Origin of the sequence: Thauera sp. (assembly GCF_034003485.1) — a bacterium.
Lineage (GTDB): Bacteria > Pseudomonadota > Gammaproteobacteria > Burkholderiales > Rhodocyclaceae > Thauera.
The window spans coordinates 1-46,972 of record NZ_JAVEYL010000031.1 but is presented as its reverse complement, the minus strand read 5'-3'; the positions used below and the strand labels follow the sequence as shown (position 1 = coordinate 46,972).

Sequence of the window (46,972 nt, the reverse complement as noted above, 5' to 3'; positions counted from 1 at the left end):
GCCTTCGAGAAGCACGGCAAGCTGTTCGACGAGCTCGGCATCAACGTCAACAACGGCATGGTCGATCTGTACGAGAAGATCAAGACCCTGCCCGAGTCCAAGCACGACGAGATCATCCGCGACCTGCACGCCTGCAACGAGCACCGTCCCGAGCTGGCGATGGTCGACTCGGCCAAGGGCATCACCAACTTCCACTCGCCCAACGACATCATCGTCGACGCCTCGATGCCGGCAATGATCCGCCAGGGCGGCAAGATGTGGGGCTCGGACGGCAAGCAGTACGACAGCAAGTGCGTGATGCCGGAGTCCACCTTCGCCCGCATCTACCAGGAGATGATCAACTTCTGCAAATGGCACGGCAATTTCGATCCGCGCACGATGGGCACGGTGCCGAACGTCGGCCTGATGGCGCAGAAGGCCGAGGAATACGGCTCGCACGACAAGACCTTCGAGATCACCGAGGACGGCGTCGCCAACATCACCGACCTCGCCACCGGCGAAGTGCTGCTGTCGCAGAACGTGGAAGCGGGCGACATCTGGCGCATGTGCCAGGTCAAGGACGCGCCGATCCGCGACTGGGTCAAGCTCGCGGTCACCCGCGCGCGCAACTCGGGCATGCCGGCGATCTTCTGGCTCGACCCCTATCGTCCGCACGAGAACGAGCTGATCAAGAAGGTGAAGACCTACCTCAAGGATCACGACACCACCGGCCTCGACATTCAGATCATGTCGCAGGTGCGCGCGATGCGGTTCACGCTCGAGCGCGTGGTGCGCGGCCTGGATACCATCTCGGTGACCGGCAACATCCTGCGCGACTACCTGACCGACCTGTTCCCGATCATGGAGCTGGGCACCTCGGCCAAGATGCTCTCGATCGTGCCGCTGATGAATGGCGGCGGCATGTACGAGACCGGTGCCGGCGGTTCGGCACCCAAGCACGTGCAGCAGCTGGTGCAGGAAAACCACCTGCGCTGGGATTCGCTCGGCGAGTTCCTCGCCCTGGCGGTGTCGCTCGAAGACCTCGGCATCAAGACCGGGAACACGCGCGCCAAGCTGCTCGCCAAGACCCTGGACGAGGCCACCGGGCGGCTGCTCGACGAGAACAAGTCGCCCTCGCCGAAGACCGGTCAGCTCGACAACCGCGGCAGCCAGTTCTATCTGGCGCTGTTTTGGGCCGAGCGTCTGGCCGGGCAGGCCGAGGACGCCGAGCTGGCGGGCAAGTTCGCCCCCCTGGCCAAGGCGCTGCGTGAGAACGAGGCCAAGATCATCGAGGAACTGGCGGCCGTGCAGGGCAAGCCTGCCGACATCGGTGGCTACTACAAGGCCGATGCCGAGAAGACCAAGGCCATCATGCGCCCGAGCGCCACGCTCAACGCCATTCTCAAGGCTGCACGCGCGGCCTGAGGCGGATGACCTGACACCGGCCGCTTGCGGCCGGAGAAGCTGAAAGTGGGCGGATCGGCCGCAGGGTCGATTCGCCCACTTACCGTTTACGCTGCGGCCGCGTTTGCGGTTTGCGTGCCCGAAGGGGGCGCTTACAGTCCGCGCATCCACGCCGGGCGCAGCGGCGCGGCGTCCGGTTGTGCGATGGCCGCCTGCACCTGTGCCAGCAACTTCGCCTTGTCCGCGCCGAGGGTGCCCTTGAGCACCAGCCAGTTGGAGGCGTGGTCGGAGCGGAACACCGTGCGCTTCAACTCGAGTGCCGCCAGGAAACGCGCCATCTCGCGAAAAAGCCCCTGTTGCGACAGCGCCTTCCAGTCCGGCCAGGCCTGCAGGAAGCGCCGTCCGGCGTCGTGCAGGGTCACCACCAGCGTCGACAGGTACTCCGGCTGGGTGGCGTTGATCAGGCGCGCGGAGTTGTCTGCGTGCTGCGCGCTCAGTGCCACGCCGCCGAGGCCGTTGAGGATCATCACCGAGCGCGTGATGCCGGCTTCGCCCAGCTTGTCGAGCGCTGCGCGGGTGGATTCCCAGGTCTCGCCCTTATTCACGCGGGCGAGTACCTCGTCGTCGCCGGATTCGGCGCCCAGATAGACGAGGCCGAGGCCGGCGTCGGCAAGGGTCTTCAATTCGGCGACCGATTTCCTGGCAAGGTTGCGCGCCAGGCAGTAGCTCGACACCCGATGCACCGCGGGCAGATGGGTGCGGATCGCCTCCAGATACACGAGCAGGCGCCGCGTCGGCAGCACAAGCGCGTCGCCATCGGCGAGGAACACGCGCCGTACCTGCGTGCCGTAGCGCTCACCGGTGCGCCCGATGCTGTCGACGACCTCGGCTTCGTCGCGCGCGCGAAAGGCCTTCTGCGGCGCGGTGTACATCTCGCAGAAGGTGCATTTGTTCCACGAACAGCCGTCGGTGACCGGCAGGATCAGCGATTCGGCCTCGCTCGGCGGACGGAATACGGGTTCGACGTAGCGGATCGGCAGGACGGACACGGCTGGACTCGGCGGTGAAGGACAGAGCACGAGTCTACCGTCTGCCGGTCGGCTCGGCGTGTCGGTCTCAGTCCCGGCGCCCGGAGGCCAGGTGGTCGATCATCGCGCGCACGGTGCGGATCTGGATGCCGTCGCGGGTGGCGTAGCCGTCGTCGGTGAAGCCCCACCAGTCCCAGCAGCCGTTGGGGTTCTTCCACGGGATCGACACCGCCTGCGGAAACAGCACCACGAGGCGGTTGGTGTCGGCCCAGCGGTCGTAGCCGGTGTTTCTGACGAAGGTGGTGCCGTTGTAGAGCCCGCCATCGGGCGGAGGGCGCAAGGGCAGGAAGCTCTGGCCCTGCTTGCAGCCGTGGAACACCACGTGCAGTCGACAGGGCTCGCCGGCTTCGCAGGCGGACGGGACGTAGAGCCAGCCGGTCTTGTCGAGGCCGGTGCCCCACAGGTAGCTGAAGAAGCCGGTTTCGGGAATGTAGCCGCGCTGGTCGAACTCGATGAAGCGGCCGGCCGGCGTGGGCGCCGTGCGCGGGGGGGCAACATCCGGGCTGTAGATCCAGTCGAGGATTGCGTGTGCGGCCTCGAAGCCGCACTTGCCGATGTAGGGCTCGTCGGTCACGCCGCAGGGAGCGCCGTAGGCGGTGGTGGGCATGGTGTGACCGGCAGCGTCCAGGGTCACCGACCTGAGCGCCGTCGCGGGCAGGCCGAAGGCGTCGTAGTAGCCGTGCAACTGGCGGGTGATCGAGGCCGGCACCAGGGCATCCTTTCCGCCCACCACGGTGACCACGCGCTGGCGGGCGATCTGTGCCGGATCGTCGATGCGGCCCTCGGCATGGAAGGTGCGCGTGGCCGCAACCAGCTCGGGCACGGTAGTGCTGGCGTCGCCGACCTTGCACGACAGCCTTGGCTCGCCGGTGCACGAGCATTCGGTGGTGGCCTTCATCACGCTGTCCTGGGCGCAGTAGTACGGGCCCCCGGCGACGATCCCGGCGCCACGGATGATGGCCGAGTGCGCGACCTGCATCTGCACCGACATGAAGGCGCCCGACGAGATGCCGGACACCGAGGTGTGCTCGATCGCGATGTTGAGCGCAGGCAGCGGGGGCGGGGGCGCGGCAATGCTCGCCGTGGCGACGGCAAGCAGGAAGATGGCGTGCAGCAGGGGCGCGCTTGGCAGGCGTGTGTGCGGCGGACGTAGGGGCGGCAGGACTTTCATGTTCGGACTCCGGTGCAATGGGGCGTGACCCGGTGGGGACATGGAGAGACCCGGTGGGGACATGGAGAGACCCGGTGGGGACATGGCGAGACCCGGTGGGTCAGGGGCGGTGCCCGGTGGGTGATGCGCTCGTTCCTGGCCCTGACAGCATAGTCCACGCGGGTTTCAGTGCCGTCTCCGTTGTGCGGCGCACACACGATCCGGCGCGGCGCCGGCCGGACTGGCGGCGTGTGCAATAATCCGGCCTCGAAAAAGTGTCAGACCCCATGCCCGAGATGTTCCGCCCTGCCCCGAGTACGCCTGCCGGGGATGTTTTCGTTTTGACTCGTACTCCCGCTTGCAAGCCCCTTGAGCGCCCGTGCACCGGCCGAGGCGCATTGTGAGCGTCGCGCCCCTGCCTGCCCGGCCCGGCGCGCTGCGCGTGTGGGGGGCGGCGATCCGGCCGCGCACCCTGGGGATGGCGGTGGCGCCGGTGGGGGTGGGGGTGGCGCTTGCGTTTGCCGCCACCGGCCAGCTCGACGCCGCGGTGCTGCTGGCCACCCTCGCCTGTGCCTTGCTGATCCAGATCGGCACCAACCTATACAACGATGCGGTCGATTTCGAACGTGGTACCGACCATCCCGAGCGTCTCGGCCCCCTGCGCGTGACGCTCGCGGGCTGGGCGACCGCAGCCGAGGTCAAGCGCGCGGCGCTGCTCTGCCTGGTGCTGGCGCTGGCGCTCGGTGCCTGGCTTTGCGTGCTGGGCGGCTTGCCGATTTTCGCGATCGGGGTCGCGTCGCTGGTGGCGGGCTGGGCGTATTCGGGCGGACCACGACCCATCTCGCATTCGCCCTTCGGCGAGTTTTTCGTGCTGCTGTTCTTCGGCGTGCTGGCGGTCGTGGGCAGCCACTGGCTGCAGTCGCGAACGGTGGGGGTGGTGGATGTGATCGCTGGCATGGCGGTGGGCGCGCCGGCGGCGGCGGTTCTGCTGGTGAACAATTTTCGTGACCTCGACGGCGACCTGCGTGCCGGCCGGCGCACGCTGGTGGCGCGGCTGGGCGCGTCGCGCGCGTCGTGCGCTTACGCCGTGCTGGTGCTGCTGCCGTCCGCGGCGTGGCTTGCGATCGCCACTGCGGGGCTGCCAGGCGCCGCGCTCGGCCTGCTCGGGGCGCCGGTCATGATCGGCCTGGTCACGCGTTTTCGCACTGCCGAGGGCGGCGTGGCGCTCAACGCAGTGTTGGTCGATACCGCGCGCGCTGGCACCCGTGGCGCACTGATGGCTGCCGCAGGCATCATGCTGGTTTCGTTGCTCTAGTCCTGCTTCATGCGCATCGACCTGCTGTTGCCTGCCGCGCTCGCGTTCATCATGTTCTCCGTGGGGTTGGCGCTGCGGGCGGAGGATTTTCACCGCGTTTTCCGGACGCCGCGGGCGCTGCTGGTCGGCCTGTGCGGCCAGCTGGTGATGGTGCCGCTGGCGGCACTGGCCGTCGTGCTCGTGTTCGAGCTACCGCCTGTGCTCGGCTTGGGCCTGATGATCCTCGCCGCCTGCCCGGGTGGGGCGAGCTCGGGCTTCCTGACCCATGTCGCGCGCGGCAATGCGGCGCTGTCGCTGACGCTGACCGTGATCAGCAGCCTGGCGGCGCTGGCGACCTTCCCGCTGCTGGTCAAGCTCGTGCTCGGCTGGCTGGGCGAGGGCGCGTTCGGGTCGGGCGTGTCCGCGGAGGGCGGCGCGGACGTCATCCACCTCACCGAGCTGCCGGTCGGCCGCTTGATCGGCAGCGTGCTGGTGGTGACAACCCTGCCCATCCTCGCCGGCATGGCGATGCGCCACAAGGCGCCGGGTTTCACGGCGCGCACCGAGCCGCTGATTGGCCGCCTGGCCACGCTGTTCTTCGCCGCGATCGTGGTCGCCACCTTCGTCTCACACCAGCACACCATCCTCGCCAACCTGCTGTCGATCGGCCCGGCAACGATGGCGCTGAACTTCGCGGTGATGGGGGCGGCGTATGCGCTGGTGATGCTGGCGGGCGCTGGCGGCAGGGATGCTGTGGCCGTCGCCATGGAGTGCGGCCTGCAGAACGCAGGCCTCGCCATCTTCGTGGCGATCGTGCTGCTGCGCCAGCCCGAACTGGCGGTGGCCGCGGTCGTCTATGCGCTGACGATGAATTTTGGCGCGCTCGGACTGGTGTTCATTGCGCGCTGGCAGGTCGCCCGGACTGCGGGTCTGGGCCCGTCGCGCCGGGCGGATTCGACCGCGAGCGTGAAGTTGCCATAGCGCGCGTCGTGGGTGATTTCCTCACCGACCCAGCCCGGCAGGTTGAGCGGCGTGTATTCGTGGGGTAGTTCGACCTCGGCGACCACCAGCCCGAGGTGATGGCCTTCGAACACGTCGACCTCGAACACGTGATGCGCATGATCGACCAGGTAGCGGGTCTTGCGCACGACGCGACGGGCGCAGTGCTGCGTGATCATCGTCCGCGCATCGGCAACCGGGATCGCGTATTCGAACTCGTCCCGCGTGTAGCCCTGCTTGGGTGACTTCAGGGTGAGGTAGGCGTGCTCGCCGCGGATGCGTACGCGGGTGCTCATCGAGCCCGATTCCTTGGCCAGGTAGCCCTGGACGATGCGCTCGCCCTTGCGGCCGTCGAGGATCCGCATGTCGCGGACCAGGAATCTGCGTTCGATCTCTCGCGCCATGATGGAGGGCTCGGCCTGGAAGAAATCGAATTCTAGCAAAGGATTTCGTTTGCGTTGTTGCAGTGCAGCGTTGCGAATGCGTGCGCGTCGGGCGCCCGCCGCCGACACGCCGTGCGGGCAATTGGCTAGACTATCGAGTATTACCTTTACGGGACGCATCATGACCGCACCCACCCTGATTGCGCTGATCTCGCAAAAAGGCGGATCGGGCAAGACCACGGTGGCCATGCAGCTTGCCGCCGGCCTCGCGCTGGAGGGCTATCGTGTGGCGCTGGCCGACCTCGATCCGCAGGAGAGTGCCTCGCGCTGGGCAGCGTCGGCACCACCCGAGGCACCCTTTGCGGCCGAAGTGCTGCGCCTCAAGGGCAGCGCCGCCGAGATGACCAAGGCGCTGCGCCCGGTGGCCAACAAGGTCGATATCGTCGTGATGGACTGCCCGCCGTCGATCGAGCATCCGCACACGATGAGCGCGCTGGACCTGTGCGATTTCGCGCTCGTGCCGGTGGTGCCGAGTCCGACCGACCTGTGGGCGACGCGCGGCATCGAGCGCCTGATCCTCGACCGCCAGCAGCGGCGCCCGAAGCTGCGCGGCGCCCTGCTGCCCAATCGTGTGATGCGCACGGCGCTGGCGGGCGACGTGCTCGACGTGCTGCAGGATTTCAGCCTGCCGGTGCTGAATGCCGCGCTGTCGCAGCGCAGCGCCTATGCCTTGAGCGCGGTGCGCGGGACCTCCGTCTTCGGCCTCGGCCGGGCGGCTGCGGCGGCACAGGAAGAGGTCGGGCAACTCGTCTCGGCCGTACTCAAATTGATCGAGGAATGACCATGAGCACCGCCAGCGGGACGAAATCGAAATTGCGCGAAACCCTCAAGCAGGAAGACGCTGCGCTGGCGCAACGCAGCCGCACGGCGCGCACGGCGCGCACGGCGGTGACCGCGGCGAAGCCAGCGGCGGGCGCTGCGGCCGCTACGACTGCCGAGGCGTCCGTCAGCGCGCCCGCGGCGGCGGACGTGATTGCGCCGGTGCTGCCGCCGCCCAAGCCGGCCGCTGCACGGACGACCGCCCGCCCCGCAGTGCCGAAGGTCAAGGCCGGTCCTGCCCCTGCCGAAGCCGGGAAGGCGACGGAAAAGCCTGCCGAGAAGCCCGCCGACAAGGCTGCCGAGGCGGAACGCAAGGACAAGCACGAGAAGGTGGAGCGCGACTCTTTCTCGATGCCGGCCAGCGAGCACAAGCGCATCAAGGCGCTGCGCGAAGCCCTGGGCAAGGACGGCGTGCTCGCCAGCAAGTCCGAGGTGCTGCGCGCCGGGCTCGCGCTGCTCGCCGAGCAGGACGTCGCCGAGGTTGCGCGCCTGGTTGGCGCGCTGCCCAGGGTGGCCAAGGGCAAGCGCGCCAGGAAGCACTGAGTGCGGTGGCTCCGCGCTGTCGGCGGGCAGGAGTCGGCGGTCTTGTCCGCGTTTTGACATGGAAGCTTCATCTTGCGGTGAAGTTCGCTTTCTATACTTGGGTGCATATTGCGTTGCAGCAGTATGCGTCCGAACGCTGAGCCCCCAGGCTTGGCGGGGACGCCCGAACCGTCACTTCCGGAGTGCCAAGATGAAAGCGAAAGCCCCTGCCGCCGAATTCCTTGCCGCCAACGAGGCGAGCATGGATGCCATTCACGCCCTCGCCGCCGAAGGTCTCGAGCATGCGGGACGCGTCGCCGCGCTCAACATCGCGACGGCTCGTGCCGCGACCGCCGACGGTGCCCGCCAGGCGCAGGCCATGCTCGGCGCCGATGACGTAGCTGCGCTGCAGAAGCTGCAGTCCGACGGCCTCGAGCCGCAGATTGCGCTGGCGGTTGCCTACGTCCGCGACATCGGTGAGATCGCGACGGATGCGCACCAGCAGTTCATCGAGATCACCCAGGCCTGGATCGGCCGCATCAAGACGAGCCTGGACAGCGCGGTGAGCGAGGTGTCGAGTTCGGCGTCGGCCGGCTCGGAAGCCCTGTTCGCCGCGCTCGAGTCGGCATCCGGGGTGGCGTCCGAGCTCTACGACAAGGTGAGCGAGTCCCGCGTGCAGGGGCTCGCCGCGCCTGTAGAGGGGGAGGCTGAGGCCGAGTCGGTGCAGAAGGCTGCGCGCCGGTCGGCACGCGCCACGCGTACGCCCGCGACTGGGAGCGAAGCCGGCGAAGCGGTGATCTCCGACGGCGAAAACTGAGTTCGCTTGAGGCTGACCTGACCCCCGTGGGCGGTCGTCCCCCTTTATGGCCGGGTCAGTCCTCGCTCGTGCCCCAGCGCCGTGCAAAGCGGTCGTGGGCGCGTGCCGCCTGCGCCTTGCGATCGCCCTTGAGGCGCCCGAGCTGGCGCTGGATCTGCTCCACGCTGCTGGCGGTGGCGACGATGAGTTCGGTCTGCAGCAGGTCGCCGTAGAGCGTGGATAGCGCGGCGTTCGCCATCGCCAGGCGCTCGCGCAGGCATTCGAGCTCTTCCCGCAGCTCGGCGTTGGTCGCCCACATCTGACTGTAGGACGGCACGCCTTCAGTCTCGAGCGTGGCATCGATCTCGTCCATGCGGGCCGAAATCTGTACTGGATTCTTCTGCGTCATCGTCGTCTCCTCGAACGCGCGGCGCGGGCCGGCCATGGGGCAGCCCTGACGGGGCACGAACGGTTCAGCGCTTCTTGCTGGTGGATTTGCCCTTACCCTTGCTGCCGGCCTTCTTTTCTTTCTTGCGTCTCGCTTTCTTGTCCTTTGCGCGGGCGGCGGGCGAGAGGGTGTCGACCAGCTCCTTCACCTCGGCAACGCCCTGTGCGGCGAGGGCAGCGAGGCCAGCGCGTACGAGTTCGGACTTGCTCGGACGCCGTCCCACGGCCTTGAGCTCGTCACCGAGGGTGCCGAGCCGGCGGCGGTCGCTGGCGGCGAGCTTGAAGCGCTCGTGCTTGCGTTTTTCGGGCTTGGCTTGCGCGGCAGTCTTGGCCGGCACGGTGGGTACTGCCGGAGCGGGTGCGGCGCTCGCCGACGCGACCGGGGGCTGGGTACCTGTCTCCGCGGTTGCGGGCGTCACCGAGGTGTCCGCGGTCGCGGCGGGCGCTGCCGTTTCAGGCTGTGTCGTGGGGGGCGGGCTAGCCTCGGGCAGGCGTTCCTCGAGCGCGGCATCTTCCTGCTTGAGTGTCGCGCGCAGGGCGCTCCGGGTCTTGGTGCTCACCGCTTTCTCCTCGGTTTTAAAGGTAATACTTTATTATTATTTGATCCGCGCCTGGGCGCAAGCGCCTCGTCGTGCCCTTCGGTGTGTCGATGCGATCGGTCAGGGGCGGTGGGCGCCGGGACGTTGGCGGCGCGCAAGACTGCTCCAGCGCGCATGCAGCGTCTCGAGGTTGCGGCTGTGGGTGACGATCATCACCTCGTCGCCGCGGCGCAGGCGGGTCTCGGGTTCGGGCAGCGTGAAGTGCTCGTCGCGATAGAAGAACATCACCCGGCTGTCCTCGGGAAGCTCGAGTTCTGCGATCGGCTTTTCGTCCTCCTCGCGGGCGACGAAGGAGAAGACGCGCGCCTCGCCCTTGATCAGCGCGATGATTTCGAGATGGTCGCGTCCTTCGAACAGATCAGCCAGATAGCGGGCGATGGTGCGTGATGGAATCACGATGTCTTCCAGGCCGAGCTCCAGGCTCAGATGCTCGAATTCCGGGTCGTCGATGCGGGTGACCACGCGCGCAAAACCGAGGGAGCGTCCGGCCAGGCTGGCGAGGATGTTGGTCTGGTCGTTTCCGGTCAGGCAGAACAGCACGTCGGTGAGCTTCGGGTCGGCCTCGCGCAGCAGGGCCGGTGTGCTGCCGTCGCCGTGGAGGAAGCCACAATCGAGCTCGGCGGACAGCTCCTCGATGCGCACCTTGTCGCGATCGATGACCACGACCTCATGCCCGCGCTTGAGCAGGCGGCGCGCGGTGGTGACCGACAGGGCACCTGCCCCCACGAATACGGCTCTCATGCGGCCTCCGCGCGTTTTCCGAACCAGGTTCCGGGATACAGCACCACCAGCAGGGCGAAGATCTCCACCCGCCCGGCCAGCATGTCGAAGCATAGTACGAGCTTGAGCAGCGGCTCCAGCGCCGGGCGTGCGATGCCGGTCGACAGGCCGACCGTGGCGGTGGCCGAGACGACCTCGAACAGCGCGTCGATACCCGGGTAGCCGTGGGCCACGAATGCGAGCCAGGACAGGAAGACCACCAGCGCGTAGAGCAGGATCACGAGCAGGGCGCGCAACAGGTCGTCGGCGTCGAGCCGCCGGCCCCCCAGGCGGGGTTCGATCACTGCGTGGCTCGGCGCCGCAGCGCGCACCAGCACGAGCTGGAGCACGCGCAGCAGGAGCAGCAGGCGCAGCAGCTTGAAGCCGCCGGCAGTCGAGCCCACGCTGCCGCCGACAAGCATGGAGGCGACCAGCGTGAGCTTGGAGGCGTCGTCGAGCGCAGCCACCGGGGCGACGGCAAAGCCGGTGGTGCTCTGCGCACTCATCGCCAGCAGCAGGGCGCGGGCAAGCGCAGGCATCGTCTCGCCCTCGCCCGCGGGCATCCACAGCCACAGCAGGCCGACGGTGAGCGCGGTGGCAACGAGCAGCAGGCGCAGTTCGGAGTCCCGTGCGAGGGTGAGCGGCCCCCGCCACATGCCATCTCGCCAGGCGCGGTGGTACAACGGGAGCGCGACCGCGCCGAGCAGCGCAAAGGCGAGCACCACGCCTGCCGGGCCCGTGCCCCAGTGGCCGAGGCTGTCGTCGAAGCTGGAGAAGCCGCCGGTCGACACCGCCGCAAGCGCATGGACCAGCGCGCTGAAGCCGTCGCCGGTGGCGAGCCAGATTGCCCCCAGCGCGGCCAGGGTCAGCGCCACATATACGGCGAGGATGCGGCGCGCGTATTGCCAGGTGCTCGATACCAGGGTCTCGCCGACCGCCTCGGTCTCCATCAGCTTGCGGGCGAACAGGCCGTTGTGCATGAACAACGCCAGCGACAGCACGACGATGCCCAGACCGCCATACCACTGCAGCCAGGCGCGCGCGAACAGGAAAGTGCGCGGCTTGTCCTCAACCGTCTCCAGCGTGCCGAGCCCGGTGGTGGTGATGCCCGAGACCGCTTCGAAGAGTCCGTCGAGCCAGCCCTGTCCGCCGAGCATGGCGAGCGGCAGGCTCATCGCCAGCGCACCGAGGACGAAGGACAGCACGACGATGGCGAAGGCTTCGTTGAGCTGCAGGCGCTGCGGGGCGTCCAGGCGCGCGAGGGGCAGGCACCCCGCCACAAGCAGGACGACCGGCGCGGCGAGGATGGGGGCGAGTGCCGCCTCGCCGAACACGAGGCTGGCGAGCAGCGGTACCGCATCGAGCGCGGCGAGCACCAGGCCGAGCACCCCCAGGTACTTCAGCAGGACTGGCCACCGCACTGCGTGGCGCAGGGTTCCTATTTGTCCGTTGGCCATGGCGCCGGTGTCCGTCGTCGGCCCGCTGGCGCGGGCTCGACGGCAGTATATCGGTGCATGGCATGGAGCGCGGGATGCGCCCTGAGCGGCAGCCGGTCAGCGCATTTCGAACAATTCCTGGTGGAAGCGTCCGGCCTCGAGCCCGCGCGCGCCGAAGGCCTCGCGCAGGGCCTGGCCGAAGCCGGCCGGGCCGCAGAACCACACGCCTGCGCGCGCCCACTCGGGCACCGTGCTGCAGATGCGTTCGGCGTCGAGGCGGCCGTCGCGCTGGGTCACCAGCACGTGCAGCTTCACCCGCGCCTGGGCGGCGAGCTCGCGCAGGCGGGCGATGAAGCCTTCGTCCGGCGCGGCGGTGCTGTAGAACAGATCGACCGGCTTGTCGCCGTCCTGCTGCGCCAGCGCCTGCAGGCGGGCGATGAAGGGGGTGATGCCGATGCCGCCCGCGACCCAGATCTGCTGCGGCTGCGGGCTGGCGAAGTCGAAGCGGCCGTACGGGCCTTCCACCCGCACCGCATCGCCGACCTTGAGCGTGCCGGGGAGCGTGCGGGTGTAGTCGCCGAGCGGCTTGATCATGAAGCGCATGCGCCCGTCCCCCTGCCAGGCAGACGAAATCGTGAACGGATGCGGGCCTTCGCGCTCGTCGAAGGTGACGAAGGCGAACTGGCCGGCGTCATGGCCGGGCCAGGTCGAAGCCAGGCGAAGGCCGACTTCCAGCACCTGATTGCCGGGGTGCTGCACCACGGTCTCGATGCTGCCTTCGGCGCGGTGCGTGCGACCGATACGGCCGGCCAGCGACAGCACCGCAGCGTAGCTGCCGGCGGCCATCAGCATGCCCATCAGGATGCCGACCGGGCTGGTCCAGTAGGTGAAGGGCAGCAGCACCACGCCGTGCACCACCAGCGCCAGATACACAGCAGCCATCACGCGGTGGCTCTGCAGGAAGCGGCGATACGGAAAGCGCTTGATGAGCGCGATCGCAGCGAGCACGACGAAAGCGTAGAAGGCCCACTCGCCGATGGTCTCGGCCAGGCCGCGCTGTTCCTGGAAGAAGCGGAAGAGCTCTACCGTCTGTTCGGGGCGCGGGCCGCGGGCCGGCTTTTCCAGCCAGCCCCAGCCCACCGCCCATTTCGTGCCCTTGGCCCACAGCCAGTGCACCACGCCGAGCGACAGGCCGGCGATGCCCAGCCACTTGTGCAGCCGATAGGCCTTGTCCATGCCGCCGAAGAGCGGTTCGAGCGCCACCGGACGCAGGGCGAGGATCATGGCGATGCTCATGACGCCCATGGCCAGCACGCCGGTGTAATTGACCGCGATGGCGCGCACCGCGAAGTAGGTGCTGCCCTCCACCACGAGCGGATCGGCCCACCACCACAGCAGGCTGAGGCCAGCGAGGATGAAGACGAGTGCGAGTTTGATTTTTTTCATGATGATCTCCTGCGAGCAGCCGGCGTAGCGGGCGCCGGTCCATCTGGCAGAGATTGTGCAACACAGCACCCGTCTGCCTTGTACCGGCGTGTATGGGGCGCCGGCGCAGGAGTTTTCGGCGGTTCATGGCGCCTTCCGGCTGGTCAGCGCAGCGGTGCGGCTATAGACTCGCGGGCGAACGTCAAACGGCCGCAAGCCCGCGGCCTCGAACGGCAATCCGAACATGCTCCAGCACTCCGCTTCCTTCCCCGCCTGGCTCCAGCACGACATGGAGCAGGTCAATGCCCTCATCCGCCGCCAGTTCGACAGCGAGGTGGTGCTGATCCGCCAGGTCGTCGAGTTCATCCTGCACGGCGACGAGCGCGTGCGTCCTGCGCTGGTGCTGGCGGCGGCACGTGCGCTGAACCACACCGGCGATCGCCATTACGCGCTGGCGGCGGCGGTCGAGCTGATCCACGTCTCGCTCGCCCTGCATGATGGCGTCACCGAGGCCAGCGGCGGCGGCGCCGATGCGCACAGCGACGGTGCGCTGTTCGGCAATGCCGGCAACATCCTGCTCGGCGACCTGCTCTATACCGGCGCGTTCCGCATGATCGTGGATCTGAACGACATGGACGTCATGCGCGAGCTGTCGGACGCGACCAACGTGATCGCCGAGGGCGAGGTGATGTATCGCGCAGCACGTACCGCCCCGGTGCGCGATGCCCAACCCCATCTGGATATCGTGAGCCGCCGCCGGGCCAAGCTGTTCGAGGCCGGCGCGCAATGCATGGCGATCCTGCACCGCGCAGCGCCGGAGGTGTGCGAGGCCTTTGCGCGCTTCGGCCAGCACGTCGGGATGGCGCATGCGCTGCGCACCGAGGCGGAAGACGGCGTGAAGTACGGCATCGACGATGCCGGCGCGCGCGCGGCGCGCGAACTGGAGGCCGCGCGCGCGGCGATCGCCGCGCTCGACGCCGGGGCGGTGGCAGAGCCGGAACGGCTCGCGGTGTTCATGTAAGCACGGCTGGGATCAGGCGTTGCTGCCGCGGGAGGCATCGGTCCTGTGGGAGCGGCCGCACATCGGCGGCCCCTTCCCTCATGCGGCGCCTTCTTCAGGCGAGCCCTTCCTCAGGCGGCGCGGCACTCGTTGGCGAGCGGCTTTTGCGTGCGGCCATCGAGCAGCAGGCCTTTCCACGGCAGATCGATCCACACCAGGCCGCTCGCGGCGTCCTCGAAGCGCGGCAGGCCCGAATACGAGGGGTCGCGTTCGAGCTGGTACTGGCCGCCGTTCCAGGCGAGCTGGATGCGGTGATTGACCGCGTTGGCCATTTCGCGCTGCAACTGCAGGCGTTCGCCGCGCTCGCAGCGGTAGTCCCCGCTGGGCAGCGCGAACTCGAACTGGCCGGCCTGCTCGCTGATGCCGCCGCCGGTGGCGACCGTGGGTGGCTGCAGGGCGCAGGCGGACAGGCCCAGCGCCATCGCGGCGGCGGTCAGTGCAGGCAGGGCGGTGCGCATCATTTGAGCTCCAGCAGGCTGTCGTCCCACTTTTCGTGCTTGTGCAGGCCGACCAGGTTGGCGACCGTGGCGGCGATGTTCGACAGGCCGGCGGTTTCCGCCCGCTTCAGGCCCAGCCGGCCGCCGCTGACGTTGTCGTACAGGATCAGCGGCACCGGGTTGAGCGTGTGCGCGGTCTTGGCCTTGTAGCTGCCGTCCTTGTGCAGCGCCGGCTGCCTGGTCTTCTTGTCGAGCTCGAACATTTCATCGGCGTTGCCGTGGTCGGCGGTGATCAGCGCCACCCCGCCGGCAGCGTCGATCGCCGGCAGCAGGCGCGCGAGCGCCAGGTCCACCGCCTCGATCGCCATGGTTGCCGCGCGGAAGTTGCCGGTGTGGCCGACCATGTCGCCGTTGGCGTAGTTGCAGCGCAGCACCTTGTACTGGCCGGATTGCAGCGCAGCGATCATCGCGTCGGTGATCTCGGCGGCCTTCATCCACGGGCGCTGCTCGAAGGGCACGACGTCGCTGGGGACTTCCTGCCAGGTCTCGCCGTCGAACTTGTTCGAGCGGTTGCCGTTCCAGAAGTAGGTGACGTGGCCGAACTTCTGCGTCTCGGAGCAGGCGAACTGCGCCAGCCCCGACCTGCTGAACCACTCGCTGGAGGTGTCCCTGATCGCCGGCGGGGCGACCAGGAAGCGCTTGGGCAGCTGCAGGTCGCCGTCGTACTGCAGCATGCCGGCGTAGGTGACCTGCGGATGGCGCACGCGGTCGAACTTGTCGAAATCATCCTCGACGAAGGCGCGCGTGATCTCGATCGCGCGGTCGCCGCGGAAGTTGTAGAACACCACCGAGTCGCCGTCCTCGATGGTGCCGATCGGCTTGCCCCGGCCTGTTTCGTCAAACTCGGCGATGACGAACTCCGGGAGGTCCTGGTCGATGGTGCCGGGGTGCATTGCGCGCAGGCCGTGCACCGCCGCGGTGGCGTTGGCGAACTGCGGGCCTTCGCCGAGCACGTGGGTGCGCCAGCCGCGCGCCACCATCGGCCAGTTGGCGTCGTAGCGGTCCATGGTGATGGCCTGGCGGCCGCCGCCGGAGGCGATGCGGGCGTCGAAGCCATCGGTGCTGATGTCCTGCAGGAAGGCCTCGAAGGGCACGACGTAGTCGAGCGCGCTGGTCTCGGGCACGTCGCGGCCGTCGAGCAGCGCATGGATGCGCACCGTGGCCACGCCCTCCGCCTTCGCGCGCACGACCATCGCCTTGAGGTGGTCGATGTGGCTGTGCACGTTGCCGTCGGAGAACAGGCCGATGAAGTGGATCACCCCCGCTTTTCCGTTCGCGCCCGCCTTGGCGCCGGCGACGATCTGCTGCCACGCCTCGCCCTGCCAGATCGCGCCTTCGGTGATCGCGTCGGCGACCAGCGCCGCGCCCTGCGCATACACCTGGCCCGCGCCGATGGCGTTGTGGCCGACCTCGGAGTTGCCCATGTCGTCGTCGGAGGGCATGCCGACCGCGGTGCCGTGGGCGCGCAGCGTGATGTTGGGGTAGTTGGCGAACAGGCGGTCGAGCGTGGGCTTGCGCGCGGCATCGATCGCGCTGCCGACCTCGTGCTTCGGAATGCCATAGCCGTCCATGACGACGACGACGACGGGACCTTTGACGCCCGCGAAGGCGGGGAATTTCTGCAGCATGGTCGCTTCCTGAAGGAGAAATCCGGGGGCCGGCGGGGCAGACGGGCTGCGGGCCGGCTAAGCCGATATTTTCCTTCAAATCAGCGGCGAATTTTCATGCGCTTTATTTATCGGCGTAATGGTTTGTATCGGGTTTGTATCGCCGCGGCTAGCCACCCCACAGCGCCTCGCCGCCGGCGTCCCGGTAAACCAGATAGGCGCGCAGGTCGAACTCGTACTGGTGGTAGTCCGGCGCCATGTGCAGGCAGAGCTGGTAGAAGGCCTTGTCGTGATCGCGCACGCGCAGATGCGCGAGTTCGTGCACCACGATCATGCGCAGGAATTCCTCCGGCACCGCGCGAAACAGCGTGGCGATGTGGATCTCGCGCTTGGCCTGCAGGCGCGCGCCCTGCACGCGCGAGATGGCGGTGTGGGTGCCGAGCGCGTTACGGATCACGTGCAGGGTGTTGTCGAAGCGCACCTTGCCGAGCGGCGGCGCGCTGCGCAGGTATTCGGCCTTGAGCGCCTGCACGTAGTCGTAGAGCGCGCCGTCCGAGCGCACCGCGTGGGCCCGCGGATAGCGCCGCCGCAGCGCGTCGCCGAAGCGGCCCTGCTCGATGAGCGCGAGTACCTGCTGGCGCAGATGCTCGGGGTAGCCGGCGAGGTAGGCGGGCGAAGGGCGGGGTTGCATGGCGCTGCGGTGGCGCTGCGATGGTGTTCAGGGACCGTGTTCGGGGCTCAGTCCTGCGCCGGGCGGCGCTGTTGCGCCTCGGACCACAGCGCGCGGCCGAAGACTTTCCACACCGGTCCGCCATGGCTTTCCAGGCCGACGCCGGCGCTCTCTTCCATCGTGCGCAGCATCAGGCTGGCGAGGCCGAACAGCGTGACCTTCGCGCCCAGTTGCTGGTCGTCCGGGTTGGCTGCAGCCTGGTGGATCCTGTCCTGCGAGTGCTCCAGGGCTTCGCGCGCCAGTTCGCGCACCTGCGCCTCGTTGGACCAGTCGATGCCGAGCGCAACGCCCATGCGTTCGATCTCGTGTTCGATCTTGCGCGTGGCTTCCTCGTAGTTTTCAAATCCAGCCATGGCGGCTCCCTGGATGTGTGACGTTCATTTGCGGACGTGGCGTCACGGTGTTGGCTTCAAGGCGTTCGGGCGCATCGCTTACACGCGCAGCAGCAGCACCTTCAGCGGCGGGTTGTCGTCGCGACTGGGGAAGTCCGCCTCCGGGGTGATCCATTCGGCCTCACGTACCGGACGGCCCGCCTTGCGTGCGCTGCGCTCGAGCTGCTCGAGCCAGTCCTCCCGGCGCACGCGGGCGACGTTGTTGCAGCAGATCAGGGTGCCGCCTTCCTCGGTGGCGAGCAGTGCGGGCTTGAACAGCGCGGCGTAGTCATGCACCAGATCGACGACGCCGAAGGGACTCTTGGCGTAGCGCGGCGGGTCGAGGAAGACGAGGTCGAAGCGGTGCGGCGCCAGCTCGGGGAAGGGCGGCAGGTGCTTGCCGCGCACCATCTTCGGCTGGCCGATGCCGGCGAACTGGCGCAGGGCGGCGAAGGCATCCGACTTGACGAAGCGCAGCCGGATCGGCAGCTCGTTGAGGCGGGCATTGTCCTTGCCGACCGCGAGGCTGGACTCGGCGAAGTCGACATTGACCACGTGACGCGCGCCGGCCTTGGCCGCGGCGACACCGACGCCGCAGGTGTAGGCGAACACGTTGAGCAGGGACTTGCCTTCGGCTTCCTGCATCACGCGGCGGCGCGCGGCGCGCAGGTCGAGGAACAGCCAGGGGTCCTGGCCTGCGTGGCGGGCCTGGAAGCGGTAGCGCACGCCGAGCTCGGAAAATTCGGAAGGCTGCTCGGCGACGGCCTGCTGCTCGGGTGGGAGCGTGTTGGCGATGCGCGAGTTCTTGCCGCTGCGGTCGTTCCACACCAGCGGCAGGCCGGGCAGGGCTGCGGCGTAGAAGGCCTCGAGCTCGGCCAGTTGCTCGACGGTCAGCGGACGATGAAAGGTCTGCGCCAGCAGTACGGCGCCGTAGCGGTCCACCGTGATGCCGGGCGCGCCTTCGACGGTGCCGTGAAAGAGGCGCCAGGCATCGGTGTGCTCGGCAGCAAGCTGCGCGATCAGGGGGGCTCGGGCGGCGAGCGCGGCCGCGAGCAGGTCGGTGAGGGAGGAAGACATGGCGGTTCCGACGCGGGGCGCAACAGTATGCCCGAAGCGCGCGCGAAGCCCTCATGTTGTGATGAACGTGCCGCACGTTATCGCTTGTCCTGCGCCGCCGGCGGTGCGGCCAGCGGGCGGCGGTCGTCCTGCTCGGGCAGGTAGGTCAGGACCCGATCGCAGTTGCCCGGCAGCGTCGCGTTGTCGGCCCCGTTGGCGCAGTCCTGTGCGCTCGGTCTGACGCACAGGAACTTGCGGTAGGTGTCTGCACGGACACGCGCGGCGCACGCCGCGCTGTCCCAGCCCGCGGTCAGGCAGGGGTCGGCGGGCAGCGGCGCGAGCACGCTGCGCGCGCGCGCCTTGCCGGCGGCGACGACCGCCCCGCGGGTGCCGGCGCGGGCGGGCTCGAAGCGCAGTTCTGCCGCGTACTGGCGACCGAGCTCGTAGTAGGCGGAGAACAGCGAATGGCTCGAGTTCAGCGTCATGAAGATGAAGTCGTGCTGGGGGAAGTGCGGGTAGCCGTCGGCGTTGCAGGTGTTTACGCGCAGGAAGGCGAGCGGCGTGCAGGTGAGCGCAGCGCCCTGCCCCGCCGCGGCGGTCGGGGCGCAGTCGGTGATCGCCCCCGCCTCGACCGCGGCGACGCTGCCGTCGGCCAGCACCGCGGGCGCATGCGGCAGCAGCTCGGCGAAGCGGCCGCAGATGGCGCGCCTGCGTGCGTAGTCGGCGGCCTCGCCTTGCAGGCGGGCGGTGTGGCGGTCGAGGTCGAGCTGCTGCGCCACGGCCTCGACATCGATGGCCGGCTTGATCACGTACAGGCTGGCGATCAGGCGCGCGGCGGCGGGGTCGGCGTCGTGGCTTTCGGGAAAATCGCAGTGCCCGAGCGCGGCGCTGACCTCGGCGCCCGCGGGCAGGCGCACCACGCAGGCGCGCACGAAGGGACGATCCCAGCGGAACAGGTCGTAGCCGTGGACCTTGCGCAGGTAGTGGTCGCCGGGCAGGCGGGCGTCGCATTCGGGGCCGGGCTCGAGGCCGGGTTCTAGGCCGAGGCGCCGGCATTTGAGGCGGGCGACCGCGGATGCGCCCCAGGTGCGCTCTTCGGCGCGGCCGAGCTCGAGGTTGCACACCTTGTCGAGATCCAGCAGCTCGGGCGCCTCGAGGCGGTAGGTGCCGTCGAGCTCGAGCTGGTTCTTGAGCCGGCACAGCGAGGGGAAGCGGCCCTCGCGGTCCATCGTGCTCGCCGACACCACGATGTGGCGCACGCCGCGGCGCAGCTGCGCGAGCATGCCGATGTTGTCGGTGTTGCCGCCGTCGCTGAGGTGGATGTAGGGCGCGCCGTCTCGACCCGAAGTGAAGGTGTAGAACGGCCACGGCACCAGCCGATGGGTGGCGCGGCGGCTGTCGGCGAGGTTGAAGTTCTCGAGCTCGGTGCCCCAGTCGAGGTTGAACAGGTGCAGGAACAGGCTGGCGAAGAGCCGCAGCGGCGCCTCGCCGATCAGGCGCTGCTCGTCGTCGAGGAAGGCGGCCGAGGCCCCGACCGCGTCCATCATCGCCATCGGCGGCGGCACGTTGGCGTAGCCGAAATGGCCGGAGCCGTGGCCGATCGGGCTGAGCTCGAACTGGTGGCGCAGGGAATCGCGCTCGGGGGTGCGCACCCAGTTGTCGAGGTGGCGGCCGGTGGAGGCGGTGGTGTTGGCCACCCACAGCGGCATGCGCCGGCAAGTCGTCTCGTCTGGCGGGCATTCGGCGCGGGCGCGCTCGTAGCTCGCGCGCAGGTCGGCCATCGTGCGCGTCGCACGACGTGCGCTGAAGGCTTCGCCCGGGGCCAGGGCCTGGTCGGCGGCCCAGTCCTGCGGGTCGTACCCGTAGGCGCGCTCGATGCCCTGGCGGTAGGCCTCGCGTGAGGGCGAGAAGTTCTCGGGCCAGTCGAACAGGCTGTGGGTGATGTGGTGCGCGCTGCCGACCACGCCCAGACCGTCGATGCCGAGCGGCCACACGGTGGCGACATGGCCGGCGGCGAGCGCGCCGATGCTGCCGGCGCTGTTCAGGTATTCCAGCCGGTCGCCACTGCCGCGCAGGCTGCCGGTGGCGGCGACCAGGTCCTGCCAGAAGCCGAGATGACGCTGGTAGCGGTATGCGCCGTCCTCGCCGATGGCGTAGGTGCCGCTGCAGAAGGGCAGGCCGGACGCGAGCGCGGGGGTGAAGTAGCCGCGGTAGCCGTGCGGGATGCAACTGCGGAACCAGTCCGCGGGTGTGCTTTCCGGCTGCCCGCGATCCGGCGCAAAGCGGTCGTGCACGCGGCTGATGTAGAAATACGCGGCGTAGGAACCACCCGACACCGAGCTCAGCACGTCGACCTGGCGCAGCAGGCCGGCGTCCTCCAGCCCGGCGAGCACGCCGAGCGCGAACGGCGCCGACTTGCTGCCGCCGCCTTCGAGCGACACGCCCAGCTCGGGGCGGCTGGTGTTGGTGCAGGCGCCGTCGAGGCAGCGGAAGTAGCGCTGGAGGGCGGCGTCCGGCGCCGCGCCGCGACGACAGGGGTGGCTCTCCGGGTAGGTGCCGACCGCGCTCCACAGCGCTGCGTCCCATAGTTCGAGGTAGCAGGCCGGCGGCTGGGTACCGCGCAGCGTGACCGCGTCGGCATGGCTGGGAAAGACGTGGGCGACGCAGCCGGTGTCGTGCGCGCCAGCGCACGCGGGCAGCGGGTAAGTCGCGCTCGCGCCGGCCGCGGACGACTCGGCGGCAGAGGCGTTCGCCGCCGCGAGCAGCAGGATCGCCGCGGCGGTGACCGCGATCAGCCGCGGCTGCGGTGTCCGCGCCGCGCAGGCCGCAATGGTCCCTGTGCCGCCCTTCGGCCCGTCGATCGCCATGTCGCCCTCTCCCTGGCCTGGCGCACGGACGACGCGGTGGCGTCTGGCATCCGTGCATACCTGATGACTAGACGTTCGTCATGCGCAAGTCAAACCCGGGTCGGGCGGGCAGGTCATGCGGCCGCGTGCCGCGTAAACAAAAACCTTACGCCCACGGAAAATCCTGGCTATTCGGCGCGAGCATGGCCCCATAAGATTTGTGCACTGCAAGAGGCGCACGAGCCGGATCACTGGCGGGCGGCCTCCCCCGGAAATTGAAAGGAGTTCTCATCATGCAAGCCCCCAAGATTCTGCCCTGGGTTGCGCGCAAGGCCGGCATCACCGAAGTCGAGGCGCTCGATGCCTGGCAGCACGCGCTGGCCGAGGCCGCGGTGCGCGCTGGCGCGCGCAGCGGCGCAACCTTCCATCGCGTTGCGTTCGATCGCTTCGTCGCCCTGACCCAGGCGCGCTGAGCGCAAAGCTTTTCTTGTCTCCCTCCTCCACTTCAACGTGGTTCATGCCCGCAGCTTGCGGGCATTTTTTTGATATTTTTCCCGGCAGATCAGGCGTTCGGCTCCTGCTCGACCGAGTTCATGATGCGCTTGAGCGCCGGATCGTCGCTGGCCACGCACGCCCGGGTGGCGTCCTCGAAGCAGTCGATGAACAACTGGCCGGCCGCGCCGAGCGTGTCGTTGCGGCGGACGATGATGCTGGTGCGCATTGCGGGCAGCGGGTCACGAATCGGCAAGGCCTGCACGCGACCGCGCAGGAGCGGGGTTTCGAGCAGCGGCCAGGGGCAGATGGTGAGCATGTCGCCGACTGCCAGCATGCTGATCGCCACCAGCGCCGAGCGCGCGTAATGCACACGGTGCGGCGGCGGCGCGATGCCGTAGGGGGCGAGCAGATTGACCAGCGGCTCGTCCTGCCCTGCGCCGAGCATGGTCAGCACCCAGTCCTGGTCGACGAGCTCCGCGAGCGAAGTGGCGCCGGCAAACGGGTGGCCGAGGCGGCCGACGACGGCAAGATCGCAGCGGAACAGGTCGCGGGTGTAGAAGATCGACGCCTCCTGGCGTGGTGGCGGGATCGCGATCACCAGGTCGAGGGTGCCGTCGCGCAGCAGCGGATGGACCGTGCCCACCGCCTCGGTGACGTCCAGATGCACGTCCGGACGCAAGGCGTGGAAGCGGGCCAGGGCGTGGGGCAGGATGGACTGCGCGACCCAGGGCGTGACCCCGATCGTCAGCGTGCCCCCGGTCGCGCCGCGGATTTGCGCGATCTCGGCTTCGGCGCGGCTGACCTGGCCGAGGATCAGGCGGGCGTGGATGAGGAACTGTCGTCCGGCGTAGCTCAGCACCGCGCCGTGCGACTCGCGCGTGAGCAGTGGGGTCCCCATCGCCGTTTCGAGTTCGCGCAGGGCCTGGCTGACGGCCGCGGCCGACACCCCGAGCGCGGTGGCGGCCGCGCGCACGCTGCCCTTGTCGGCCACGGCGAGGAAATAGCGCAACTGGTTGATCTTCATCGGTGCCGACGGTCCGGTGGCGGGCTGAAGCGGTTCATGATTGCGGCCGGCGCGGCATCAGCCGGCGCAGCGGCCTCGGCGAGCAGCAGGGTGAGTGGAGTGATGAAGATCACCGCGAGCCCGTAGTGGCGCACCACCAGGGTCTCGATGGTGAACGCGAGCGCGATCACCAGCAGCGCGATCCGCCACGGATCGAGCGGCAGGCTGAGCAGGCCCCAGGCGAGCAGCATGCCGGCGGCGGTGCCGAGCACGCGCTGGAGCTGGCGGTTCCACACCGCGCGCAGCGACACGCCCTGGATCACCGCGAGGCAGCTCACCGGCACCCAGTACGGGCGGTCGAGCTGCAGCGCCTGCGCGATCGCAAGCGACAGGCCGACGAAGGCGCCGATCATCACCGCGTCGAAGACGACGAAGTCGAAGGTGGGCGGCGGCAGCGGCGCCACCGGCTCGGGCGCCTGCAGGTGCAGGATGTTCAGGCTGTAAAGGAAGGCGATCGCGCTGGCGAGCAGGGCGCCCATGGTCAGCAGGCCGACGCGCAGCGGGATCTGCCAGCGCCGGGTGCTGGGACTGAAGGTGGTGAGGTGGCGCCATTCGGCGCGTACCAGGTCGCGGGCGCGCTGCAGCGGGGAGCGAGTCGTCATGCGGTTCTGCCAGTCGTAGCGCCGATGTTTAGCACAGTGCCGGGTGCTGCGGGGACGATTCTCGGGTGTCGGTGCGCGGCTCGCCTGCAGCCGATTCCGCGCCGTGCGCAAACTCCGTCCGGCTCAGCCGCCGTGCTGCGCTGCCTCGTGGCCGAGCAGCGCCAGCTTGCGCTCGCTGCCCCAGCGGTAGTCGCCAACCTCGCCGCCTGCGCGGATCACGCGGTGGCAGGGGATCAGGTAGCCGATGGTGTTGGCCGCGATCGCGCTGCCGACGGTGCGCGGTGCGCGCGGCATGCCGAGCGCGCGCGCGAGTTGCGCGTACGACAGCACCTGGCCGGGCTCGATGCGGATCAGCGCCTCCCACACCTTGATCTGGAAGTTGGTGCCGCGCAGCACCAGATGCACGCTGCCGCGCGTGGGGGTGCGCGGGAAGATCTGCTGCATCAGGGCGTGGGCCTGCCTGTCGTCGCGCGCCAGCGTGGCAGCGGGCCACAGGCTGCGCAGTTCGGCGAGCATTGCCGCATCGTCTGCGCTGCGAAAGGCGAAGTGGCATACGCCGCGCGCGGTCCATGCCACCAGGGCGTCGCCGAAGGGCGTGGGCGCTACGCCGTGGCCGATGTCGATGCCGCGCGCGGCGGCCTTGATCTCGCCGGGCGTCATCGCCTCGCAGCTCACCATCAGGTCGTGCAGCCGGCTCGGGCTGCCGAGGCCGGCGGACAGGGTGATGTCGAGCAGGCTCGCGGACTGCGCCAGTTGCTGGCGGGCGTATTCCTTGGTCAGGTACTGCAGGAAGCGCTTGGGCGAGATGCCGGCCCATTCCGCGAACACGCGCTGCAGATGCGCCGCGCTGAGGTGAACCGCTGCGGCGACCTCGTCCAGCCCGGGCTGGCTGCGCGCGTGGGCGCGGATGAAGGCGATCGCGCGGGCGACGGTGGTGTAGTGGCGCGCTGCGGTTTCGTCGGCGGACATGCTCGGGACTCCGGTTCGAGGCGGGGCGGGGTGCGCGGATGGTCGGTGCCCTGCCCCATGCGCAAGGATTTCGGACGCTGAAGCGCACGCCTGCGAGACCCTGCCCCACAGGCGCAAGGGTTCTGACGGCGGGGCTCAGGTCTGGCTCGGGTCCAGTATGGCGCCGCCGCGTGCGTGATCAATCCGTTTCTTGCGGACCTGGCGCGCGTAGCCCTGGCTGGCGAAGCCGTTCAGAACGGCACCGGGCTGTCGAACTGCAGCGCCACCCGGGTGCGCGGATGGATGAAGGCGATGCGGGCGGCGTGCAGTTGCATCCGGGCGAAGGTGGCGGCGGTGGCGGGATCCGGCGGGGTATAGAGCGGGTCGCCGACGATCGGGTGGCCGATCGCCAGCAGATGCACGCGCAACTGGTGGGCGCGGCCGGTGACGGGTTTGAGAGCGACGCGGGTGGTGGCATCGGCGCCCGCTCCGAGGCGGTCCAGCACCTGATAGCGCGTCAGCGCGCGCCGGCCGCGCAGCGGATCGACGATCTGGCGCGGGCGATTGTCGGCGTCCTCGCGCAGCGCCAGGTCGATCTCGCCGGTGTCGTGCGCGATGTGGCCATGCACGACCGCCACGTACTGCTTGCCGACCACGCGCTGCTCGAAGGCGAGGCTCATGCGGCGCAGCATCTCGAGGCCGCGCGCGAACAGCACCAGGCCGGAGGTGGCCGCGTCGAGCCGGTGCACGATGAGCGCGTCCGCGTGCAACGTCTGCACGCGCGCCTCCAGACAATCCTGACGGTCCTCGCCGCGGGCGGGCACGGAGAGCAGGCCGGCAGGCTTGTCGACGACGAGGAGGTCGTCGTCGAGGTAGAGGACGGAGGGAGTGAAGGCGGGCATGGGTCAGTGCGGACCTTGAATGGCCAGCGCAAGACAATGCACCCCTGTGCGTGCGCGGGCAACTGGCGTGGAGGTAGATGATTGATGGAGCGTTCGTCCGGCGCCATCGGTTCGTTATGCGGGCCGGCGAACTCGGCGCGCGAACGAGGGTCCAGTTTTGCATCCGGCAGTTCCTGACCACCCCGCTTCGCCGAAGGAGACCCCCGCCCTTGAAGACCTGGCTGCAGCGCCTGTTCGACGTTCGCCGCGACGAAGTGCTGCCGGTGTGCCTGGCGGTGCTGTTCTTCTTCTGCGTGCTGGTGGCGCTGATGATCCTGCGTCCGGCGCGCGAGGCGCTCGGGCTGCGCGGTGGTATCGACGCGGTGCGCTGGCTGTTCATGGGCACGGCGCTGGTGGCGCTGCTGGTCAATCCACTGTTCGGCTGGCTGGTGAGCCGGCTGCCGCGGCTGCAGTTCATCGCGGCGACCTATGCGTTCTTCGCCTGCAGCCTGGTCGGTTTTCATCTGCTGCTGGTGCTGACGCCCGCGGCGGTGGGCGTGGTGAGCGGGCAGGTTTTCTATGTGTGGTTCAGCGTCTTCAACCTGTTCGCGACCATGGTGTTCTGGGCGCTGATGGCCGACCGCTTCACGCTCGAGCAGGGCAAGCGCTTCTTCGGCCTGATCGCGGTCGGCGGCACGCTGGGGGCGATCGCCGGGCCGTGGCTGGCCTCGCAACTGGCGGCGCCGCTGGGCACGCCGGCGCTGCTGCTGGTGTCGGCCGGGTTTCTCGCCGCGGGCTTGGCGGCGGCGTGGGGGATTGCGCGCGTCCGCCCACCGCCGCTTGCGCAGGTGCCGGGTGAGGCGGTACCGGGCGAGGGGGTGCCGGGTGAAAGGGTGCCTGGTGATGGGGCGCCCGGTGAGGCGGCGCCCACGATCGACGGGCGCGCGCCGATCGGCGGCAGTGCCTGGGCGGGCGTGCGCGCAGTGTTCGCCTCGCGCTACCTGCTGGGGATGGCCGCCTACGTGGTGATCCTGGCGGTGATGGCGACCTTCCTCTACTTCACCCGGCTGCAGATGGTGGCCGAGTTGGGCGATGGCCTCGATCTGCGCACCACGATGTTCGCCCGCATCGACCTGATCACCCAGATCGCCACCCTGCTGCTGCAGGCGCTGGTGGCCGGGCGGCTGATGCAGCGCGTGGGCGTGCCGCTGACGCTGGCGCTGCTGCCGCTGACCACCGCGCTCGGCTTCGTCGGCCTGGCGATGGTGGGCTCGCTGGCGGCGCTGGTCGCCTTCGAGGCGGCCTTCCGCGCGGTGCAGCGGGCGCTGATGCGGCCGGCGCGCGAGACGCTGTTCACCGTGCTGCCGCGCGAGGACAAGTACAAGGCCAAGGCCTTCATCGACACTTTCGTCTATCGCGGCGGCGACGTGGTCGGTGCGCAGCTCGAAGGCCTGCTGGGGCGCCTGGGCATGGGGCTGGCCGCGCTCGCCAGCGTAGCCGTGCCGCTGGCAGTGCTGTGGGCTGCGCTCGCGCTGTGGCTGGGGCGCACCCAGCAGCGCATGGCGGCGCAGCTTCCGATGAGCAAGGAACACCCAGCCCACACAGGAGGAAGCCGACATGATTTCCCGCCGTGACTACCTGAAGCTGTGTCTCGCCACCGGCGTGACGCTGAGCCTGAAGAGCGCACCGTCGTGGGCCGCAGGCCAGGCCGGCGCGCCGAACGCGGACAGAAAGCTGGAACTGATCACCCGCGCCATTCCGTCGTCCGGCGAGCGTCTGCCAGCAGTCGGCCTCGGCAGCTCGGCGACCTTCGCCGAGGTCGCGCGTAGCGCGGACGTCGCGGCCGTGCGCGAGGTGATGCAGGCGCTGATCGAGCATGGCGGCCGGGTGTTCGACACCGCGCCGGCCTACGGCGCGTCGGAGGCGGTGGCCGGGCGCATCGCGGGCGAGCTCGGCATCACCGACAGACTGTTCTGGGCCACCAAGCTCAACGTAGCCGGCTGGGGAGGCGGGCGTGCCGACCCGGCGGCCGCGCGGACGCAGCTCGAGAGCTCGTTCCAGCGCCTGGGTAAGCCAGTGCTCGACCTCATCCAGGTGCATAACCTCGGCGACGTGCCCACCCAGCTCGGCCTGCTCAAGGCGCTGCGCGCCGAGAAGCGTGTGCGCTACATCGGCGTCACCACCACCGTCGCGCGCCAGTACGCGCAGCTCGAGCAGATCCTCGCGCGCGAGCCGATCGACTTCATCGGCATCGACTACGCGCTCGACAACCGGACGATGGAAGAACGCATCCTGCCGCTGGCGCAGGAGCGCGGCGTGGGCGTGCTGGTCTATGCGCCGTTTGGCCGCACCCGGCTGTGGGAGCGCGTGCGCGGCCAGGCGCTGCCGGCGTGGGCGGCGGAGTTCGACGCGCACTCGTGGGCGCAGTTCTTCCTCAAGTTCGTGCTCGCGCACCCGGCCGTCACCGTGGCCACGCCCGCCACCAGCAAGGCGCGCCACATGATCGACAATCTGGGCGGCGCGCTCGGGGCGCTGCCGGATGCGGACCTGCGGCGGCGGATGATCGAGTGGGTCGAGGGGCTGTGAGCTTCGACTGAGGCAGCGGCGTCCGTGCGCGGGCGGCAGTCATTGCGCGGCGGTCGGGGGTGTGCGTATCGGGTCGAGATGGGGGTTCAACGGGGCGACGTGCGGCGTACGTCAATCTGCGTGTCGTTGAGCACGCGGCGCGTGTGCGTTGCTCATGGGCTCCTTACCCTGCGCGCAGCGAGTCGAATCCGACGTAGCCCGAGACGAAGCGCCGCTTGCCTTCGCGCAGAAAGCGCGCGTAATCCCAATCCCCTTCACCCAGCCGGGCGGCGAGTTCGGCGCGGAAGATGTAGGTCCATGCGCGCGCGAGTGTTCCGTCGGCAAGCGCGACCTCGACGACCCGACGCTCGTACTCCTCGCCCTCGAAGCGGTCCAGCCGCGGCCACGCCGCCGGCGGCAGGTCGAGGTAGAGCACGCCGTGCACCTGATGACCGGCGCGGGCGACCATGCCGGGATACTCCGCGCCGATCACTGGGTGGCGGCAGTAGCCGTCGAGCGTGGCGCTGCAATGCGCGGCGCGGACACCGGTGACCGCGCTCATGATGTCCTCGCTCATCAGAGAGCCATAGGTGAAGCAGGCGGTGGGGTCGGTGTTGTGCATGGTGCGCGTTGGATGCGAATGCGGTGCGGCAATTGTATTCACGTGGCAGCACGAGGTCCGCGATGGAGGGGTTCCGTCACACGGCAAGATCCGCCGGCCACAGGAAATACGGGCCGAACTTCGGACTCATGCGGAATTCGCCGCCGGCTGCCTTGCCTGCGGCGGTGATGTAGGTCTTCTCATCGCGCAACTCCAGCAGTCCACAGGCGATCAGGCGTTCGTTCAGCTCCGCGGTCTTCACGCCGAGTGCCTTGGCAAGTTTCGAGGTAGTCAGTTTGCTTGGGCTGGGGCTGGGATCCGCGGTCGTCTCGGTCGCGGAGGTTTCGGCCTCGGGTGCTGCGAGTGGCAAGGGTGACTCGGCGGTGTCCAGGGGCGGCGTGCTGGCTGGCGGGAGCGGGGTCGGGGTCGGGCACAGCATCTGCTCGGTGATCCCGAATCTCGCACGGTAGTTCGGCACGAGCGGTCGGTGCAGCGCCGCGAGCTGGCGGGCGATCGCGGTCAGCGTATCGACGCCGACGACCTTGGCCATCAACAGCGGTGATCCGGAGTCGATGTTCTTGTTGATCCAGCGCTCGAGATGGTCCGACTTGACCACGCGGTTTGTGTCGAACTTTTCCGGTCGCCCGATGCGCGCGTTCTTCGATACCAGCACCAGAGACTCGAAGCTCGGCTGCAGGCGGATGCCCAGTCGTGTGGGCATGTCGAGCGTCTTGAAGACATCCTGCAGCACCGCGATGTGGCGATCGTTCTGCTCGAGAGGCGAGGGAATGCCGCGCGGCTTGCCGGCGAACCAGATCGAGAATTCGCCCTGCTCGTTGATCGAAACCCCTTCGCTGAAGTGCTTGGTCTCGAGCACATAGACCTCGAGCAGGCGATTGAGGATCAGATGGTCGATCTGCGCGACGCGGCCGTTGTGCTCGATGCGCAGGTCGTGGATGACGATGCGGTTCTTGCTTGCGCCGCTATAGAAGTCGATGTCGTAAGCGGATTCGCGCTCGCCCTTGATGCCGGCGCGGAGGATCTTCAGCTCGCGCTCGAGGTGCTGTTTGGTTGCAGCGGGAAGGCCTGGGGCGGCGAGGTAGCTCTCCAACTCGGCGAGTTGTGGGGCCTTCGTGTCGGCTTCTTTGAGGATCATGGGCGGGGGTGGATCAAGCCCTTGCTGGAGCGTCGGGATGATCATTGGATTGCATTCGAGGAAATTCGAATGTTATCCGACTACCTGGGTGCCGGCCGTGACGTGGAGCGCGGATGTGATGCGACGCGATTCAGGCGGCGGAGCGCTGTGCCGCCCACCACACCGACATCGGCACCGCGTACAGCCCCGCCCCGAAAGCCACGCACTCCCGCCCGGTGTAAAGCACGACGCCGCGCTGGAAGCGTTCGGGTTCGGTTTCCTGCAGGTGGCGCAGGCCCTTGAAATCCTTGCCGTCCACCGTGGCGGCGGCCTTCACTTCGATGCCGGTGAGCTTGCCGTGGCGGTCTTCGAGCAGGAAGTCGACCTCGATGCCAGTCTGCGTGCGGTAGTGCCACAGCGACAGGCCACGGGCAGAAAAGGCGAGGTGCTTCGGCAGTTCGGCGCAGACGAAGGTCTCGACCAGGTCGCCGGGCAGGCCGGGGGCGGTGGCGAGGGTGTCGGCGGTGTGGCCGGTGAGGTGGGCGAGCAGGCCGGAGTCGGGAAGGAAGACCTTGGGCGCCTTGACCAGGCGCTTGGCGGGGTTGCGCTCCCAGGCGGGCAGGCGGTGGATGAGGAACAGCGTCTCGAGCAGGGTGAAGTAGCGCTTGAGCGTGGTCTGCGCGATGCCGCTGCTGCGCGCGAGCTCGGCGAAGTTGAGCAGGCTGGCGCTGCGATGGGCGAGGAGCTGGACGAGATTGGGCAGCTCGGTGAGCTGCTCGAGGTTGGCCAGTTCCCGCACGTCGCGCTGCAGCACGGCTTGCAGGTAGCTGTCGAACCAGGCCTGGCGGCGACGCGGGGTGTTGCGCGCGACCGCTTCCGGGAAGCCGCCGGCGAGCAGGGTGTCGATGAAGAAGTCGCGCTCGCACGGCGGCACGGGGCGGGTGGTGAGGTCGCCGTCGAAGAGCCACTCGGCGCGATTGAGTTGCGGGTCGCCGGCACGTTCGGCGCACGACAGCGGGGTGAGCGGCACGATCTCCATGCGCCCGGCGAGCGAATCGGCGAGCGCGGGCAGCAACATCACGTTGGCCGAGCCGGTGAGCAGGAAACGGCCGGCCGCCTGGCCGCGGGCGCGGTCACGATCGACCGCGGCCTTGATGGCGAGGAAGAGTTCCGGCGCGCGCTGGATCTCGTCGATGACCACCGGCCCGGCGAGCGCGGCGATGAATCCGGCCGGATCGGAGCGTGCTGCGGCCAGCGTGGTGTGGTCGTCCAGCGTGAGGTAGCGGCGCGGGGTGGCCTCGCGCAGTGATTGCGCGAGCGTGCTCTTGCCGGTCTGGCGGGCGCCATTGAGCAGCACGACGGGCGTGTCGGCCAGGGCTTCGAGCAGCAACGGGGCGATGTGGCGGTCGTACATGAGTACGACTTTAGCGCGGCAGGTAGATGAAAATCAACCATTGAGTGGTTGAAAATCATCCACTCAATGGACGATTTTCAACCACTCGAAGCGCAGCCAGGCGGGTGAAGATGGCCTGCATCGGCCCGCTGCAAGGCGGTCGCGCGCCCTCCCCGGCGGCTAGATCAGCTTCAGCCCGGGCGGCAGCGATTCGCCGAAGCTGCGCCGGCGATCGGCGTCGTCGAGGCTGACGATCTCGCACACCATGGTGATCCAGCTCTGCGGGGCGCGGATCGCGGTCAGGCGGCGGGCGACCTCGTCGCGCAGCTCGGGGGCGAGGTCGCGCGTGCGGTCGCCGGTGAGGCGGGCGATCTGGGCGGCGGCGAAGGCGGCGGGCTCGATGGTCTTCCAGTCGAGGGCGAGCACGGCCTGCAGCCACTCGGCGGCGATCTCCGGCGGGACCACGTTGTGTGCGCTGCCGTAGAGCGATTCGCGCGCGCCGACGCGGCCGAGCGCCCACCAGGTGTGCGGTTTTTCGGCGGGGCGCTGCAGGCGTTCGAGCAGCCAGCGGCCGACCTCGATGCGGTGCATCGCCGGCACGCGCTCGAGCGCGGCGGACAGCCGCACCATGTCGTCGTAGCTGCCCTGCACCGGGTCGCCACGGCGGCGCGCGGCATCGGCGTGTTCGAGGTGGCCGGCGAGCACTTCGAGGATCTGCAACTGGCGGTCTTCGGCCAGGCCGCCGGCGCTGCGCCGCCACAGCGTCCACCATTCGCTCCAGTTGTTGCTCTCCTGCACGTACTGGATGCCCTGCGCGAACAGCGCCCACAACTGGTCGATGCGCCAGTCGTCGAGCGCCGCGCCCAGGCCCGGGCGCAGGCAGTAGCCGGCGAGGTTGAGCCACACGCGCTCGTGCTCGGCCGAGCGCCGGCGGCGGCGGGCGCGCTCGAGCAGGGCGTCGAACAGGGTGCGCAGCAGCGCCATGTCCCAGTCCTCGCGGCGGCCGAGCACGCGTTCCAAGCGGCTGCGCAACTGGCGGACTTCCTTGGGGGCGACCTGTTGCGCCTGGCCGCCGAAGGTCTGTTCGATCAGGGCGAGCGCCTGGTCGAGCCGCGGGTGGACGCCGGTGCCAGGCGTGCTTGCAGTTGAGGCGTCGGCGGTATCTGCATCGGCTTCGGCGCGCACCTGGAAGGCGAGCTGCCAGCGGCGTCCGGCATCGTCGACGCTGACGCACTGCATTTCCAGGGTGCCGACCTCGGTCAGGGTGGCGACCAGGCGGACGGCGACGTTTTCCTTGCGTCCGGCGCTGGTCGGCGGCAGGCGGGCGGTGAGCGGCGGCAGGTGGATGAAGTCGTCGCTGGCCAGGTCCAACAGCTCGCCCGCCTGCCAGGCGGTGTCGCTGGTCGAGGACACGAGGTGAAAGCGCACCGGCGGGCCGAGGCGTAGCGCGAAGCGGCGCTCGGGCAGCGCCACCTCGACGCCGGATTCGGTGCCGCGCGGCAGCACGCAGATCGCGCGCGACGCCTCGCCGGCGTCCTCGAGCACCAGGAAATAGCTGCGCGCCGAGCCGCCGCCGATGCCGGGACCGAGCCCGGCGCGGGCGGCTCGCACCAGGGCGAAGGAGACCGCGCCGCGGGCGACGGCGACGTCGGGCGCGTCGTTGTGCAGCACGCGCGGGGGGGCGCCGCGCCACTGGGTGAGCAGGGTCTCGAGGCGCGCGGACAGCGCATTGGCGCGGAACACGCCGCCGTTGAGGAGCAGGGTGTCGGGTATGGCGCGTGGGGTGTCGGCGCCGTCCGTGGCGGTGGTGTCTGCCTTGGTGTTGGCGTTCGCGGCTGGGTCACCGTCTGCGTCCGCGGGCAGTCCGAGCGCGGTGCGCGCGACCTTGGCGTGGCGTTGCAGGAAGGCGGCCAGATGGCGGCTGATCGCGGGGTCGGCGGGATAGGGCAGGCCGAACTCGACGATCGCGGCGCGCCGACGCTGCGGCAGCGCGTCCGGCCCGCCGAGCGGCAGGAAGCCATCGACGATCAGGCGCTCGACCTCGTCGCGGCCGAGCTCCACGGAGCGCGCGCCGCCGATGAGTCGCGACCCTGCGCCGAGCAGCGTGACCGTGACCTTGTCGGGCGCGTCCGCCGCCAGCAATTGTTCCTTGGCCACCCGGCAGCGCTGCACCAGTTGCGACAGGCGCGCGGCGGACAGGCGCTCCGCCCTGCCCTCGCTGCCCGCGCCCAGGCGTTGCTCGACCAGATGGGCGAGCGCCAGGTCCATGTTGTCGCCGCCCAGCATCAGGTGGTCGCCGACGCCGATGCGGGTCAGGCGCGGCGGGCCGCTGCCGTCCGCGGCGGGTTCGACCTGGATCAGCGTGAGGTCGGTGGTGCCGCCGCCGACGTCGCACACCAGCACCAGGCGCGATCCGGCCAGTTCATCCGCAAGACGGTCGCGATGGCGAAACAGCCAGTCGTGGAAGGCGGCCTGCGGCTCTTCGAGCAGGCGCAGGCGGGGCAGCCCGGCCAGGCGCGCGGCCTCGACGGTGAGCGCGCGTGCGCCCTCGTCGAAGGACGCCGGCACGGTGAGCACAATGTCCTGCGCTTCGAGCGGCGCGTCGGGGTGATGCGCGTTCCACGCCGCGCGCACGTGGGCGAGGTAGCTCGCGCTCGCCACCACCGGCGACACCTTGGCCACGTCTTCGGCGGCGCCCCAGGGCAGGATGGCGGCGTTGCGGTCGACGCCGGCGTGCGACAGCCAGCTCTTGGCGCTGGCGACCGCGCGCCCCGGCACCTGCGCGCCGAGTTCGCGCGCGAAGCTGCCGATCACCGCAGGGGGCGAGCCGGCAAGCGGCGCATCCGGCCAGGGGAGGCGCAGGCCGGCGGGGTCGAGTTCGCCGGCGGCGGGGTGGTAGCGCAGCGACGGCAGCAGCGCGCGCGCCGCGATCTCGCCGCGGCCGACGAGCTGGTCGACCTCGAGCAACTGGATGTGGTCGTCGCCCTCGGCGGCGAAGGCGACGACGGTGTTGCTGGTGCCGAGGTCGATGCCTACGGTGTAGCGCGCCACGGCGGCGGACGCCTTAGTCGGCAGCGGCGCCCGCCTGGGCGTCGCTGCCATCGCGGCTGCCCTCGCCGCGCACGTCGAACTGCACCTTCCAGCGTGCGCTGCCGCCCACCGGCAGGGCTTCGAGTTCGAGCGTGCCGGTCTCGGTGACGCGCGCGCGCAGTTTCACGCGCACGATGTCGCCCGCGTTGCGACCCTCGGCCGGTAGCGTGGCCTCGATCTCTTCGAGCTCCTGCAGCTCGTCATCGGCCCAGAAGTCGAGCAGGGTGCCGACCTCGTCCTGGCGACGCACCGAGGAGCCGAAGAAGCGGAAGCGCACCGGCTCGCCGACCACCAGGCCGAATTCCTGCTCGGGCAGGGCCGCTTCGCTGCCCTCCTCCATGCCGAAGGGCGCGAGGCACAGCGCTTCGAGCGGCGGCTCCATGCCGGGGATGGCGGGCATCGACGACTCGATGCCGACGTAGTAGGCGCGTGCGGTGCCGCCGCGGATGCGTACGCCGCGGCCCTGGCGCACGTAGCCGTAATAGGCCGCGCCACGCGCCACCGCGAGGTCGAGGTCGGCGCCGCCGAGGAGCCGCGCGGGCGCCGCGCCGTCGGCCTCGAGCCAGGCGTTGAGCGAGCCCAGCACGCGCTCGGAGATCAGCGCGGACTTGAGCACGCCGCCGTTGAACAGCACCGTGGTCGGATGCAGGAACTGGCTGCCTTCGGGCTGGCCGGCAAAACCTTCGAGATCAGCAGTGGCGCCGAGCTGGCGGGTGAGGAAGGCGGCCAGGTGGCGGGTGACCGCCGCATCCTGGGCGTAGGGCAGGCCGAGCTGGGTGAGTGCGGCGCGGGCGCGGCTGATCGGCGGGTCCGTCACTGCGACCTGCGGGAAGAAGCCGTCGACCAGGGTGGCGCCGAGCTCGTCGCGGCTGACCTCAGTGCGGATCGAGTCGCCGATCAGCTTCGAGCCGCGGCTCGGCACCACCACCGGCACGGCATCGAGGTCCGGGTCGCTGAGCAGGGCTTCCTTGGCCGCGCGGCAGGCGTGGGCGAGCGCGCGCGTCTGCCACGGATCGAGCCGCGTGCTCTGCGCCGCCAGCTTGCGCGTGACCGCGTAGGCGAGCGCGAGGTCCATGTTGTCGCCGCCGAGCAGGATGTGCTCGCCGACCGCGACCCGGTGCAGCTCGAGGTTGCCGTCGCGCTCGAGCACCGCGATCAGCGACAGGTCGGTGGTGCCGCCGCCGACGTCGATCACCAGGATGAGGTCGCCGCGCTTGACGTCCTTGCGCCACTGCCCAGCGCTGCGCTGGATCCAGCTGTAGAGCGCGGCCTGCGGCTCTTCGAGCAGGGTGATCTGCGGATAGCCCGCGGCCTGCGCGGCCTCTGCGGTCAGCTCGCGCGCCGCGGGGTCGAACGAGGCCGGGATGGTGACGGTGATGTCCTGGGCGTCGAAGGGCGAATCGGGATGGGCGGCGTTCCAGGCCGCGCGCAGGTGCGACAGGTAGCGCACGGACGCGGTGAGCGGCGAGATGCGCGCCACCTCGTCCGGCGCCTCGGCGGGCAGGATGTCGGCGCGGCGATCCACCCCGGGGTGGCACAGCCAGCTCTTGGCGCTGGCGACCAGGCGGATCGGCGTCGCCGCGCCGCGGCTGCGGGCGAATTCGCCGACGGCGTAGTCCTGCGCTGCGGTCCACGGCAGGCTGAGGTCGCCGGCGGCGAGCTCATCGGCGTGCGGCAGGTAGAGGAAGGACGGCAGCAGCGGCCGGTCCTCGACGCTGCCGGGGCCGGTGAGCTGGGGAATCTGCAGCACCTGCTGCGCGGCAGCCTCACCGTCGCTGGAGTCGAAATCGACGTAGGACAGCGCGCAGTGGGTGGTGCCGAGGTCGATGCCGATGGCGTAGCGGGCGGTGCTCACAGCTCCACCTCGGCCTGCGCGATCACGCTGGCGTCGTGGCCTTCGGCGAGCTTGGGCAGGCGGGTGTCGGTGACGCGCCAGCCGCGGTGGCCGAGGCTGCCGGTGAAGGGCGGCTTGCCGACGACCTTGCCGGTGAGGCGCACGGCGGCGGCGTCGAAGCCTTCGGCCAGGGTGATGCGGCTGCCTTCGGACTCAGAACGCACCGGCTCGATGCTGAAGTGCTCGCCGAACACCTTGCGGCAGCCTTCATGCACGACGCGCGCGGCGGCGCCAATGTCGGCGTCGGAATAGGCGGCGACGTCTTCCTGCACGAAATCGACGAAGCGCGCCTCGCGCTGGAGCAGGCCGAGCAGTTGCAGCGCGGCTTCGGGGGTGGTTTCGCGCACGATGACGGGCTGGGGTTCGGCGGCGGGCTGGGTCTGCGTGTCGGCCGCGGGCTGCTCGTTTTCGGGCTCGTCGCGTTGCAGTTGTGCGGCGCGTTCGGAGTTGAACAACACGGAGAAGGCGAGGCCGATGCGGCGGAAGAAGGAGGGGGTGGTGCGAGCCATGAGGAGGGTCCTTTAGCCTGAGTTTGTTGCGTCGCAATATAACTCAGATCGGGTGAACTTTCCGGCGCTGCGGCCGGCCGAGCGGATGCCCACGCGCGAGCCAGCGCCTGCGGCGCCGCGGGTGAGTGGCCGAACGAAACCTTCAGACGGTGTCGAGCGCCTGCTCACCCGCGCAGGAAGGCCTGCAGGTCGGCGAGGAGCTCCGCGGGCGCCTCTTCGGGGATGAAGTGGCCACAGGGTAGCGCATGGCCGCTGACCGCGTCGGCCTTCTCCCGCCAGGTCGCGAGGACGTCGAAGAGGTCGTGCATCTTGCCGAACTCGCCCCAGATCGCCAGCACGGGGCAGCGCACGCGCAGGGCGAGGTCGCAACTGTCATCCTCGAAGTCGCGCGTTGCCGCGGCGCGGTAGTCCTCGAGCGTGGCGCGGATGGTGCCGGGCAGGGTGAAGGCGCGTAGGTATTCCTGGATCAGCGGCTCCTCGATCGCACCGGCGCGGAAGGACAGCGCGCGGAACACGTGGCGCAGGAAGGCTCCGGGCGCGGCGGAGATCATCACTTCGGGCAGGTCGGGCGCCTGGAAGAAGAACCAGTGCCAGTAGGCCGCCGCCAGGTGGCGTTCGGTCTGCGCGAACACGGTGTGCGTCGGCACGATGTCGAGCACGCACAGGCGGGTGACGGCGTCCGGGTAGTCGAGCGCCTGGCGGTGCCCGACGCGTCCGCCGCGATCGTGGCCGACGAGGGCGTAGGTGTCGTGGCCGAGCGCCAGCATCAACGCGTGCATGTCGCGCGCCATGGTCCTCTTGTCGTAGCCGTCGCGCGGCTTGTCGCTGTCGCCGTAGCCGCGCAGGTCGGGGCAGACGACGGTGTAGTGCTTCGCGAGCTGCGGGGCGATCCGGTGCCAGAGCTGCGCGGTCTGCGGCCAGCCGTGGAGTAGCAGCACGGGCGGGCCGTTGCCGCCGACCCACAGGTTGATTTTGATGCCGTTCGCCTTGACCGTGCGGCGCTCGAGTCCGGCCATGAAGTCCATTCCGGCTTCCTCCTGGGTGTTTGATCGGTCGCCCGGGGCAGCAGTCCGACCGGCGCGGCGGGCGTGCTTTCGGTGGGGCGGATTCAATCGTGCTTCGAGGCCTTGTTCTGGTAGGAGAACGTACTGGCGAAGATCGAATCGATGTCCACCAGTTCACCGATCGTCGCCCCCGCCTTGAGCTTTTTCTGGACGAGGTGCTCGGTCTCCAGCAACTGCCGGGCCTTCGCGAGGATGTCGGCAGCCTCGGCCAGTGGGACGACCACCACGCCATTGCCATCGGCAACCACCATGTCACCTGGCGAGACCGCCACTCCGGCGCACTGGATCGGCACGTTGACCTGTCCATAGCCTGCGATCGCGCCGACGTTGGGCACGATGCCCTTGCTGAACACCGGGAAGCGGAGCTTGCGGATCTCCTCGACGTCCCGGCACGCACCATCGATGACTGCCGTGCCGACGAAGCGGATGCCCTCGAACAGCGGCTTCATGTCCGAGGTCATCGCATTGAAGCGGCCCATGCAGTCCGACAGGGCGCAGGTGATCGAGTCGTGGGCGAGCAGGCTCCTGAAGCCCGCCACGAGCTCGGCGGGTGGCCGCTGAATGGTTTCGTTGATCATCGGGCGCCTCCTGGTCTCTCTCGCAGGATAGTTCACCGTACGGCAACCGAAAGTGAGCGGGGCCGCGTCTGCGCCGCGGGCCCGGCGCATTGCCGGGCGTTTGTCCTCCAGCGGCGCACGGTCTGAGCGCAAGCGCTGTCATGGGGTGGTTGTGCGCACCGTCGCCGCCGAGCTGATGCCGTCCGCTCAATGTGTGGGATAGTCTCGTGCACAAGAACTCGGCCAAGTCGACTTACGCAAGCGCCAAGCGGCTTCTGATCCAACTGAACATGTCCAAAGAGCGGATCCGAGCGGTGATCGACCTGGCGTCCTCTTCAGCCAAATTGGCTCTGGATGTCACTGCCGAGATCTTCAACAAATGAGTATTCCCATGGCCTCAGCTATTCCTGATTCGAGTCACCACCACAAGATTCGTGCGCTGTTTGACGAGTACATCGAGCTTTACGCCTCGCGCGATGAGCGGCTGACTACGCTTTTTAGCGAAGACTTCAGCGGTTACACCGTCGGTGGCCGTGCGCTGGTCAAGGATCGGGACGAGTGGATAAGAATCATCCGGCAGGATTTTTCCGAGATGCCGGGGCGAATTCGCATTGAAGTGCGCGATATCTCGATCCAGGATTTGAGCGAGCAGGTTGTCGTGGTAACGGCGTTTTTCAGCATTCACCTGCCGGTGCCCGAGCCCGTCCTTACGCAGGAGATCGCGCGATTGCTCCTTGTCTTTCGTTTGGAAGGAGAGGCCTGGAAAATTACCCATAGCGGCACTTCGTTTCCCTGTCACCTCGCGCAGGATGACAAGGTATATCCGCTCAACAACTTGCAGGAGCGTAACCAGGTACTGGAGGCGCTGGTTGAAGAACGCACCCGGGAGCTGAATGAAAGAGAGGCTTTCTACAGGCTACTTACGGAAGACACCCTGGACGTCCTCTGGCGGGCTGACGACAAGCTTCAAATAACCTACATCAGCCCATCGGACGAGCACCTTCGGGGGTTCAAAGCCGAAGAGGTGGTCGGTCGTCATGTTTTTGAATTATTCAATGAAGAGGGCGTCGCCATCGTAACCGACGCCTACCGCAAGCGCCTTCAGGCCGACCGGGAAGGTCGTCCCCTTGGCTTTGTCAATTTCGAGGCTCCCCACCGTTGCAAAGACGGCAGCGTGATCTGGGGAGAGGTATTTTCAAAGGCGCTGCGGGACGAGAACGGAAAAATCACTGGATTCCATGGAATCACGCGGGAAATCACCAAGCGCAAGCAGCTGCAGGATCAGATTCGACAACTGGCGTTCTATGACACCCTGACCAAGCTCCCCAACCGCCGCTTGCTCATCGACCGGCTGGAGCAGACGCAGGTTGCCAGCAAACGCAGCGGTCACCATGTTGCCCTGATGTTTGTCGATCTGGATAACTTCAAGCGCTTGAATGACCAATACGGGCATTTTGCCGGCGACCTGTTGCTGATTGAAGCTGCAAGCCGACTCACAAGCTGTGTGCGCGAGATGGACTCGGTGGCACGCTTTGGCGGTGATGAGTTTGTGGTGTTGCTGGGTGAGCTGGCTACGGACTACGCGCAATCTTTCGCCCAAGCGAAGCTTATTGCGGAAAGGATCCGGGACAGGTTGTCCGATATCTACCAATTGAACGTAACGCGTGAGGGTGAGGTGGAGAGCATCATCGAACACCGTTGTTCGGCGAGTATTGGTGTTCTTGTGTTTCTCGGCGATGGAACCCGTGTGGACGATATTCTGAAGTGTGCTGACAATGCCATGTATCAGGCCAAGGCCGAAGGGCGAAATAAGGTCCGGTTTTATGAGGCAAAAGAGTAGATCCGGTCATGAAATGTGACGGACACGCGCAATGAGGACCGGCTTTCCTTTGTCGGTCGGGTTTTGTCACCTTCGCGCAGGCAGCACGGATCGTGACCGACTGCGGCGCGTACAGTTCGCAGTCGCTCGACGCGCGGGCGGAACCAAATTTGAGGCTGGACGGAGCGACCATGAAAAAGACCAACACGCCGAGTGGTATGCCGCCGGATCCCAGGCTGAATGGCATTCTGGCGTCGCTGCCTGCCGAGGATTACGAGCGACTGCGACCTGAGCTCGAACTCGTGGAGATGCCATTAGGATGGACGATGTCCGAGTCCGGTGACCATGTTAACTATCTGCATTTCCCGACCTCCGGAATCGTCTCGCTGATCTACTCGCTGGAGGACGGTTCCTCGAGCGAAACGGCGCTGGTGGGCAATGAAGGTTTGGTCGGCATTTCCATCTTCATGGGAGGCGAGAGCATGCCGACCAGCACGGAGGTGCAAAGCGCCGGCCAAGCCTATCGACTCAGCAGGAAGGTCATGAAGCGCGAGTTTGCGCTCGGCGGCAAATTGCAGCACGTGGCGCTGCTGTTCACGCAGGCACTGATCGCCCAGACGTCGCAGACGGCCGTGTGCAACCAGCACCATGCGCTGGATCAGAGAGTGTGCCGGTGGTTGCTGATGACGCTGGATCGGACAGACCGCGACGTCGTGGCGGTCACGCAGGGGGCGATCGGTAGTTTGCTGGGTGTTCGCCGCGAGAGCGTGACGCAGGTCCTGGGGGAATTTCAGAAGGAACACCTGATAGAACGCGGCCGAGGCCGCATCACCGTGCTCAATCGCGCCAAGCTGGAAAAGCGTGTGTGCGAGTGCTACATGGCCGTTCGGGGCGAGTATGAACGGCTGCTTCCGAACAAGCGGGGCTCGAAAACGAGCAAAGTGCCGTCGAAGGGCGCATAGATGCGGGAACTTGGGGCGCGGCCGATAGGCACAGGAGTCTTGTTCGGGGTTTGCGGCTCAGGGACGCTCGTCGGCTGCGCTGGTTCCATTGCTCGCTCGGGGTGATGGAGCCAGCGCCGAATGCCGGGTTCGTGGACGACACGATCGGTAAGCTGCTCGATCGTCCAGCCCAGGCGCTTGCGCCGATAGGCCGTCGACAGGTCAAGCTCGATGGTCGGGATCCCTTTACGAACGATCTCGTCCAGCTTTTTGGGGCCGCATCGATGCGTTACGGTCACCTCGACATGCACGGTCATCGACTCGGACCAGAGCACCACGTCGGGGCGCCGGCCTGACCAGCACATTTCATCCGGTAGCGCGGCGTCCCGAAAGACTGTCGGCGTGTCCCGTCCGGGTTCGACGAGGCGGCGCTCGTCCGCCACGATCTGTTTGGCCATCCGATGGAGCGCGGATTCGGCGCCGGTGGCGCAGCTCGCCCCCCGGTGCGCGAAGTGATGCACGCGCACGCGGCCCTTTTTGGCGACAAGTGGGCTTCCGCACTCCGGGCATTCGCAATTGCAGGCGAGTCCCTGCTCCACCTCGTCGATCCCGCGCATCCGCCCGGTTTGATCGAGTCCGAAGTCCAAACCGTGAAGCATCCGTTCAGACATGGTCGGCCTCCGCTTCGAGCTCGCTCACGACGGCTGCGCGGAACTGACGGAAGACGATCCAGTTGTTGTACTGGCTGTTCCAGTGGCCACGATCGCGGCAGACGGGTTCGACGAGCGCGCGCACGTGCTCGGCGGGCCGGTGGTAAACGGCGAGATCGCCAGAGGGGAGCGAGCGGAGTTCGACGCGCTCGCCGGCGATGTGTAGAACGAGAGTTTGCAGCATGACCTTCTCCTGGGTTGAACGGAGAGGTCAGGTTAGGTACGCAAACCCGCGCGGTTGCTGGGTCCGGACGGTCTGAAACCGGTCGGGGGTCGGTTCGCTGCTAGAATCCCGTCATGTCTGCCGGGAGCCCGATGAGCGATTTGTTCGATACCCCTCAGAGCGAAGGCGCGTGGCCTTTGCCGAAGCGTGTCGAGTTTGCGCAGTGGCTTCTGCGCTTCGTGGATCCTGACCGCAGCGCGGACTACCGCGACGCGTTCTGGGAGTTACTGCGTGCGCTGCTGACCCAGTACCAGGGCGATGGCAAGGACGGTATCGAGCCGAGTTCCCTCAGCACCCAGAAGCTTTGGCGTTGGGCGCTCGATGGACGCGGTAAGCCATTCGATGACCTGACCAGCGAAAAGGCACGCAAGCGGGTGAACCCACACTGGTCTGCGTTGGAGGAAACTTTTGCCGAGCTGCAGGGACGCTTCACCGACGCAGCGCGGAAGGCGGGCTTCACCGGGCTTCTGTGGCCGACCAAGGACAAGTCTGAGGGTGGGCGGTCGTCGACCTATCGTCTCGAGTGGCATTCTTTCGGTGTGAGCACCGCGCTCCCCAATTTGCCAGCGGACTATGAGAAGCAGCCCTTTGTGCTTCGGTACCGTGAAGACCGGTCTAGTCTGCGGTTCTCGCTCTTCGGGTGCCTGTTTCTGTGGCCGCTGCTGTTCCGCCGCCACGGCGAGGCGAGCATGCGCATCGATGGCGCGCGGCGCTATGTGCCGGCGGTCGGTCTGGGGTTGATGATCCTTCTGGCGGGGCTGCCGATCGTCATTGCATTGTTGCAACTGGGCAAGGGCGTGCTCGAGTGGGGATGGATCGCCGTCGCGGCAGTCTTCTTCTGGTTTCCGCTCCGGCCCCTGATGCGGCTCTACGACCGATTCATCATCATGGCCTCGCCGGTCTTCTATCCGTTCTCGGAGAAGGAGTGCCAGGTCGAGCTGGTCCGGGACCCTGAAGCAGCGGTGCCTCCAGGGAGGCAGCGCGGTTACAACCTGCGCCTGGTGCGGTATGTGGCGGACTGCCCGCTGTGTGGCGGCAACGTGTCGCTACGGGATGGCGGGCTCGGTCAGTTCAACCGGCTGGTCGGGTGCTGTGACGAGGAGCCCGGGGAGCACGTTTTTACCTTTGATCGCAAGTTGCGGGCGGGGTACTGGCTGCGCGATCGAGGTCTCTTAAGTCATTGATCGGTCTCGCAACGGCTTCCGTCGAGCGGACTCGACAGCTACTCGCAAAGACAAAAAAGCAATCCGTAAAGCACGGGAGTGTCACAAGGACTTATGGATCATTCAGTACACAACAAGATCGTCAGCTTCATCTGGTCAATCGCTGACGACTGCCTCAGGGATGTCTTTGTGCGCGGCAAGTACCGCGATGTCATCCTGCCGATGTTCGTGCTGCGCCGCCTGGACTGCCTGCTGGAGCCCTCGAAGGAAGCGGTGCTCGAAGAGATCCGCTTCCAGCGTGAAGACGCTGAAATGGCCGACCTTGATCCGCATGGACTGCGCGAGGCATCGGGCTACGTGTTCTACAACACCTCCCGCTTCACCCTGAAGTCGCTGCTGGGCAACCCGTCCCAGCTGGAAGCCAACCTCAAGAACTACCTCGATGGCTTCTCCGACAACGTGAAGGAGATCGTCGCGAAGTTCGACTTGCGCAACCAGATTCGCAAGATGGCGCAGTCCGACGTTCTGCACGACGTGATCGAGAAGTTCGTTTCCGACGAGATCAACCTCAGCCCCAACGACCGCAAAGGCCCGGACGGGCGTACCCAGCCGGGGCTGTCGAACCTGGGCATGGGCTACGTCTTCGAGGAGCTGATCCGCAAGTTCAACGAAGAAAACAACGAAGAGGCTGGTGAGCACTTCACGCCCCGTGAGGTGATCAAGCTCATGACCAATCTGGTCTTCATCCCGGTCAAGGATCAACTGCCCAACCCGCTGACCATCTACGACCCGGCCTGCGGCAGCGGCGGCATGCTGACCGAGTCGCAGGACTTCATCACCGATTCCGAAGGCGAGGTCAAAGCCAAGGTGGGCGTGTTCCTCTACGGCAAGGAAGTGAACCCGGAGACCTACGCCATCTGCAAGTCCGACATGATGATCAAGGGCAACGACCCCGAGAACATCAAGTTCGGCTCAACGCTGGCCACCGACGATTTCTCGGGCACGCGCTTCGACTTCATGCTCACCAACCCGCCCTATGGCAAGAGCTGGAAGAGCGACCAGAAGAGCGTCGTCGACGGTAAGGACGTGATCGACCATCGCTTCCAGGTCAATCTGTCCGATTACACCGGGGACGAACACGACTTCTACCCCGCGATCCCGCGCTCTTCGGATGGCCAGCTCCTGTTCATGATGGAGATGGTCAACAAGATGAAGCGACGCAACGACAGTCCGATGGGTTCGCGCATCGCGTCCGTCCACAACGGCTCGGCCCTGTTCACCGGGGATGCAGGCAGTGGTGAGAGCAACATCCGCCGCCACATCATCGAGAACGACTACCTCGAAGCAATCATCCAGTTGCCGAACAACCTGTTCTACAACACCGGCATCACCACTTACGTCTGGATCTTGTCGAATAACAAGACTGATAAGCGCAAGGGCAAGGTTCAGTTGATCGATGGCAGCAGCCTGTACCAGAAGCTGCGCAAGAACCTGGGCGAGAAGAACTGCGAGTTCAGTGACGACCACCTCCACCAGATCACCCGGCTCTACCTGGACATGCCCAACGAGGGAATTTCCAAGGTCTTCAACAACCGCGAGTTCGGCTACTACAAGGTCACGGTCGAGCGCCCGCTACGGCTGGCCGCGCAATTCAGTCCAGAGCGCATCGCTACCCTGCGCTTCACGCCGGGCATGCAGGGCATCATGGAGTGGGCGTACGGCAAGTATGGCGACGAGGTCTATGCCGACCTGAAGCCACATGCCGAGGCCATCGAAGCGCACCTCGAGAGAGAAGAGATCGCCCTCTCGCCCAAGAACCGCAGGGAACTGCTGGCCGAAACGACGTGGCGCACGCAACGCGAGCTCATGCACGCGGCGCAGCAACTGGCCGAAAAGGTTGGCTCCGCTGAGTTCCTCGACTTCAACCACTTTGAGGCCATCGTCGATGACGCCCTCAAGGCACTGGGTCTGAAGCTGCCTGCAACGGCTCGGAAGCAAATCCTCAACGCGGTGAGCTGGCGTGACGAACGGGCCGAGAAGGTGATCAAGAAGGTCCACAAGCTCGACGCCGGGAAGCTGGATGAGCTGCTCAACCAACTTGGCACGACTCGCGACAAGCTGGGCGACTACGGCTACGTGGCGGCAGCCGGTGGATACATCGAGTACGAGCCAGACAGCGAATTGCGCGACACCGAGAACGTACCGTTGGCGCTGGATACCAGGCTGTCCGCATCCAGCGTGATCCACGACTACTTCATCCGCGAAGTGCGTCCGCACGTCGATGAAGCCTGGATTGCCATCGACAAGACCGTGATCGGCTACGAAATCAGCTTCAACAAGTATTTCTACCAGCACAAGCCGCTGCGCAGCCTGGAGGAAGTCACGGCGGAAATCCTCGCCCTCGAGGCGGAAACCGATGGCTTGCTCAAGCAACTCGTGAGCTTCGTGAAGGGGCGCGCATGAGCCCGAACCCCGCCACGCTGAATGAACTGCTCGGCACGCTGGCACACACGCATGCCCTGCTACAACAGCAGGCGGCGCGTTCGGTCGACCTCGCACTGGTGGTGCGCAACTGGCTGTTCGGGCGCCATATCGTCGAGTTCGAGGACGGTGCGGCGTCGCGCGCCGAGCTGTATGGCAAACGTCTGCTCGACAATCTGGCCAAGCAGCTCACCGAACGCTTGGGGCCGGGATTCTCCAAGCGCAACCTCGAGCAATGCCGCCGCTTCTACCTCGCCTATCGCGAGATTGCGCAGACAGCGTCTGCGCAATCTGCCGGGTTGGTGCAAACCGGCGATGCCGCCGGCTGGCTCGCGCCCTTGCTCGGACATTTCCGCCTGGGGTGGTCGCATTACGTGACCCTGCTGGCGCTCAAGAGCGAAGACGAGCGGCGCTTCTATGAGATCGAAGCGCACGCCAACAGTTGGGGCGTGCGTGAGCTGCAGCGCCAGATCGCCGCATCGCTATACGAGCGCCTGGCCCTGAGCCGCAACACCGACGAAGTGCGCGCTCTGGCCCGGTCCGGTCAGGTGATCGCCAAACCCGCCGACGTGCTGAAGAGCCCCTACGTCCTCGAGTTCCTCAACCTGCCCGAGCGGCACGCCTACTCCGAGCACGAGCTGGAAACCGCCATCATCGACCAGTTGCAGATGTTCCTGCTGGAACTGGGCAAAGGTTTTCTGTTCGAGGCGCGGCAAAAGCGGTTCACTTTCGACGACGACCATTTCTACGTCGACCTGGTCTTCTACAACCGGCTACTGCGCTGCTACGTGCTCATCGACCTCAAACGTAACAAGCTGACGCATCAGGACCTGGGGCAGATGCAGATGTACGTGAATTACTTCGACCGCTACGTGAAGACGGCCGATGAGAACCGCAGCATCGGCATCATCCTGTGCCACCAGAAGAACGACGCACTGGTGGAAATCACCCTGCCGCCCGACGCCAACATCCACGCCGCCGAGTATCAGTTGTATCTGCCCAGCAAGGCCGAGCTGCAGCGGCGGCTGGCGGAATGGGTCGCGCAGAGCGAGGGAGAGGCGTGATGCAGCGTTATGAGAGCTACAAGGCGAGTGGTGCCGAATGGCTGGGCGATGTTCCCGCGCATTGGGACGTACAGCCGCTTCGTGCAGTAACCGCACTCAAGTCCGACAAGAACAGGCCTGAGCTGCCTGTCTTGTCTGTCTATCGAGAGTACGGCGTCATTCTTAAGGACTCTCGTGACGACAATCACAATGCGACCTCACTCGACACGAGTACCTACAAGGTTGTGAAACCCGGCGATCTGGTCGTGAACAAGATGAAGGCATGGCAAGGATCGATGGGTGTAAGTGCTCACGATGGAATCGTCAGCCCAGCGTACATCACCGGCTCTATGCCGTTTCCAGTGGAAATTGACTTCTCAACAAACATGATCTGCGGTGGTACAACCGCCCGACACTGACGCCGACCTCGCACCCGATGAACAACCAGATCGAAGCCCTCTTCACCAC

The 46,972-nt window shown here is 67.7% G+C and carries 44 protein-coding genes and 1 pseudogene; 17 read left to right on the top strand and 28 right to left on the bottom strand.

Annotation, left to right across the window (positions count from 1 at the left end; translation table 11 throughout):
- Positions 1 to 1,404, top strand: a 1,404-nt coding sequence (locus tag RBT54_RS15515; RefSeq protein WP_320367964.1) for an NADP-dependent isocitrate dehydrogenase, incomplete at its 5' end; no start/stop codon positions are given.
- Between the two features lie 131 nt (positions 1,405 to 1,535).
- Here the strand turns inward: RBT54_RS15515 and RBT54_RS15510 are convergent.
- Both RBT54_RS15510 and RBT54_RS15505 read right to left on the bottom strand, forming a co-directional pair.
- Complete coding sequence (locus RBT54_RS15510; RefSeq protein ID WP_320367963.1) at positions 1,536 to 2,432, bottom strand: radical SAM protein; 897 nt, start codon at positions 2,430 to 2,432, stop codon at positions 1,536 to 1,538.
- 67 nt (positions 2,433 to 2,499) lie between these two features.
- Entirely contained in the window at positions 2,500 to 3,642 is a 1,143-nt protein-coding gene (locus RBT54_RS15505; protein ID WP_320367962.1) for a poly(3-hydroxybutyrate) depolymerase, read from the bottom strand.
- A gap of 379 nt (positions 3,643 to 4,021) precedes the next feature.
- Here RBT54_RS15505 and menA point away from each other — a divergent pair, with 379 nt between their 5' ends.
- A complete protein-coding gene (menA, locus tag RBT54_RS15500) occupies positions 4,022 to 4,936 on the top strand; it encodes a 1,4-dihydroxy-2-naphthoate octaprenyltransferase (protein WP_320367961.1) in 915 nt (304 codons plus the stop codon).
- Between the two features lie 9 nt (positions 4,937 to 4,945).
- Positions 4,946 to 5,896: a bile acid:sodium symporter family protein gene (locus RBT54_RS15495; RefSeq protein ID WP_320367960.1), complete on the top strand. Its 951-nt coding sequence runs from the start codon at positions 4,946 to 4,948 to the stop codon at positions 5,894 to 5,896.
- 26 nt (positions 5,897 to 5,922) lie between these two features.
- Here RBT54_RS15495 and RBT54_RS15490 read toward each other — a convergent pair.
- Positions 5,923 to 6,318: pseudogene (locus RBT54_RS15490) on the bottom strand (CYTH domain-containing protein); the annotation flags it as partial.
- Positions 6,319 to 6,478: 160 nt separating this feature from the next.
- Here RBT54_RS15490 and parA point away from each other — a divergent pair.
- The 3 genes from parA (at position 6,479) to RBT54_RS15475 (ending at position 8,515) form a co-directional block, all read left to right on the top strand.
- Positions 6,479 to 7,138, top strand: coding sequence for a ParA family partition ATPase (gene parA / locus RBT54_RS15485; protein WP_320367959.1), 660 nt, complete (start codon positions 6,479 to 6,481; stop codon positions 7,136 to 7,138).
- Positions 7,139 to 7,140: 2 nt separating this feature from the next.
- A complete protein-coding gene (locus tag RBT54_RS15480; RefSeq protein ID WP_320367958.1) occupies positions 7,141 to 7,719 on the top strand; it encodes a hypothetical protein in 579 nt (192 codons plus the stop codon).
- A 190-nt stretch (positions 7,720 to 7,909) separates the two neighbouring features.
- Positions 7,910 to 8,515, top strand: coding sequence for a phasin family protein (locus RBT54_RS15475; RefSeq protein WP_320367957.1), 606 nt, complete (start codon positions 7,910 to 7,912; stop codon positions 8,513 to 8,515).
- A gap of 55 nt (positions 8,516 to 8,570) precedes the next feature.
- Here RBT54_RS15475 and RBT54_RS15470 read toward each other — a convergent pair whose 3' ends face one another.
- From RBT54_RS15470 to RBT54_RS15450, 5 genes are all read right to left on the bottom strand, one after another.
- The gene (locus RBT54_RS15470; RefSeq protein ID WP_320367956.1) at positions 8,571 to 8,903 is read right to left on the bottom strand and encodes a hypothetical protein; all 333 of its coding nucleotides are present in this window, start codon (positions 8,901 to 8,903) and stop codon (positions 8,571 to 8,573) included.
- 64 nt (positions 8,904 to 8,967) lie between these two features.
- Positions 8,968 to 9,501: a hypothetical protein gene (locus RBT54_RS15465; protein ID WP_320367955.1), complete on the bottom strand. Its 534-nt coding sequence runs from the start codon at positions 9,499 to 9,501 to the stop codon at positions 8,968 to 8,970.
- A 99-nt stretch (positions 9,502 to 9,600) separates the two neighbouring features.
- Positions 9,601 to 10,281: a TrkA family potassium uptake protein gene (locus RBT54_RS15460; RefSeq protein WP_320367954.1), complete on the bottom strand. Its 681-nt coding sequence runs from the start codon at positions 10,279 to 10,281 to the stop codon at positions 9,601 to 9,603.
- Entirely contained in the window at positions 10,278 to 11,756 is a 1,479-nt protein-coding gene (locus RBT54_RS15455; RefSeq protein ID WP_320367953.1) for a TrkH family potassium uptake protein, read from the bottom strand. Before RBT54_RS15455 ends, RBT54_RS15460 begins: the two co-directional genes overlap by 4 nt.
- A gap of 96 nt (positions 11,757 to 11,852) precedes the next feature.
- Positions 11,853 to 13,181, bottom strand: coding sequence for a ferric reductase-like transmembrane domain-containing protein (locus tag RBT54_RS15450; RefSeq protein WP_320367952.1), 1,329 nt, complete (start codon positions 13,179 to 13,181; stop codon positions 11,853 to 11,855).
- 223 nt (positions 13,182 to 13,404) lie between these two features.
- On the opposite strand from RBT54_RS15450, the gene RBT54_RS15445 reads away from it, so the two are divergent.
- Positions 13,405 to 14,181: a polyprenyl synthetase family protein gene (locus RBT54_RS15445; RefSeq protein ID WP_320367951.1), complete on the top strand. Its 777-nt coding sequence runs from the start codon at positions 13,405 to 13,407 to the stop codon at positions 14,179 to 14,181.
- A 110-nt stretch (positions 14,182 to 14,291) separates the two neighbouring features.
- On the opposite strand, the gene RBT54_RS15440 is transcribed toward RBT54_RS15445, so the two are convergent.
- The 6 genes from RBT54_RS15440 to RBT54_RS15415 form a co-directional block, all read right to left on the bottom strand.
- Entirely contained in the window at positions 14,292 to 14,681 is a 390-nt protein-coding gene (locus tag RBT54_RS15440) for a hypothetical protein (RefSeq protein ID WP_320367950.1), read from the bottom strand.
- Complete coding sequence (gene gpmI, locus RBT54_RS15435; protein WP_320367949.1) at positions 14,678 to 16,345, bottom strand: 2,3-bisphosphoglycerate-independent phosphoglycerate mutase; 1,668 nt, start codon at positions 16,343 to 16,345, stop codon at positions 14,678 to 14,680. Before gpmI ends, RBT54_RS15440 begins: the two co-directional genes overlap by 4 nt.
- 148 nt (positions 16,346 to 16,493) lie before the next feature.
- Positions 16,494 to 17,015 carry a M48 family metallopeptidase gene (locus tag RBT54_RS15430; RefSeq protein WP_320367948.1) on the bottom strand — a complete coding sequence of 174 codons (522 nt, stop codon included), beginning with the start codon at positions 17,013 to 17,015 and terminating at the stop codon, positions 16,494 to 16,496.
- Between the two features lie 47 nt (positions 17,016 to 17,062).
- Positions 17,063 to 17,407 (bottom strand): hypothetical protein, encoded by a 345-nt coding sequence (locus tag RBT54_RS15425; protein WP_320367947.1) that lies wholly within the window; start codon positions 17,405 to 17,407, stop codon positions 17,063 to 17,065.
- 78 nt (positions 17,408 to 17,485) lie between these two features.
- Positions 17,486 to 18,502, bottom strand: a complete 1,017-nt coding sequence (locus RBT54_RS15420) for a class I SAM-dependent rRNA methyltransferase (protein WP_320367946.1) — start codon at positions 18,500 to 18,502, stop codon at positions 17,486 to 17,488.
- 77 nt (positions 18,503 to 18,579) lie between these two features.
- Entirely contained in the window at positions 18,580 to 21,348 is a 2,769-nt protein-coding gene (locus RBT54_RS15415; RefSeq protein ID WP_320367945.1) for a hypothetical protein, read from the bottom strand.
- Between the two features lie 272 nt (positions 21,349 to 21,620).
- Here RBT54_RS15415 and RBT54_RS15410 point away from each other — a divergent pair, with 272 nt between their 5' ends.
- Positions 21,621 to 21,800, top strand: a complete 180-nt coding sequence (locus tag RBT54_RS15410; RefSeq protein ID WP_320367944.1) for a hypothetical protein — start codon at positions 21,621 to 21,623, stop codon at positions 21,798 to 21,800.
- A gap of 89 nt (positions 21,801 to 21,889) precedes the next feature.
- Here RBT54_RS15410 and RBT54_RS15405 read toward each other — a convergent pair whose 3' ends face one another.
- From RBT54_RS15405 to RBT54_RS15390, 4 genes are all read right to left on the bottom strand, one after another.
- Positions 21,890 to 22,846 carry a LysR family transcriptional regulator gene (locus RBT54_RS15405; RefSeq protein ID WP_320367943.1) on the bottom strand — a complete coding sequence of 319 codons (957 nt, stop codon included), beginning with the start codon at positions 22,844 to 22,846 and terminating at the stop codon, positions 21,890 to 21,892.
- Positions 22,843 to 23,487 carry an FUSC family protein gene (locus RBT54_RS15400; RefSeq protein WP_320367942.1) on the bottom strand — a complete coding sequence of 215 codons (645 nt, stop codon included), beginning with the start codon at positions 23,485 to 23,487 and terminating at the stop codon, positions 22,843 to 22,845. Before RBT54_RS15400 ends, RBT54_RS15405 begins: the two co-directional genes overlap by 4 nt.
- Positions 23,488 to 23,610: 123 nt before the next feature.
- Complete coding sequence (locus tag RBT54_RS15395) at positions 23,611 to 24,456, bottom strand: methylated-DNA--[protein]-cysteine S-methyltransferase (protein ID WP_320367941.1); 846 nt, start codon at positions 24,454 to 24,456, stop codon at positions 23,611 to 23,613.
- Between the two features lie 230 nt (positions 24,457 to 24,686).
- Positions 24,687 to 25,337 carry an RluA family pseudouridine synthase gene (locus tag RBT54_RS15390; protein ID WP_320367940.1) on the bottom strand — a complete coding sequence of 217 codons (651 nt, stop codon included), beginning with the start codon at positions 25,335 to 25,337 and terminating at the stop codon, positions 24,687 to 24,689.
- 209 nt (positions 25,338 to 25,546) lie between these two features.
- Between RBT54_RS15390 and RBT54_RS15385 the strand changes: the two genes are divergently transcribed.
- Positions 25,547 to 26,950: a hypothetical protein gene (locus RBT54_RS15385; protein ID WP_320367939.1), complete on the top strand. Its 1,404-nt coding sequence runs from the start codon at positions 25,547 to 25,549 to the stop codon at positions 26,948 to 26,950.
- Positions 26,934 to 27,902, top strand: coding sequence for an aldo/keto reductase (locus tag RBT54_RS15380; RefSeq protein ID WP_320367938.1), 969 nt, complete (start codon positions 26,934 to 26,936; stop codon positions 27,900 to 27,902). The genes RBT54_RS15385 and RBT54_RS15380 overlap by 17 nt, the downstream gene beginning before the upstream one ends.
- Positions 27,903 to 28,065: 163 nt before the next feature.
- Here the strand turns inward: RBT54_RS15380 and RBT54_RS15375 are convergent, their stop codons facing one another.
- The 8 genes from RBT54_RS15375 to RBT54_RS15340 all read right to left on the bottom strand — a co-directional run bounded on the left by RBT54_RS15375 (position 28,066) and on the right by RBT54_RS15340 (position 38,145).
- Positions 28,066 to 28,503, bottom strand: coding sequence for a gamma-glutamylcyclotransferase family protein (locus RBT54_RS15375; protein WP_320367937.1), 438 nt, complete (start codon positions 28,501 to 28,503; stop codon positions 28,066 to 28,068).
- A 76-nt stretch (positions 28,504 to 28,579) separates the two neighbouring features.
- Positions 28,580 to 29,638: a nuclease-related domain-containing protein gene (locus RBT54_RS15370; protein ID WP_320367936.1), complete on the bottom strand. Its 1,059-nt coding sequence runs from the start codon at positions 29,636 to 29,638 to the stop codon at positions 28,580 to 28,582.
- A 130-nt stretch (positions 29,639 to 29,768) separates the two neighbouring features.
- Positions 29,769 to 31,031, bottom strand: a complete 1,263-nt coding sequence (locus RBT54_RS15365) for an ATP-binding protein (RefSeq protein WP_320367935.1) — start codon at positions 31,029 to 31,031, stop codon at positions 29,769 to 29,771.
- A 159-nt stretch (positions 31,032 to 31,190) separates the two neighbouring features.
- A complete protein-coding gene (locus tag RBT54_RS15360) occupies positions 31,191 to 34,061 on the bottom strand; it encodes an Hsp70 family protein (protein WP_320367934.1) in 2,871 nt (956 codons plus the stop codon).
- 13 nt (positions 34,062 to 34,074) lie between these two features.
- Positions 34,075 to 35,955 (bottom strand): Hsp70 family protein, encoded by a 1,881-nt coding sequence (locus RBT54_RS15355; protein WP_320367933.1) that lies wholly within the window; start codon positions 35,953 to 35,955, stop codon positions 34,075 to 34,077.
- Positions 35,952 to 36,503 carry a DUF2760 domain-containing protein gene (locus RBT54_RS15350; RefSeq protein ID WP_320367932.1) on the bottom strand — a complete coding sequence of 184 codons (552 nt, stop codon included), beginning with the start codon at positions 36,501 to 36,503 and terminating at the stop codon, positions 35,952 to 35,954. Before RBT54_RS15350 ends, RBT54_RS15355 begins: the two co-directional genes overlap by 4 nt.
- Before the next feature lie 164 nt (positions 36,504 to 36,667).
- On the bottom strand, positions 36,668 to 37,528 hold the full coding sequence (locus tag RBT54_RS15345; RefSeq protein ID WP_320367931.1) for an alpha/beta hydrolase: 861 nt from the start codon (positions 37,526 to 37,528) through the stop codon (positions 36,668 to 36,670).
- Positions 37,529 to 37,611: 83 nt separating this feature from the next.
- Positions 37,612 to 38,145 (bottom strand): hypothetical protein, encoded by a 534-nt coding sequence (locus RBT54_RS15340; protein WP_320367930.1) that lies wholly within the window; start codon positions 38,143 to 38,145, stop codon positions 37,612 to 37,614.
- A 206-nt stretch (positions 38,146 to 38,351) separates the two neighbouring features.
- Between RBT54_RS15340 and RBT54_RS15335 the strand changes: the two genes are divergently transcribed.
- From RBT54_RS15335 to RBT54_RS15325, 3 genes are all read left to right on the top strand, one after another.
- A complete protein-coding gene (locus RBT54_RS15335; protein ID WP_320367929.1) occupies positions 38,352 to 38,507 on the top strand; it encodes a hypothetical protein in 156 nt (51 codons plus the stop codon).
- Positions 38,504 to 39,964: a diguanylate cyclase domain-containing protein gene (locus tag RBT54_RS15330; RefSeq protein WP_320367928.1), complete on the top strand. Its 1,461-nt coding sequence runs from the start codon at positions 38,504 to 38,506 to the stop codon at positions 39,962 to 39,964. The genes RBT54_RS15335 and RBT54_RS15330 overlap by 4 nt, the downstream gene beginning before the upstream one ends.
- Positions 39,965 to 40,134: 170 nt before the next feature.
- Positions 40,135 to 40,905: a Crp/Fnr family transcriptional regulator gene (locus tag RBT54_RS15325; RefSeq protein ID WP_320367927.1), complete on the top strand. Its 771-nt coding sequence runs from the start codon at positions 40,135 to 40,137 to the stop codon at positions 40,903 to 40,905.
- Here the strand turns inward: RBT54_RS15325 and RBT54_RS15320 are convergent.
- Together RBT54_RS15320 and RBT54_RS15315 are read right to left on the bottom strand one after the other, a co-directional pair.
- The gene (locus RBT54_RS15320; protein WP_320367926.1) at positions 40,818 to 41,555 is read right to left on the bottom strand and encodes a competence protein CoiA family protein; all 738 of its coding nucleotides are present in this window, start codon (positions 41,553 to 41,555) and stop codon (positions 40,818 to 40,820) included. The genes RBT54_RS15325 and RBT54_RS15320 overlap by 88 nt on opposite strands.
- On the bottom strand, positions 41,548 to 41,778 hold the full coding sequence (locus RBT54_RS15315; protein WP_320367925.1) for a hypothetical protein: 231 nt from the start codon (positions 41,776 to 41,778) through the stop codon (positions 41,548 to 41,550). The genes RBT54_RS15320 and RBT54_RS15315 overlap by 8 nt, the downstream gene beginning before the upstream one ends.
- Positions 41,779 to 41,909: 131 nt before the next feature.
- Between RBT54_RS15315 and RBT54_RS15310 the strand changes: the two genes are divergently transcribed.
- The 4 genes from RBT54_RS15310 to RBT54_RS15295 all read left to right on the top strand — a co-directional run bounded on the left by RBT54_RS15310 (position 41,910) and on the right by RBT54_RS15295 (position 46,923).
- Complete coding sequence (locus RBT54_RS15310) at positions 41,910 to 43,001, top strand: hypothetical protein (protein WP_320367924.1); 1,092 nt, start codon at positions 41,910 to 41,912, stop codon at positions 42,999 to 43,001.
- Between the two features lie 93 nt (positions 43,002 to 43,094).
- On the top strand, positions 43,095 to 45,443 hold the full coding sequence (locus RBT54_RS15305; RefSeq protein WP_320367923.1) for a class I SAM-dependent DNA methyltransferase: 2,349 nt from the start codon (positions 43,095 to 43,097) through the stop codon (positions 45,441 to 45,443).
- On the top strand, positions 45,440 to 46,525 hold the full coding sequence (locus RBT54_RS15300; RefSeq protein ID WP_320367922.1) for a PDDEXK nuclease domain-containing protein: 1,086 nt from the start codon (positions 45,440 to 45,442) through the stop codon (positions 46,523 to 46,525). Before RBT54_RS15305 ends, RBT54_RS15300 begins: the two co-directional genes overlap by 4 nt.
- Complete coding sequence (locus tag RBT54_RS15295) at positions 46,525 to 46,923, top strand: hypothetical protein (protein WP_320367921.1); 399 nt, start codon at positions 46,525 to 46,527, stop codon at positions 46,921 to 46,923. Before RBT54_RS15300 ends, RBT54_RS15295 begins: the two co-directional genes overlap by 1 nt.
- Positions 46,924 to 46,972 lie beyond the last annotated feature (49 nt).

Bases quoted from the DNA above. Each gene is read 5' to 3' on its own strand.
- RBT54_RS15505 (WP_320367962.1), bottom strand. From the start codon at position 3,642: ATGAAAGTCCTGCCGCCCCTACGTCCGCCGCACACACGCCTGCCAAGC.
- RBT54_RS15495 (WP_320367960.1), top strand. From the start codon at position 4,946: ATGCGCATCGACCTGCTGTTGCCTGCCGCGCTCGCGTTCATCATGTTC.
- parA (WP_320367959.1), top strand. From the start codon at position 6,479: ATGACCGCACCCACCCTGATTGCGCTGATCTCGCAAAAAGGCGGATCG.
- RBT54_RS15480 (WP_320367958.1), top strand. From the start codon at position 7,141: ATGAGCACCGCCAGCGGGACGAAATCGAAATTGCGCGAAACCCTCAAG.
- RBT54_RS15475 (WP_320367957.1), top strand. From the start codon at position 7,910: ATGAAAGCGAAAGCCCCTGCCGCCGAATTCCTTGCCGCCAACGAGGCG.
- RBT54_RS15470 (WP_320367956.1), bottom strand. From the start codon at position 8,903: ATGACGCAGAAGAATCCAGTACAGATTTCGGCCCGCATGGACGAGATC.
- RBT54_RS15460 (WP_320367954.1), bottom strand. From the start codon at position 10,281: ATGAGAGCCGTATTCGTGGGGGCAGGTGCCCTGTCGGTCACCACCGCG.
- RBT54_RS15455 (WP_320367953.1), bottom strand. From the start codon at position 11,756: ATGGCCAACGGACAAATAGGAACCCTGCGCCACGCAGTGCGGTGGCCA.
- RBT54_RS15450 (WP_320367952.1), bottom strand. From the start codon at position 13,181: ATGAAAAAAATCAAACTCGCACTCGTCTTCATCCTCGCTGGCCTCAGC.
- RBT54_RS15445 (WP_320367951.1), top strand. From the start codon at position 13,405: ATGCTCCAGCACTCCGCTTCCTTCCCCGCCTGGCTCCAGCACGACATG.
- RBT54_RS15440 (WP_320367950.1), bottom strand. From the start codon at position 14,681: ATGATGCGCACCGCCCTGCCTGCACTGACCGCCGCCGCGATGGCGCTG.
- gpmI (WP_320367949.1), bottom strand. From the start codon at position 16,345: ATGCTGCAGAAATTCCCCGCCTTCGCGGGCGTCAAAGGTCCCGTCGTC.
- RBT54_RS15430 (WP_320367948.1), bottom strand. From the start codon at position 17,015: ATGCAACCCCGCCCTTCGCCCGCCTACCTCGCCGGCTACCCCGAGCAT.
- RBT54_RS15425 (WP_320367947.1), bottom strand. From the start codon at position 17,407: ATGGCTGGATTTGAAAACTACGAGGAAGCCACGCGCAAGATCGAACAC.
- RBT54_RS15420 (WP_320367946.1), bottom strand. From the start codon at position 18,502: ATGTCTTCCTCCCTCACCGACCTGCTCGCGGCCGCGCTCGCCGCCCGA.
- RBT54_RS15415 (WP_320367945.1), bottom strand. From the start codon at position 21,348: ATGGCGATCGACGGGCCGAAGGGCGGCACAGGGACCATTGCGGCCTGC.
- RBT54_RS15410 (WP_320367944.1), top strand. From the start codon at position 21,621: ATGCAAGCCCCCAAGATTCTGCCCTGGGTTGCGCGCAAGGCCGGCATC.
- RBT54_RS15405 (WP_320367943.1), bottom strand. From the start codon at position 22,846: ATGAAGATCAACCAGTTGCGCTATTTCCTCGCCGTGGCCGACAAGGGC.
- RBT54_RS15400 (WP_320367942.1), bottom strand. From the start codon at position 23,487: ATGACGACTCGCTCCCCGCTGCAGCGCGCCCGCGACCTGGTACGCGCC.
- RBT54_RS15395 (WP_320367941.1), bottom strand. From the start codon at position 24,456: ATGTCCGCCGACGAAACCGCAGCGCGCCACTACACCACCGTCGCCCGC.
- RBT54_RS15390 (WP_320367940.1), bottom strand. From the start codon at position 25,337: ATGCCCGCCTTCACTCCCTCCGTCCTCTACCTCGACGACGACCTCCTC.
- RBT54_RS15380 (WP_320367938.1), top strand. From the start codon at position 26,934: ATGATTTCCCGCCGTGACTACCTGAAGCTGTGTCTCGCCACCGGCGTG.
- RBT54_RS15375 (WP_320367937.1), bottom strand. From the start codon at position 28,503: ATGCACAACACCGACCCCACCGCCTGCTTCACCTATGGCTCTCTGATG.
- RBT54_RS15370 (WP_320367936.1), bottom strand. From the start codon at position 29,638: ATGATCCTCAAAGAAGCCGACACGAAGGCCCCACAACTCGCCGAGTTG.
- RBT54_RS15365 (WP_320367935.1), bottom strand. From the start codon at position 31,031: ATGTACGACCGCCACATCGCCCCGTTGCTGCTCGAAGCCCTGGCCGAC.
- RBT54_RS15350 (WP_320367932.1), bottom strand. From the start codon at position 36,503: ATGGCTCGCACCACCCCCTCCTTCTTCCGCCGCATCGGCCTCGCCTTC.
- RBT54_RS15345 (WP_320367931.1), bottom strand. From the start codon at position 37,528: ATGGACTTCATGGCCGGACTCGAGCGCCGCACGGTCAAGGCGAACGGC.
- RBT54_RS15340 (WP_320367930.1), bottom strand. From the start codon at position 38,145: ATGATCAACGAAACCATTCAGCGGCCACCCGCCGAGCTCGTGGCGGGC.
- RBT54_RS15330 (WP_320367928.1), top strand. From the start codon at position 38,504: ATGAGTATTCCCATGGCCTCAGCTATTCCTGATTCGAGTCACCACCAC.
- RBT54_RS15325 (WP_320367927.1), top strand. From the start codon at position 40,135: ATGAAAAAGACCAACACGCCGAGTGGTATGCCGCCGGATCCCAGGCTG.
- RBT54_RS15320 (WP_320367926.1), bottom strand. From the start codon at position 41,555: ATGTCTGAACGGATGCTTCACGGTTTGGACTTCGGACTCGATCAAACC.
- RBT54_RS15315 (WP_320367925.1), bottom strand. From the start codon at position 41,778: ATGCTGCAAACTCTCGTTCTACACATCGCCGGCGAGCGCGTCGAACTC.
- RBT54_RS15310 (WP_320367924.1), top strand. From the start codon at position 41,910: ATGAGCGATTTGTTCGATACCCCTCAGAGCGAAGGCGCGTGGCCTTTG.
- RBT54_RS15305 (WP_320367923.1), top strand. From the start codon at position 43,095: ATGGATCATTCAGTACACAACAAGATCGTCAGCTTCATCTGGTCAATC.
- RBT54_RS15300 (WP_320367922.1), top strand. From the start codon at position 45,440: ATGAGCCCGAACCCCGCCACGCTGAATGAACTGCTCGGCACGCTGGCA.
- RBT54_RS15295 (WP_320367921.1), top strand. From the start codon at position 46,525: ATGCAGCGTTATGAGAGCTACAAGGCGAGTGGTGCCGAATGGCTGGGC.